This is a genomic window from Xylophilus rhododendri (assembly GCF_009906855.1).
GTDB lineage: Bacteria > Pseudomonadota > Gammaproteobacteria > Burkholderiales > Burkholderiaceae_C > Xylophilus > Xylophilus rhododendri.
In genome coordinates, this window is sequence record NZ_CP047650.1 from 3,991,993 (window position 1) to 4,047,356 (window position 55,364).

Here is a 55,364-nt window from a genome sequence, read left to right on the forward strand (position 1 = left end):
AGCGCGACGCACTGCTGGGGCGCTGGACCGCGCAGGTGCTGGCCACCCTGCGCGGCAGCCTGGCGGACCGGCAGTCCGCCGACCTGCTGCAGCGCGCCTTCGTGAGCACCAAGGATGCCTCCGAATTGCTCACCAAGCGCCTGCATGCCCAGTTCGCCGTCCTGGAGCAGCCAGCGTTTCGGGCGGGGCTGGCCGACATCGGTGTGCTGCCCGGGCAGGTGCATGCCCACCTGAACCGGCTGGCCAACCAGATCGTGGAAGGCTTCGAGCAGCTGGCGCTGCAGGGCGAGATCCTCTATCCGCTGGTGGCGCCTGGCAGTGCCCTGATGCAGCAGGCGGTGAACGCGGCTTATCAGGAGGCGCTGGCGGCGGCGGCCGAACCGGCGCTGCCATCCAGCAGCAGCACCACCACCTCCTCCTCCTCGACGGCTGCGAAGGCCCCGACGCCGAACCCTTACCGCTACGCCTGGTTCACCTGAACGCCGCGAGCCGGCTTCGCATCGCCGACGGCCCCTCAGGGCTTACCCGCCTTGCGTTCGGCGGCGGCGGCGCGGGTTCGCGAGGCCCGCGCGGCGCGGCATCGCCGGCGCGCACCGTGGTGGCCTGTCCACTCGCGCCGCTGCGTGAAAAGGTGCCGTATGCAATCCTTTGTCTTCAAGCTGGCCGGTGCGGCGGCCTCGGCGCCCGCAGCGCTGGGGCTGCTGCTGCATGCCGGTCCCATGGCGGCAGAAGACGGCGGCATCGGCCGGCCGCCGATGCTGCTCAGTCCACAGATGCTGGCGATGTTGGGCATCACAACCGAAGAGGCGGTGGCGTCAAACCATGCAGCGCGCATCCAGCGCAGCACAAACGAAACCAGCCTGGAAGATGCCTACGACCTGCTGGAACGCCGGATGGCGCGGGTGCGCCTGCAATCGATGGACGAAAGCATGCGCCCGTGGCTGAACGAGCAGGGGCTGAACTACGGCGACGTGGAGCTGCAGCTGCGTGACCAGGAGAAGGCCTTGCGGCGCATGCTGCGCGGCGAGCATGCCCGTGGCCGCCTGGCGCTGTCCCAGGTGCCGCTGGTGCGCAGCATGTTCGCCACGGCGATAGCGGATGCCCTCAAGGCCCGGCCGCCCGCGCCGACCACCCCACTGGCCACGCCCGCGCCGACGGCGGTGCCGGCCACCGCCCGGGTACAGCCGCCGGACTCGGCCCGGCGGACTTCGGCGCTGCGCCTGCTGTCATCCTTCGCGGCCTCGGCCCATGTGCAGCTGAGCCAGATCCAGGACCGCAGCCCGCAGGGCCTGTGGGAGGTGGTGACCGGCATCATCCGCTTCGCCTCGGCGCAGCAGATGCTGGCCACCTTTCCCTGCGCCGTCTCGGTGAGCGGCGGCGCCGATGGTGTTCCCTTCAACGCCGGCTATCCGCGCTCGGCGGCACCGCGCAGCTCGGTGGTGGCGGGGCTGGTGCAGAACCGCCATGCGGTGGTGGCCTGGTCGCCGGACCGGCGCTCGGCGCGCATCTCACTCAACGGCTTCGACTGGGCCGAGGGGCTGACCACCTATACCGATGCGGAGGTCGAAGCCGCCAAGCTGCGCATGTGGGCTTCGATCCTCCAGCAGGCCTATTACCTCTACGGCATAGCCGTCCTGGGCCGGCGCAACCTGCCGGACGGCTGAGGCCGGCGATCAGCGTCCGCGGGTGGGCGCCTGGCGTTCGCGGTTCTGGTTGTGGCCGCCGAGGTGGTCGTCCCGGTCGCCGCGGCTCTCGGGCGTGCGGCGGGCTTCGTTGCGCTGGGTGGCGTCCTTGGCGACCGGCAGGCCGACGGTGCGGGTGGTTTCGGGCTTGTCCCGGTTGCTGCCCTGGGTGGCGCGTTTCATGGCATCTCCTTGAAGTTGTGATGAGGCTGCTCATGGTGCGCGTGCCTGCCGGCGCCGGTGTCGGAGAACACCGATCTGGCCGTAGTCCGGCATGAAGGCGGCGGTTCGGCGGGCTCGCCAACGGTTCGCGCCCGGCGTGCTCGTCGGGACGGGCCAGCGTGACCCTCGTGGTTTCATTCATGGAGAAACCGTATGCAGCCATTCCTGAGCCCCCTCGGCCTGATGAGAGCCGTCTCCCACCTGCTGCCGGGCCAATTCCTTTCGCCGCTCATGTTCCCCCAGGCCGAAGACCCGCCGGGCCCCTCTACCGACGACGACGGAAAAACGACCATGCCGGTCTCGAAGGATGTCGCGGGTCTGCTGGACCTGGCGGCATCCGGCTCGACCCGTGAAGACTTCATCGAGTCGCGCGCCAACGCCGCCCGTGCGCTCGCCGAAGCCGGGCGCAAGCCCTTGAACGACGTGCTGGATCTCTACGGCAAGCTGCTGCTGGACAAGCTCGACGACCTCGGCGGACTGGAGCGGCAGGCGCTGCGGCGGTATTTCAAGGATCTGCTGGACCGGCTGCGCGAGGAGGGTGCGCCCCCGGCGCGCATCGAGCAGTTGGTCCGCTCCTTCGCCAGCATGGAGACGGCCGCCGATGAATTTGCGCGCCGCATGGAGGCGCTGCGTGCGCTCTTGCTGGGCCGGGAGCCGGCACCGGAGACCGCGGTCGCCCGGCCGTCGGTGATATTCCAGCCCTGGCGGCCTGGCGATGTCGCAGGGCCGGCCCTGCCCACGGAGGTGGACACCACGCCGGCTCCGACACGGCCGGCGACGCGGGTGCCCGGGCAGGTGATCACGCCGACGGATCTGGCAAGGCCCGCACCGGCCGGCCCGGGGTCGCCCGTGGGGCGGGCCCCTGGGGTGATCGCCGCGCAGCAGGCCCAGGCGCTGGAGGCGCTGCGCGTCTTCGAGCAGCAGGCCGAGCGCCGCCTGCCGCAGCTGGGGGACGACGCCCAGGCCCTGAATCGTTTCCTGATGGGCCAGGTGGAGTTCGCCGATCTGCACAGCCTGGCGATCGCCTGTCCGGTGGGCGTCAGCTTCGCGCGCAGGCTGCTGCCCGGCGGCGGGCCGGAGCGTCATGCCGTGCTGTATCCGCAAGGCCCGGACGGCTTCCATTTCCTGGCGGAAGCGAGGGTGCGCGGACAGATCTTCATGGTGCGCGAGCATCCGCGCCTGGACGTGGTCCAGGTGAGCAGCGACCGCGGCGAGCACTGGATCACGACCAATGTGCACACCAGCCAGGCGGTGGAGGCCGCGAAGGTGGCGATGTGGATGCGCCTGCGGCAGCGCGCGCGGGCGCTGCGCGACGGGGCTTGACGCCGCTCCAGCGGGCTGCCGCATACGCCACCCGGCGTATTGGCGCGAGGGGGGCTGCTGCCTAGCATCCAACCCGTCAGCTGCACTGCCCCGAGGAGGACCCCCGGCCTCCCGGGCAGGCAGCGCGGCACCCCAATTTTTACTGGAGAGAGTCATGCAACGTCGCTTCACCCTCAAGGCGCTCAGCGCCGCGCTTGTCATCGCCGGCGCCACGCCTGCCTTCGCCGCCGACACCATCAAGGTCGGCATCCTGCACAGCCTGTCGGGCACCATGGCCATCTCCGAGACCGCGTTGAAGGACGTGGCGCTGATGACCATCGCCGAGATCAACGCCAAGGGCGGCGTGATGGGCAAGCAGCTCGAAGCCGTGGTGGTCGACCCGGCCTCCAACTGGCCGCTCTTCGCCGAGAAGACCAAGCAGCTGCTGGGCCAGGACAAGGTCGCCGTGATGTTCGGCTGCTGGACCTCGGTGTCGCGCAAGTCGGTGCTGCCGGTGGTCGAGGAAATGAACGGCCTGCTGTTCTACCCGGTGCAGTACGAAGGCGAAGAGCTGTCGAAGAACGTGTTCTACACCGGCGCCGCGCCCAACCAGCAGGCCATCCCCGCGGTGGACTACCTGATGAGCAAGGACGGCGGCTCGGCCAAGCGCTTCGTGCTGCTGGGCACCGACTATGTCTATCCCCGCACCACCAATAAGATCCTGCGCGCCTACCTCAAGAGCAAGGGCGTGAAGGACTCGGACATCGACGAGAAGTACACCCCCTTCGGCCACAGCGACTACCAGACCATCGTCGCCGACATCAAGAAGTTCAGCCAGGGCGGCAAGACGGCGGTGGTCTCCACCATCAACGGCGACTCCAACGTGCCCTTCTACAAGGAACTGGGCAATGCCGGCCTGAAGGCCAAGGACGTGCCGGTCGTCGCCTTCTCGGTGGGCGAGGAAGAACTGCGCGGCGTGGACACCAAGCCCCTGGTCGGCCACCTGGCTGCCTGGAACTACTTCATGTCCATCAAGAACCCGACCAACGCGGCCTTCATCAAGCAGTGGAGCGACTACGCCAAGAAGATGAAGATCCCGGGCCAGATGGACAAGCCGCTGACCAACGATCCGATGGAAGCCACCTACGTCGGCATGCACATGTGGGCGCAGGCGGTGGAGAAGGCCAAGTCCACCGACACCGACAAGGTCATCGCCGCCATGGCCGGCCAGACCTTCAAGGCACCGGACGGCTTCACCATCAAGATGGACGAGAAGAACCACCACCTGCACAAGCCGGTGTTCGTGGGAGAGATCAAGGCCGACGGCCAGTTCAACGTGGTCTGGAAGACCCCGGGCCCCATCAAGGCCAAGCCATGGAGCCCTTACATCGAAGGCAACGACAAGAAGAAGGACGAGCCCGAAAAGATGTAAGAAGGCCTAGCGCCTGAGAGCGGGGCTCCCTTTCCTTCGGGAGGGAGCCCTTTTTACTTTCACCCAGCCAGGCTCCATCACGATGTTCCGGTTCCTCCTTCCGCTGGCGACTGCCGCGCTGCTGCTGTTCGGCCAAGCCGCGCACGCCCTGACCGCCGATGCCGCGCGCGCCATGGCCAGCGGCGATACCGACGAGCGCATCGCCGCCCTCGCCAAGGCCACGGCCACGCCCGATGCCGCCACCGCCGCCTTCGTCCAGGCCATGTCCGACGACGCGGTGAAGATCACGCCGCAACACGTCATCGTGATGAAGGACGACAAGGGCTTCGATGCCGCCACCGGCGCAGAGGTGCCGGTGCCGGAGGACGCCGAGGACATCGTCAACAACAACCGCATGCGCGGCGCCTTCGAGGGCACGCTGGCGTCCCTGAAGCTGCTGTCGCGGGACAAGGCCGAACGCGCCGCGGCCATCGCCGCCCTGCGCGAGGAGAGCGACGAATCCCGCCTGCCGGTCATCGACCAGGCCCTGGTCGCCGAGACCGACGCGGGCCTGAAGACCCAGCTGCAATCCATCCGCGCACGCATCCAGCTGTCGTCCAGCGACGCCACCCAGCGCGCGGCCGCCGCCGCCGAACTCGGCCACAGCGCCAGCCCCGCCACCCGCACCCTGCTGATCGAACAGATGAAGCAGGAGGACAACCCCGCCGCCAAGGCCGCGATGCAGCAGGCGCTGTCGGCGGTGGAAGGCCGGCTGGTCTGGGGCGAACGCCTGGCGGCGCTGTTCTCGGGCATCAGCCTGGGCTCCATCCTGCTGCTGGTGGCGCTGGGCCTGGCGATCACCTACGGCCTGATGGGCGTGATCAACATGGCGCACGGCGAGCTGATGATGATCGGCGCCTACGCCACCTACGTGGTGCAGGGCCTGTTCCAGAAGTACCTGCCCGGCGCCTTCGACTTCTATTTGGTCGCGGCCGTGCCGGTGGCCTTCCTGGCCTCGGCCCTGGTCGGTGCGGCGCTGGAGCGCGGCGTGATCCGTTTCCTCTACGGCCGCCCGCTGGAGACCCTGCTGGCCACCTGGGGCATCAGCCTGATGCTGCAGCAGCTGGTGCGCAGCCTCTTCGGCGCGCAGAACGTGGGCGTGGAGAACCCCGCCTGGATGAGCGGCGGCCTGCAGCTGATGGAGAACCTGCAGCTGCCCTGGAACCGGCTGGTCATCGTCGGCTTCGCCTTCGCGGTGCTGGGCGCCATGGCCTGGCTGATCGGGCGCACGCGGCTCGGCCTGTTCGTGCGCGGCGTGACGCAGAACCGGCCGATCGCCTCCTGCATGGGCGTGAACACCGCCCGCATCGACACCTATGCCTTCGCGCTGGGCTCCGGCATCGCCGGCCTGGCCGGCTGCGCGCTGAGCCAGATCGGCAACGTCGGCCCGGACCTGGGCCAGGGCTACATCGTGGATGCCTTCATGGTGGTGGTGCTGGGCGGCGTCGGCCAGCTGGCCGGCACCGTGTACGCGGCGCTCGGCCTGGGTGTGCTCAACAAGCTGCTCGAAGGCTGGACCGGCGCGGTGCTGGCCAAGATCGCCGTGCTGGTCTTCATCATCGTCTTCATCCAGAAGCGGCCGCAGGGCATCTTCGCGATGAAGGGCCGTTCGGCGGAGGCATGAGAAACCCATGAACCATTCGATTCTTCCGCAACGCGCGCCGCTGCTGTCCACCCCGGGCTGGAGCGCCTTCTTCGCCGCCCTGCTGGTGGTCTGCGCCCTGGTGCCGGTGCTGCACCTGGCGACGCCGGCCGACAGCGTGTTCCATATGTCCGAATACATGGTGGCCCTGGTCGGCAAGATCATGTGCTACGCCATCGTGGCCCTGGCCATGGACCTGATCTGGGGCTACACCGGCATCCTGTCGCTGGGCCACGGCCTGTACTTCGCCCTCGGCGGCTATGCCATGGGCATGTACCTCATGCGCCAGATCGGCCGCGACGGCAACTACAAGAGCGACCTGCCGGACTTCATGGTGTTCCTGGACTGGAAGACGCTGCCCTGGCACTGGAGCCTGTCCGACAGCTTCGTCGCCACGCTGTTCCTGATCGTGCTGGTGCCCGGCTTGGTGGCCTTCGTCTTCGGTTATTTCGCCTTCCGCTCGCGCATCAAGGGCGTGTATTTCTCCATCATCACCCAGGCCATGACCTTCGCGGCCATGCTGCTCTTCTTCCGCAACGAGACAGGCTTCGGCGGCAACAACGGTTTCACCGACTTCAAGCGCATCCTGGGCCTGCCGATCGCCACGCAGGGCATGCGCATGACGCTCTTCGTGATGACCGGCTGCACGCTGCTGCTGTTCTTTTTGCTCTCGCGCTGGCTGGTGGCCAGCAAGTTCGGCCGGGTGCTGCAGGCGATCCGCGATGCCGAGACGCGCGTGATGTTCTCGGGCTACAAGCCGCTGCCCTACAAGCTGACGATCTGGGTGATCTCGGCCGTGATGTGCGGCGTGGCCGGGGCGCTGTACGTGCCGCAGGTGGGCATCATCAACCCGAGCGAGATGAGCACCTCGGCCTCGATCGAGATGGCGATCTGGGCGGCCGTGGGCGGCCGGGCCACGCTGGTGGGGCCGATCATCGGGGCCTTCGTGGTCAACGGCGCCAAGAGCTGGCTGACGGTGGTGGCGCCGGAGTACTGGCTGTATTTCCTCGGTGCCCTGTTCATCGTGGTGACGCTGTTCATGCCCGATGGCATCGTGGGGCTGTGCAAGCGGCTGCTGGGGCGTTCGGCGAAGACGGCTTCGGCCGTTCAGCAGAGCGCTGCACGTGAGGAAGGGCAGCTGCCCGATGCGCCGGTGGCGCCTGCGACGGGAGGTGCGGCATGACACCCGAACTGATGGAAGAGGGGCGGCGCATCGCTTCGCATGCGAGCGGGCGGGAGCCGGGGTCGCGGCTGGTGGAGCCGGGGCGGGTGGATACGGCGCATGGGCGCATCCTGTACCTGGAAGACGTCAGCGTGAGCTTCGACGGGTTCAAGGCGATCAACGGCTTGTCGCTGGACATCGCGCCCGGGGAGCTGCGTTGCATCATCGGGCCCAACGGGGCCGGCAAGACCACGATGATGGACATCATCACGGGCAAGACGCGGCCGAACAGCGGGACGGTGTTCTTCGGCAGCACCATCGATCTGTTGCGGCATTCGGAGCCCGAGATCGCGCAGCTGGGCATCGGGCGCAAGTTCCAGAAGCCTACGGTCTTCGAGCAGCTCAGCGTGTTCGAGAACCTGGAGCTGGCGCTCAAGACCCACAAGGGCGTGCGGTCCTCGATGTTCTTCCGGCTGGATTCGGAGCAGAAGGATCGGCTGGTGGAGATTCTTCACACCATTCACCTGGCGGGGGCTGCCTCGCGGCGGGCGGGGGATTTGAGCCATGGGCAGAAGCAGTGGCTGGAGATCGGGATGCTGCTGATGCAGGATCCGAAGCTGTTGTTGCTCGATGAGCCTGTGGCGGGGATGACCGACGAGGAGACTGCTCGGACTGCGGAGCTGTTTCTTACCCTCAAGGGCAAGCACTCCTTGATGGTTGTCGAGCACGACATGTCGTTTATTCGGACCATCTCCGACATCGTTACCGTGCTTTGCGATGGGTCTGTGTTGGCTCAGGGGACTCTCGATCAGGTGCAGGCTGATGAGCGGGTGATCGAGGTTTACCTTGGGCGCTAAGGAACTTGGTTCTGTTCTCCTGCGGAGGGCGGAGCTGGGGCTGCGCGCCCCAGACCGCGCTCACTTTCTTTGCTTCGCCAAAGAAAGTAAGCAAAGAAAGGCGACCCGGCTGCGGGAGTCCCCCTCCTGCGGAGGGGGCACGCTGCGGTGCTCGCAAAAGCGGGGTCCACGACAACTCGCTTCGCTCAAACAGGTCGTGGCCCTGATCCGCTTTTGCTGCGCTCCTCGCTCACCCGCAGACGGGACCCGGATACGGGGGCAGCGGCTGCTGCGCAGCGCGACGGGCCTTCGCTGCGCTCGGCCGCTGGCTGATGAATACCCGCCCTTCGCCACGTTCGGTCTTCCAGCCAGGGCCGAGCGCAGCGACGGCCCGTCGCCCTGCGAAGCAGTGGCTGTCCCCGCTCCCCGGGTCCCATCTGCGGGTGAGCGAGGAGCGGAGCAAAGGCGGATCAGGGCCACGACCTGTTTGAGCGAAGCGCAGCGTAGCGAGTTGTCGTGGACCCCGCCTTTGCGAGCACCGCAGCGTGCCCCCCTCGAAGAGGGGGACTCCCGCAGCTGGGTCGCCTTTCTTTGCTTACTTTCTTTGGCGAAGCAAAGAAAGTGAGCGCGGTCTGGGGCGCGCAGCCCCAGCTCCGCCCTCCGCAGGAGAACCGCCCCAGCAAGAAGACGCAAACGATCAAAGGAACCCAGCATGCTGAAAGTACAAAACATCCACCAGTACTACGGCGGCTCCAACATCCTCAGAGACGTCAGCTTCGAAGCCAAACAAGGCGAAGTCACAGTCCTGCTGGGCCGAAACGGCGTAGGCAAGACCACCCTCCTCAAGTCCCTCATGGGCCTGGTCCCCATCCGCTCGGGAACCATCCAGTTCGAAGGCAAGGACATCCAGAAATCGACCCCCTACGAAAGGGCCAGAGCCGGCATAGGCTTCGTCCCCCAGGGCAGGGAGATCTTCGCCCGCCTCACGGTGGAAGAGAACCTGAAGATGGGCCTGGCCTACCGCCCCGCCCGCACCCCCATCCCTGCGCAGCTCTTCGAACTTTTCCCGGTCCTCAAGCAGATGCTGCACAGAAGAGGCGGCGACCTCTCGGGCGGCCAGCAGCAGCAGCTCGCCATCGCCCGCGCCCTGGCAGCAGGCCCCCGCATGCTCATCCTCGACGAGCCGACCGAGGGCATCCAGCCCAGCATCATCAAGGACATCGGAAAAGTCATCAGCCGCCTGGCCCTCGAAGGCATGGACGGCACCCCCATGGCCATCCTGCTGGTCGAGCAGTACTACGACTTCGCCGAGGAACTGGCCGACGCCTACCTGGTCATGGAACGGGGCGAGTTCATCGCCCAAGGCCCGGGCAGCGAGATGCAGTCCCGCGGCGTGCGGCAGATGGTGGCGATCTAGGAGCCTTCAGGCCGTGGCCCTGGCCGGCGCAATCGCGCCTGCCCTCTGCATGCCCCGCCGGCGCAGGCCCTCCTGCGCCATGCGGGTGAAGAACTCGGTGCCGCGCGGGCTGGCCACGATGCGGGTGAAGTCGTTGAAGCGGCCCTGGCGCAGCAGCACACGGATGATGGCGTTGCCCACCGAGCCGGGCAGGTCCCGCTGCTGCGGCCCCTGCCACTGCGGCATCAGCGCGGCGCGGCAATGCAGGTGCAGCCGGTTGTGGGCGGCGTCCAGGCCCAGCGAGGGCGTGAAGATGCGGTCCTCGACGCCGTAGCGCAGCAGCTCGGAGGCGGCCCACGGCGGGCAGGCCAGCAAGGCGGTGAAATACAGGCAGCGGTCGGGCGGCGCGCCCAGGGCGGGCCCCGCCAGGCGGAAGCGCTTGAACAGGCTCAGCGCCAGCCCACGTTCGCCGCAGCGGCGGCAGGCCACCAGCATCGCGCGGTAGAAGGCAGGGTCCGGCGCCACGCGGTGGTCTTGCATGTGCTGCATCCAGCCCATGGCCAGTTCGATGCGGCCGGCCAGGCCGCAGGCTTCGACGACGATGCGGTAGGTCTTGGCATTGGGATGCAGGCCGTTGGCCGGACCGTGCGCCAGCAGAAAGCAGAATAGGCCCTCGGCATCCGCGAGATTGCGGGCCTTGATGCAGGCCTGCATCGCCGCGTGGTGGCATTCCATGGTGGGAAAGAAGCCGTGCAGCAGCATGGCGTTGAAGACCTGCATGGCCGCCGCATCGAGGTGCGCATGCATGCATGCCATCAGCGCGGCTTTGAAGACGAAGCGGTTCGGCGGCACCATCTGGCCGGTCCAGAAGTCGCGGCTGCCCGACAGGGCCATCAGGCAGGACAGGGCGGCCACGCCGTCCCTGCCGCAGTTCAGCATGGCGTTGCCGGTGATGTGCAGCAGCCGGGACCGCTGCATGCGGCCGTGGTTGAAGGCGTTCACCGCGCCGGCATTGGGCGCCGTGCGCGGCGACAGCGGCAGGGCCACCCGCAGGTCGGGCACGTAACGCGGGCCCCACATGTCGAAGCTCGGGGGCTCGGGGCAGGGCTGGATCGCCAGTTGCAGCAGCCAGGGCGGCGCTTCGGGCAGCAGGGGCCAGGGTGCGGCCTGCATCGGGCCGGGCAGGGCTGGCGGCAAGAGCGGGGCGATGGGGCCGTGATGGAAGGATGCTCGGTGCATGCCGGCCAAGGTAAGCGTCGTGCCGCCGGGCCGCGGCGAAAGCTTGCGAATCCGCGCCCCGGGCCACGAAAGCCCATGGCCCGGGCGGAGACGGCGGCCAGCGTATAGAGTTGCGGGTTAACCCTGATCGTGCATGCGCTGCGCATCGGGCTTTGCAGCTTCTCCATCCTTGTCCCATCCGTGAATCCCACTCTGGAACTGAACGCGGCCCAAGGCCGCAAGGCCGCGCTGGCGCTGGCCGTCGGCAGCTTCGGCATCGGCACTGGCGAGTTCGCCATCATGGGCCTGCTGCCCGAGGTGGCGCGCGACATCGGGGTGACGATCCCCCAGGCCGGCCATGTCATCAGCAGCTATGCCATCGGCGTGGTGGTGGGGGCGCCGGTGCTGGCGGTGCTCACCGCCGGCTGGCGCCAGCGCTCGCTGCTGGTGGCGCTGATGCTGTTCTTCGCCTTCGGCAACTTCGCCAGCGCGCTGGCGCCGGGTTATGGCTCGCTGGCCCTGCTGCGGCTGATGGCCGGGCTGCCGCACGGCACTTATTTCGGCGTGGCGGCGCTGGTGGCGGCCAGCCTGGCGCCGCCGGGCAAGCGGGCGCAGGCGGTGGCGCAGGTGATGCTGGGGCTGACGGCGGCCACGGTGGTCGGCGTGCCGCTGGCGGCCTGGCTGGGCCAGGCTTTCGGCTGGCGCGCGGCCTTCGCGCTGGTGGGGGCGATCGGCCTGCTGGCGGCCCTGCTGGCCTGGCGCTGGATTCCCGACCGGCCGCCGGCCCACGGCGCCAGCGCCCTGCGCGAGCTCGGCGCGCTGGCGCGGCCGCAGGTGTGGATCACGCTGGGGGTGGGCGCCATCGGTTTCGGCGGTCTGTTCGCGGTCTTCAGTTATGTCAAGCCGACCATGCTGGCGGTGACGGGTGTCGGCGAGGCGACGATTCCCTGGGCGCTGGCGGTGCTGGGCCTGGGCATGGTGGCGGGCAATCTGGTCGGCGCCCGGCTAGCCGACCGGGCGCTGATGCCCGCCATCGGCGGCATCCTGCTGTGGTCGGCGGTGGTGCTGGGCCTGTTCTGCCTGACGGCGCCGTATGCGCCGCTGGCCTTTGCCAATCTGTTCCTGATCGGCACCTCGGTGGCGCTGGCGCCGGCGCTGCAGGTGCGGCTGATGGATGTGGCCGGCGATGCGCAGGCGCTGGCCGCGGCGCTCAACCATTCGGCCTTCAATTTCGCCAATGCGCTGGGCGCCTGGCTCGGCGGGGTGGCGATCGCCGGCGGGCTGGGCTGGACCTCCACCGGCTGGGTCGGTGCGCTGCTGGCGCTGGGCGGGCTGGGCCTGTTCACGCTCACGGCGCGTTCCGCAAGGCTGGCGCCGGGCTGAGTCGGGACGCCAGGGATGCCGCACGCGCGCGCTTGCTGCTAATGTCCGGGTTCCAATAAAAACTGCCGAGGTCCGTATGAAAGCAGATGCCGCCACCGCGCATACACGATTGGCCCAGTTCTTCGAAGGCGTGCAATTACCGACCCTGCCCGAGGTCGCGCACACGCTGGTGTCCACCCTCAACGACGAGGATGTTCCCTTCGAGAAGGTGCGCCAGGCGATCTCGCGCGATCCCGCCCTGACCGCCAAGCTGATCCGGCTGGCCAACAGCGCGCGATTCGGGCTGCCGCGGCAGGTGGTGTCGCTGGACGACGCGATCACCATGGCGGGCCTGAACCAGGTGCGCACCCTGGCCATGGCGGCCTGCCTGGCCAGTTCCTTCGCCGCGGTGAAGGGGGTGGACAGCAAGGCCTTCTGGCAGGCCAGCAGCGCCACCGCCGGTTATGCGCAGTGGCTGGCGCGTACCCTGGGCACCGATGTGCAGCAATCGTGGCTGGCGGGTTTCATGGTGCGGCTGGGCGAACTCATCATCGCGCAGAAGCTGCCGGACCAGATCTTCGAGATCGAACGCCTGCCGCATCTGGCCGGCGTGCGCTGGGAACGCGAAACCAGCGCGCTCGGCTTCACCGAGGCCCATGTGGCGGCGGAGTTGGCGCGGCGCTGGAATTTTCCGGATTCCATCGTGCTGGCGCTGCGCAGCGCGGCCGATCCGCTGGCGGCCGAGCCCTTCAACCGGCTGGGCGCCATCGTGCATGTGGCGGCCCTGCTGGCCGAGCTGGAGCTGGACGAACACAAGAGCGCCGCCGATGCGATCGCCGCCCTGCCGGCCGAGTTGGTGCAGACGCTGCAGCTGGATCCGGTATGGCTCGTGGAGCACATGCCGGACGTCAAGACCTTCCTGGACGATTCCTTCGTCTAGGAGCCCAGGTTCCTGGGAGCCTCAGTAGCTGCCCTTGGTGGGCACCAGCAGCACCGGGTCGGCGGTCCTGGGTTCGATGCGTGCCCGGCCCGAGGCCGGCAGCACGATGGTTTCCACCTCGCGCACCACACCGCCGCTGGCCACGTTGCCGCTGGCCTCGCCCTCGCCCTGCATGCGGGCCACGCAGGCGGCGCGGTCCTCGGTGCCGGCACCGAAGGCTTCGCAACGCTTGAAGCGGTTGGCGGCGTAGGTGTCCAGCGGCTGGTCCTGCAGCTGGCCGCGGCGCTTGTCGGCCTGGGCATTGCGGGCTTCTTCCAGGCAGGTGGCCTGCGCCTGCTGGGTGCGGCCGGCCATGCAGGAGGCGCGTTCGCTGGCGAAGCTGCCGCTGCCGTCCGCGCCGGTGAAACCGGTGGCGACCTGGGCGCTGGCCGAGGCCATGGCCAGGACGGCGGTTGCGCCGAACAGCGCCACGCCGGCACCCAGGCGCAGGGGGGCGGAAATGCGCGAGCGCGACTGGAGGTTGAAGGGATTGGACATGCGGGGTCTCCTGGCTTTCGGGGGACCACACCGTGCGGTCCATGGTGCTTACCGTAGGCAGGACCGGGCCGCGGCGATGCAGGCGCAAGCGGACCCCTGGTCGGGGTCGCTGTCCCACCCGCGTATAGGACCCGTCCGGCCCGCCTTGTAAGGCGCCTGGCCTGTCAGCGCCCCAGACGCCCCAGGCGCATCAGAGCAATGCGCTGCGCGCCGACAGGCTGGGCGGCGCCCATTCGTAGATCCAGGTCTCGGTCAGCGCCTGGCCGGCCACCCGCAGGAAGAGGCGCAGGGCGATCGGGTCGGTGCGCTCGTCGGGCACCACGTCGAAGATGGCGCGCCAGCCCTGCACCGCGGGCTGCGGCCGGATCGACACCAGCTCGACCTGGCCGCGCGATGCGCTCACCACCGCCTCGACCTGGCTGTCGCCGTCGAGCAGCGGCAGGTTGCCGCCGGCGAAATCGACCGCGAAGCGCCAGGAGAAACGGGTGCGCCGCTTGCCCACCGCGCCGCCCAGGCCGGTGCGGCTGGCCACGCAGCGCGCCAGCGGCGAGCGCACCGGCGGCGTGGCGCCCCAGGACAGGCGGTAGCCGGTGAGCAGCTCCTGGCCGGGCTGCGGGCGCTGGGCGGGGGTCCAGTAGCAGACGATGTTGTCGAAGGTCTCGTCGGGCGTGGGCACCTCCACCAGCTGCACCTGGCCGGGGCCCCAGTCGCCGCGCGGCTCCACCCACAGCGAGGGGCGGCGGTCGTAGAAGGCGCTGTCGTCCTGGTAGTGGTCGAAGTTGCGGTCGCGCTGCAGCAGGCCGAAGCCGCGCGGGTTGTTGTCGGTGTAGGCGTTGATGCGCAGGTTGTTGGGGTTGTTGAGCGGGCGCCAGATCCATTCGCCGGCGCCGGTGCGCATCTGCAGGCCGTCGGAGTCGTGGATCTCGGGGCGCCAGTCGGCCGCCTCGCGCCGGTTGTTCTCGCCCACCAGGAACATGCTGGTGCAGGGCGCGATGCCGATGCGTTCGATCTCGCGGCGCGGGTAGAGGGCGCTGTCGATCTCCATGGCGGTGTTGTCGCCCGGCGTGATGGCGAAGCGGTAGGCGCCGGTGAGGCCGGGCGAGTCGAGCAGGGCATGCACGATCAGCGTCTGCGACTGGGCCGAGGGGCGTTCCAGCCAGAAGGCGGTGAAGTCGGGGAATTCCTCGTCGCGGCCCATGGCCGGGTCCACCGCCAGGCCGCGCGCCGACAGGCCGTACTGGCGCGAGCCGCCGACGGCGCGGAAATAGCTGCCGCCGAGAAAGGCCACCATGTCGTTGCGCGGCGCGGTGGCCACCGAGATGCGCAGGCCGGCGAAGCCCAGGTTGGCGGGCAGCTTGCTCGGGTCCAGGCCGCTCTTGCCGTAGTCGAACAGGGCGGGGCTGTAGGCGATCTCCTGGGCCTTGCCGTCGCGCACTTCGTGGATATGCACCCGGCGCTTGAAGTACAGGCCGACGTGGAAGAGCCGCACCTGAAAACGCAGGCCGTCGGCGGCCCACAGGGCCTGGTCGCCGCGGAACTGGATCTGCTGGTAGGCGTCGTAATCGAGCGCCGCCACGGCCGCCGGCAGCGGCCCCGCGGCGGACTGGCCCGGGCCCACCCAGGGCTGCTGCGCCAGGGCGCGGGCGCGGTCCTTGAGCCAGGCGTAGTCGAAGGCCTTGGGTTCGCCCAGCAGGGCGGGGCCGGTGGGCGGGGTGCCGGCGGCCAGGGCGGCGGCGGGCAGCAGGGCCGGGGCGGCCACGGCGCTGGCGCCGCGGTGCAGGAAACGTCTTCTTTTCATGGGCGCCTAGGTTACAAGCAGCCGCCGCGGGGCTTGTGACAGAAGGCCCGGTGCCGCAGCGTGCGGGTCGGGATCAGGCGGTCTTCGGGCCGCGCGACTGCCATTCGTGCGGGTGACTGCGTTCGCAGCGGTGAGCGCGGAACCATCGCCGGCCTGCCGGATGGTCCGGCGATTCGAGGAAGCAACATGCATGTCCAGCGCGCGCCCGGCACCGGCGCCTGTCCCCATCCTGATCCTGGCCCGGCCACGGCGTCGGCCCTGTCCGGCAAGGGGGGCCTGCCATCGACCGGGGAGCCGGCCGGCCTGCCGGCGCCGACCCGCATGCAGGATCTGTCGGCGGAAATCTGGCTGGCCTGCGGCGACTACCTGGACCTGAAATCCTCGGCCGCCTTCTTTTTCCATCAACCCGCGCTCGAAGGCAGCCTGGACATCGTCGAGCGCTTGCGGGCCATGCAGAAGGTGGTGATCGACAGCTCGGATGTCGAGGTCATCGCGGCGCAAGTGGCCTTGGCGCTGCGCACCGGCGGATGCGGCGTGGTGGTGCGCGATGCGATCCGGCGCGGCTGCTGCATGCTGTGGCCCCCTGCACCCCGCAGGATGCCAGGCCGGTCTACCGGCTGCTGCTGGCATGCATGGAGGCGGCGCAGCAGTTCCCGGCGGTGGAGCGCACGGCCTTGCTGTGCCAGCTCACGTGCTTGCTTCCCAGGCTGCTGGGGAGCCTGTCCTGCTTCGAAGAGGCGCTGCACGGCCGTTTCGCGACCAAGCTGATGACGGGCCTGCTGGAGGCGGCCGGCGCATCGTCCGCGCGGGCCTGGTGCACGATCGCGCAGGCGCAGGACGTGTTGTGCGACCTGATCGACCTGGAGTTCGGCGTGCCCAGGGAGCGCGGCGCGATCCTGCAGCACCTGGAAACCCGGCGGCGGCGCGCCCGGCAGTTCCTGGCGGTGCTGGCCGCGCCGCCTGCCCAGGTCCTGGCCACCACGGCCGCCTGGGCGGAGACGGCCTTGCGCAGCTCGACGCAGCTGCTGCGCGGCTACCTGCGCGAGGAGCCCGACGCCTTCGTTCCGATGCTGCGCGACTGGATCGCCCGGCTGCCCGGCCGGGAACTGAGCGACGGACTGATCGATGTGCTGGCACTGCTGGGCTTTTCCTCGCGCATGGCGCCGGCCCTGCGGCGCGGTTTGCTCGAAGGCGTGATCGCCCGCGTCGCCGGACCGCAGCCACCGGCCGACGGCGACACTGCCATCCCCGGCACCGAGGCCCTGGCGGCGGTGCTGCGCCAGCAGTGCCGGCGTTTCGACGGCCTGAAGCGCGTGACCTTCGATACCCTGCTGCGGCGGCATGGATACCAGGGCGATGCCCTTTGAAATGCCTGCTGCCGCACGGGCATCCGCCGGTCGCGGGACAATGCGCCATGCCACGCCCGTGGCCCCACCCCTCGAAAGCCCCAAGACATGAAAGCCACCTGGAACGGCAAGACCATTGCCGAGAGCGACGACACCGTGCTGGTCGAAGGCAACCACTACTTCCCGGAAAGCGCGCTCAAGCGCGAGTACGTCACCTTCAGCAACCACCACACCATGTGCCCCTGGAAGGGCCAGGCGAGCTACTACTCCCTGCTGGTCGACGGCGAGATGAACACCGATGCCGCCTGGTACTACGCCGATCCCAAGCCCGAGGCCGAGGAGATCCGCGGCCGGGTGGCCTTCTGGAAGGGTGTGAAGGTCGAGGCCTGAAGCGGGGCCGGCGCGGGCTTCGCGCCGCCGGCTGGAAGTTCGCGGCCGGGCCGAGGAAGGCCTCGCATGCGCGCGGAACATTGCGCCGCGCCGGATGGTCCGGCGGCAGGAGGTTTGCTTGTTCCGTTTCCCGCCCGCCGGAGGCCGTGTGCCGTCCGGCCCGTTTCGATCCGCTGCCGGCGTCGATGCCTGCCATCCCGATCCGGTCCGCGTCTTTCGCCTGGATCGCCAATGCGCGTTCATCGGCCTGCAGGAGCTGCGGCCGGACACGCCGCCGGATTCGCCGGATCTCGAATTCCGCGGCGTCGATGACAAGGACGAGCAGGCAGAGGAAATCGCCCAAGACCTGCCGCCGCGCTGGGCCCCGGCCTTGCGGTACTCCGAACCGGATCTGGCACTGCTGCGCAGGCGCCTGACAGCGGCCGCCAGCCCAACGGAACTGCAGCAATGGCTGGGCCAGGCGGTATTGGCGGCACCCAGCACGCTGCACACGGCGAAATTCCTCATGGACGCCGTGTTGCGCGCGTCCGAGCTGTTCCGGGCCAGTCCCGACGCCGCGGGCGTAGCGGCCGCCTATTCGGTGCTCGATGGCGTCCTGGCGCTGGCCTGCAAGAGCCTTCTGGAGCAGGAACGCGGCACGATTCTCTGGAGCTTGCTCATGGAGATGCCCGGCCTCCTGTTCAGCTACGGCGACTTCCGGCCGGAATTGCACGGCCCCTTCGCCGCCAAGCTGATGGACGCGGTGACACAGGCCGGTGAGCAAGGCCGCCTGCCGCCGGGGTGGGAGGCCTTCGGCACCACGCTGAGGATGCTGTATCTCGTCCACCGGGCGGGTTGCGCCGCACCGTCACCGTGCGCCGACCGTTTCATGCATCTGCTGGATCAATGCCCCTGGGGCAGGAGTGCTCAGCGCGCCGATGCTTTCCTTCCTGCGCTGGAGTGCATGCTGCAGGGCGGCACGCTCGATCCGTGGGACGAGGGCACCGTCAGTTGCCTGGACGGCCTGGCCGTGGCAGTGGACGATCCGCGCCTGCTGACTCCCCTGCTCGAAGCCATGCTGTGGCGCCACGACGGGGCGCAGGACGAGGAGGGTGCACAGCTCGTGCGGCGCCGGTCCGTCGCGCAGGCGGAGCCGGCAGCCAGGGCGCTGGAGGAGCCGACTGTGGCATCGCCGTCCGATGCCGGCGATGCCGGCATCGGCAAACGCATCTGGCAGGCGGCCAGGTGGGCCGTCGCCCAGGCGGGCACGTACTGCGTGGTGAGCTGACGCAGCGGCGTCAGGCCGGTCGCGCGGCTGGCGCCACGCCTTCGGGCAGGGCGGCGCAGCTGGCCCGGAACACATGGCCTTCGGGGTCGGCCAGCACCGCCTGCCACTGGCCGTAGTAGGTGGCGTAAGGCGGCTTGAGCACGGAGCCGCCATGGCGCGCGGCGTGGGCCGCGGCGGCATCCACGTCGGCGGGGCAGTCCAGCATGAAGGTGGCGTAGGCGGTCACCGGCGCAGGCAGGGCGATCGGCTGGCGTTCGGCCAAGCCCAGCAGGGCATAGGCGGCCGGGGCGTTGAAGCCGATCTGCACGCCGTCCTGCTCCACCGCGCGGTAGATCGGCGAGCGGCTGGCCACGGCCTCGGGCCAGCCGAGCAGGGCGGTGTAGAAATCCAGCTGGGCCTGCGGATCGCGGCAGAAGAGGTTGAACCAGAGTTTCATCGTCTTGCTTCAGGCCATGGCCGCGGCGCCATTCCCGGCCCCGTAGGTCTTTGCATACATCTCGCGCAGATGCTCGCCCACGGTACAGGGCTCGTACAGCGGCCGGGTGCCGGCCGGCACGCAGGTGGCCACCGGCTCCACCCGGGCCTCGTAGTCGGGGTTGTAGAAGAAGGGGATGGAGTGGCGCGGCGCGCCGCCCGAGGCCACGTTGCGCACCCGGTGCGGATTGGAGTGGTAGCGGCCGTTGGTCCAGCGCGGGATCATGTCGCCCAGGTTCACCACGAAGCAGCCGTCCATCGGCGTGGCGGCCAGCCACTGGCCGTCGGGCATCTGCACTTCCAGGCCGCCGTGGGAGTCCTGCGCCAGGATGGTGATCGCGCCCCAATCCGTGTGGGCGCCGGCGCCGAAGGTGCGCTCGTCGGCATCCGCCGGATGCGGCGGATAGCGCAGCAGGCGCAGCGTGCCCATGGGGTTCTCGTGGGTGTGGTCGAAGAAGTCCTCGGGCAGCTCCAGCGACAGGGCCATCAGCTGCATCAGCCGCAGGGCCAGCGCCTGCATGGCGGCGATGTAGGCGGCGCATTGGCCGGCCATCTCCGGCAGTTCGGTGGGCCACTGGTTGCGGCCGTAGGAATGCAGGCCGCGCTGCACGTAGGGATGGTCGTCGGCGTATGCCTGGCCGCAGTAGAAGCTTTCCTTCAGGTCGGGCCGGGCGGTGGCGTCGAGCGTCTGCGCGCCCAGGGATTCGTAGCCGCGCATATTGGGCACGCGGCGCAGGTCGATGGCCTGCTTGGCCGGCAGCGGCAGGTCGAAAAAGCGCTGTGCCAGGGCGAACTGGGCGTCCACCAGGGCGCGCGGCACGCCGTGGCCGCTGACGTAGAAGAAGCCGGAGCCGGTGCCGGCCGCGCGCAGGGCCTCTGCCACCTCGGCGCTGCGGGGCGCGCCGGGCTGCAGTGCACCGGTCAGGTCGATGACGGGGATGGAAGCCATGGACAGCGCCTCAGGCCTTCAGGCGGCGGTCGGCGGCCGAGGGCAGGAACCTGTCGGTCCAGATGTCGGCTGGCGTGGGCACGGTCTTCAGGCCGAAGGCGGCCACGGTCTCGTCGATGGTGGCCTGCAGGCGCTGCGGCGTGGCGGCGCCCCAGCCGTTGGCGCGGGTCTCGGCGGTCTTCATGGTGCCGTCCACGATCAGCTGCAGGCGCTCAAATTCGAACTGCTCGTTGGCCAGCGGCTCGCGCTGCTTGATGGCGGCGGCGCCGGCCTTGGGGTCGGCCATGGCATCGAGCCAGCCGCGGGTGCTGGCCTTGACGAAGCCGCGCATGGCCTCGGCCTGCTCCATGCTCTTGCTGTTGGCCACGAAGCCGTTGCCGTAGGACTTCATCACGTCCGAGAAACGGAACACGTTGATCTGCTCGGGGCCCATGCCGCGCGCCTTCAGGTTGAGCAGGCCGGTGAAGAAGAAGTAGGCCGAGGCATCGAAGTCGCCCTTGACGAAACGGGTGTCGCCGATGTCGGGCGCGACGTTCTCCCACTTCACGCCGGAGGGGTCGAAGCCCTCGGCCTTGGCGAAGGCGGGGAAGAGCTTGCGCGAGGCGTTGAAGGGCTGGCCCAGGATGGTCTTGCCGGCCAGGTCGGCGGGCTTCTTGATGCTGCCGTCCTTGCGCACCAGGATGGCGTTGGGGTTGAGGTCGTACATGATCGCGACCGCCTTCAGGGCCGCGCTGGGGTTGTTGACGTTGAACTCGATCATGGTGGCCAGGTCGGCCGAGGCGCAGTCGTAGGCGCCGCTGGCCACCAGGCCGATGGCAGCGGCCGAGCCGTTGCCGGTGTCCACCGTCACGTCCAGGCCGGCATCCTTGTAGTAGCCGCGCTGCTGCGCCAGCAGGAAGCCGGCGGCGGTGGCCTCGACCTTCCAGCCGAGGTTGAACTTGAACTTCTGCAGGCTGCCCTGGGCACGCACCAGGGCGGGGGCGGCGAGCAGGCTGGAAGCGGAAAGGAGTAGGGAACGGCGTTGCATGGCGGCTTTCTCGAAGACGTTGGGTGGACTGGCTTCAAGAGCAATTTCCGGGCGGCGCCGCAAGGGGGATGCGGTACCGCTGAACGCTTCTACTCCTGCCAGCCGCGCATGCAGCATCCGTGCCAGGGATCGCCGGGCATGGCTTTTGCGTCCAGAACGCCCGAGAGTAGAAGCGTTCACCAGTCCAGTGCATTCGTCGCGGGCTGTTCGGGAATTGCTCTTGAAGTCCAGGTTCCGTGCGAGCCCGGAGGATTTCTGGAGCAGTCGCCACGAGGGCGCTCCATGCCTCGCGGTTCCACGGCCGGACTTCCCACCGCCACCCCAGGAGAACCGCATGAACACCAGCACCACGACCGCATCCCCGCTCGCCGAAATCCAGAAGGAGACGCGCATGGGCGCGATGGGCTCGGAGACCAACCAGCGCGAGATCCGCCGCATCGACCTGCGCGATTTCGCCGCCCGCAGGCACGAGATCGCCGAGCAGCTCTGGGCGGCCGCCATCGACGTCGGCTTCTTCCAGATCGAGCACCACGGCATCGACATCGCCGAGGTGCGCCGCGCCTTTGCCATGACCGAGCGCTTTTTCGCCCTGCCCGATGCGGTGAAGGCGCAGTACCCGCTGAAGAAGGCCCTGAACGTGGGCTGGGAGAGCAAGGCGCAGGTGCGGCCCTCCACCGGCACGCCGGACCAGAAGGAGTCCTACCAGATCACCCGCCCGCACATGGAGGGCCTGTGGCCCAGCGAGGCGGAACTGGCGGGCTTTCGCCAGACCATGCTCGACTTCGAGGCCAAGGCCTGGGCGGTGGGCATGCAGGTGCTGTCCTGCTTCGCATACAAGCTGGGCTTGGACGACGGGTTCTTCACCCGCGCCCACGAGCCGACCAAGGCCAGCTACCAGAGCACCCTGCGCCTGCTGCACTACTACGCGATCCCCGAGCAGTACCAGGACAAGCTCGGCCTGTGGCGCGCCGGCGCGCACACCGATTTCGATTGCCTCACGCTGCTGTTCCAGCGCCCCGGCCAGGGCGGGCTGCAGGTCTGCCCGGGCAAGGAGATGGAGGCGCAGGAGTGGACCTCGATCGAGCCGGACGAGCAGGTCATCACCTGCAATATCGGCGACATGCTGATGCGCTGGAGCGACGACGTGCTGCCGTCCAACTTCCACCGGGTGAAGAACCCGGTGCCGGGCGAATACATGGGCCCGCGCTACAGCCTGGCCTTCTTCTGCCAGGCCAACCGGGATGCGTTGATCGAAAGCCCCTCGGGCAAGTACGCGGCCATCACCGCGGGCGACTACCTGAACCAGCGCATCGCCGCCAACTTCAAGGCCTACTGAGCGGACTGCCGGGCGGCCTCACATGCTGCGCCCGTTGCGGAACATCGCATGGGTGCGGCGGCTCAGCTCGGTGCTCTCGGCCAGGCGGGCCAGGGAGGCGCCGGCATGGGCATGGGTGATGGCCATGCCCAGGGCATCGGCCGCGTCGGGGCCGGGCAGGCCGGGCAGCTTGAGCAGGCGCATGACCATCTCCTGCACCTGGCTCTTGGCGGCGCGGCCGGTGCCGACCACGGCCTTCTTCATCTGCAGCGCGGTGTATTCGGCCACCGGCAGGTCGCGGGAGACCAGGGCGGTGAGGCAGGCGCCGCGCGCCTGGCCCAGCAGCAGGGTGGACTGCGGGTTGACGTTGACGAAGACGATCTCGACCGTGGCCGCCTGCGGGCCGTAGCGTTCCACCACCTCGCGGATGCCGTCGTACAGCACCTTGATGCGGCCCGGCAGGTCGCCCAGCGGAAGGTGGGTGGTGCGGATGGTGCCGCTGGCCACATAGGCCAGCTTCTGGCCGTCCACATCGACCAGGCCGAAGCCGGTGGTCTGCAGGCCGGGGTCGATGCCGAGGATTCTCATCGGCCGATGATAGAAGCTGCCGGCGCCGGGAAGGGATCAGTCGGCCTGGCGCTCGGGCCTTGTCCGCGGACGGCCGACTGGCTTCGGCTTGCGGATGCAGCTGCGCGGCAGGCTGCCGTCGGTACAGGCGCGGTAGAACGCGGCCATGTCCACCCTGCCGGTCAGCGGGTCGTGGAACAGCGGCCGGCCCTGGTGGTCGCGGCAGCGTTTGGCCTGCTCCCAGGCCCGGTAGCGGCGCATGGCCAGCAGATCGCCGACCCAGACGCCGTTCTTGAGTGTGCGAAAGGGGTAGAGCTTGCCCTCCCAGCCCGGCAGGCAGAAGTCGAAGGCCGCCAGCACGCGCCGGTCGTGTTCGTAGGCGGGGACGTTTATCCTGCCCTCGGCGTCCACATAGGGTTGCCGGCCGTCCGGGCCGATGGCGCGCGCCGCCGCGATCTGGCGGTAGAGCTTTTTCCGCCGGGCCACCGGAACGGTGCCGCGCCGCGGCCGCTTGCGGGGATCGGAGAGGCCGTCGGTCGCCTTCAGCACCCGCGGGTCGTCGGCGGGCAGGCGGCCCAGGCGTGGCATGTCGGGATGCGGCCGTGGGCCGGGCGGGCGGAAGTCCTCGGCGGCTGCCGCCGGCCTGCCGGAGGAGGGCTGCACGTCCAGGACGGCCACGGGTGTCACGGTGTACTGGCCCGATGCCGCTTCGTGTGTGACGGAGAGCACGGTGAAGCGGTTGCCGGTCGCTGGGGGGCCGGTGCGATCGGAACGGGAAGGATGGGGGCGGCAAGCATGGTGCGGGGCGGGAAAGAAAGGCGGAACCGGCAGTCTTGCGGCCCCGTTCACTCCCTTTGCTGCGCGGTCCGCAGCGGCGGCCCGCGCAGGCGAAGCGCCTCAGGGCAGGGCCACGCCGCCCATGCGCGCCGCGATGGTGCCGGCCCGGCCGGAGAGATAGGCCGACTGCGGCGTGCGCTCGAAGAATTTGGGCCGCGGCAGCATGACCGCCAGGCGCGCCGCCTCGTAGGCCGTGAGCCGCGCGGCGGGCTTGTGGAAATAGTGCTGCGCCGCGGCCTCGGCGCCGAAGATGCCTTCGCCCCATTCCACGCTGTTGAGGTAGATCTCCAGGATGCGCTGCTTGGACAGCAGGCCTTCGAGCAGCAGGGTGACGATCAGCTCCTGGGCCTTGCGCGGCAGGCTGCGTTCGCCGGCCAGGAACAGGTTCTTGGCCAGCTGCTGGCTGATGGTGGAGCCGCCGACCACCTTGGCGCCGGGCAGTTTGTCGATGGACAGACCGCGCGCCTCGGCCTGTTCCACGCGTCTGGCGAACTGCGATTCGGCGCGGGTGTTGCGCTGCCAGGCGCCGCGCACGGCGTCCCATTCCACGCCGTGGTGGCGCACGAAGCCGGCGTCTTCCGAGGCCAGCACCGCGCGCTTGAGGTTGTCGGGCAGCGATCGGTAGGCCACCCATTGCTGGCTCCAGCCGGCCAGCCGGCCCTGGCGGGCCAGGCGCGTCGCTTCGGAGCGCTGGAAGGCGGTGGAGCCGGGGTCGAACACCGCCATGGCGGCGATACGCACGGCGAAATACAGCTGCAGCGCCAGCAGGAGCAGGCAGGCCAGCCCGAGGCAGCGCAGCGCCAGCCTCATGCCGTGCCGCCGTCGACCAGCGCGCGCAGCTCGGCCAGCACCTGTGCCGAAGGCGGCCGGATGCCGCGCCAGTGAAAGAAGGCTTCGGATGCCTGCTCCACCAGCATGCCCAGGCCGTCGCGCGGCATCGCCTGGTGCTGCCGCGCCCAGGCCAGGAAGGCGGCGGCGCTGGGGCCGTACATCATGTCCAGGGCCAGGCTGCCGGGGCGCAGCACGCTGGCCGGCACCGGCACGGCGGCGCCGGCCAGGCTGCTGGCGGTGGCGTTGATGACGATGTCGAAGGGGCCGGAGAGGGCCTCGATCGGCTGGGCCTGCAGCAGGCAGTCGGCCAGGTGGGCCAGGGCCTGGTGGCTGTCGACCAGTGCACGCGCCTTTTCGGCGGTGCGGTTGGCGACCACCAGACGGGCCGGCGCGGCGCCGAGCAGCGGGCCCAGCACGCCGGCCGAGGCGCCGCCCGCGCCGATCAGCAGCACCTCGCGGCCGGCGATGGAGATGCCGGCATTGCGTTCGATGTCGGCCACCAGGCCGGCGCCGTCGGTGTTGTCGGCGTGGATCTGGCCGTCCTCGAAACGCAGGGTGTTGGCCGCGCCGGCGATGCGGGCGCGGTCGGTCAGGCGGTCGGCGATGGCCGCGGCCTCGAACTTGAAGGGCACGGTGACGTTGCAGCCGCGGCCGCCCGATGCGGAGAAGGCGCGCACGCCTTCGGCGAAGCCGTCCAGCGCCACCAGCTGCGCGCCGTAGTGGATCAGGTCGCCGGCGAGTTCGGCGAAACGCGCATGGATCCAGGGCGAGCGGCTGTGCGCCACGGGGTTGCCCATCACGCAGTAACGGTCGGCGCCGGATGGGGAGGAGATATCAGCGGACATTGGCTTCCAGGGTTGCGTCGCGGGTGAACTTGAAGCGCGAGACGACGACGATCTGGTCGACCTCGCGCAGCATCTGCGCATCGAAGGGGCCGAAGGGCCCGGCGGCGCGGGCGATGGATTCGGCGCGGCGGTCGAGCTGCTTGTTGCCGGAGCTCTGCACCACCTCGGTGGCGACCACCTGGCCGTCGCGCCGCACGGTGACGATCATGGTCAGCTCGCCGTAGAGCTTCTCGCCGCCGGCCTCGGGGAAGTGGCGGGTGCCGCGGTCCTCGATGCGGCGGCGCAGGGCGTCGTAGTAGATGGCGTAAGCCACCTCGCGGGTGGCCGGGCTGATGTAGCGCTTGCGCGGCCGGGCGTTCTCTTCGTTGATGCGGCGCTCGATCTCGGCCAGCAGCTTGACCAGCTGGCGGCGCCGCTCTTCCTGCGCCAACCGCTCGGGCGTGTCGGCGGCATGGAAGGGATCGGGCACGGGCAGGGCGGCGATCTCCTTGCGGATCACCGCCAGCAGCTGCTCCTGCTGCTGGATCAGCTGGTCGATCTGGCGGCGCGCTTCGTCGGCGCTGTCGCCGGCATTGGTCAGCGCGGAATAGGGCAGGGGCGAGCTGGCGCGGCCCTTGGCGGCCTCGCCGCCGCCGGCCAGCGAGGCCTGGGCGAGGGCCTGCGCCTGCGTGGGTTTCTCGTTGGAGCGGGCATTGACCAGCACCACCTCCAGCGGCGTGTCCTGGAACACCCGGTTGAAGGTTTCCGGTGCGCCGAAACGCAGCGCCAGCAGCACGCCGTGCAGCGCCAGCGAAACGCCGAGCGCGATCTGCAGGGTGCTGGGGCGGCGCACGGCGGGTCGGGCTTTCAGGCGGCGGCTGCGGGCGCGTCGGCCTGCGGCTCGGCATCGGCCATGTCGAGGGCGATGGCGATGGGGCCCGAGGCCATCGCTTCTTCCTCGTCGGCCGCGGCGTCGTCGGCATCCTCGATCTGCTCGGTGTCCAGGCGTTCGATGACGGTGCCGCTGACGTCGAGCGCGATGTCGTCGATCTCGCCCAGGCGCACCCGCACCCGGGCGCCGCGCGGCAGGCCCTGGGCGCCGAGCACCGGCAGCACCAGCGGCAGTTCGTCGGCACGCACCAGCAGGCTGCCGGCCGGGCCTTCCTTGATGACGGCGGCGGTCAGTTCGGTGATGCCGTTCTGGCGCAGGTACTCCAGCGTCCAGAAGCGTTCCATGCCCGACTGGTAGCCGTTGTAGGCGCTGTAGGCCGCGTCGAAGCTGGAGATGATGGAGAACAGCTCCGCATCCTTGGGCTTGAAGGGCGCGGCCAGGGCGGCGGTGCGGCCGTGGCGGGCGGCGGCGATGATCTGCCACTGGTTGACCAGGTCCACGTAGCGGCGCAGCGGCGAGGTGCTCCAGGCATAACTCGGCACGCCGATGCCGGCATGCGGCAGCGCCTTGGTGCCCATGCGCACCTTCACGCCCGGCGCCATGCTGGCCTGGCTGCGGTAGATGCCGGGCACGCCCAGCTCGCCGAGCCACTGGCCCCAGCTGCTGTTGGCCAGGATCATGGCCTCGGCCACGATCAGGTCGAGGGCAGTGCCCCGCTTGCGCACGCTGATGCGCACGGTCTCCTGGCCGGTGGGTTCGCCCTCGCCCTGGCCTTCGAGGCGGAAGTTGTAGTCGGGGCGGCTGAAGTTCTCGGGCTTGCCGCGCACCTGCTCGCGCCCGGCCTTGAGGTGGCGGGCCAGGCGGAACAGGAAACTCATCTCGGGGCGCAGCGCTTCGGCTTCGGCCGACTCGGCCGCGGGCTGGAAGGCCGGGTCGGTCAGCCATTCGTCGGTGACGGTGTCGTCGAGCCGGTCGTGGCGCAGGTTGGCGACCACCGGCACCCGCTCCAGCCGGGTCTCGCTGGACTTCACTTCCAGCGTGGCCTCGTCCATGGTCACGTAGAGCGACACGGCCGGGCGGGCCTGGCCGGCGCCCAGGGTGTAGGTCTGCACCACCGCATCCGGCAGCATGGTGATCTTGTGGCCTGGCATGTAGACGGTGGACAGGCGATGCCGCGCCACCTGGTCCAGCGCCGCGCCGGGCGCGAAGGCCAGGCCGGGTGCTGCGATGTGCACGCCCACGGTGACCGAGCCGCTGCCCAGGCCCTGGACGGACAGGGCATCGTCGATCTCGGTGGTCTGCGAATCGTCGATGGAGAAGGCCGACACGCCTTCGGCCAGGGGCAGCTCGTCGGGCACCGCCGGGGCTTCGAGCGCGGGGAAACCGGTGCCCTTGGGGAAGTGGTCGAACAGGAACCGCTTCCAGTGGAATTCGTAGGCCGAGGCGATGGCGCCGGCGCGGCGCAGCAGGTCCAGCGGATTGCTCTGCGTGGCGCGCGAGGCCTCGACCACCGCCTTGTATTCGGGCGCGTTCTTGTCGGGCTTGAAGAGGATCTTGTAGAGCTGCTCGCGGATCGGCGGCGGTGTCTGGCCGGCGGCGAGTTCCTTCGCCCAATCGTCGATCTGGCGCGCCAGGGCGGCCTTGCGTTCGATGGCCAGCAGGGCCTGCTGCACGATCTCGGGCGCGGCCTTGCGGAAACGGCCCTTGCCGGCGCGGCGGAAGTAGTGGGGGCCTCGAACAGGGTCAGCAGCATGGCCGTCTGTTCGGTGAGGCTGGCGGCGGCGCTGAAATAGTCGCGCGCCAGGTCGACGAAGCCGAATTCTTCCTCCGGCGCGAATTCGTAGGCCATTTCGAGTTCGATGCCGGCGGCGGTGGCCTGGGCATCGGCCAGGAGTTTTTCCGGCTCGGGTTTCTCGAACTTCAGCAGCAGGTTGGCGGCCTTGACCTTGACCCGTTTGCCCGAGGCCAGCTCCACCTGGGCGGAGGAGTCGGCTTCGGAGAGGATGCGGCCGGCCAGGAATTTGCCGGCTTCTTCGAACAGTGCGTACATGGGCGCGATTGTCCCATCTGGCCGGGGGCTGTCCTGCCGCCGGTCGTGCGGGATGTCAGCCCAGGCCGAGAAAGGCCTCGATGGCCGGCAGGTGCGCGGGGAAATCCGACAGGGCGTGGTCGCCGCCGGGCAGCACCGTGGCGTTGCCGCCGGCGCACCAGGCGGCCATCTCGCGCCAGTCGAGCACCTCGTCGCCCTGGGCGATCAGGGCCATGGTGCGAGCGGGGTCGGCGGGCGGTACATGGGCCAGGGCGCGCAGCTGGTCGACGAAGACCGGCTCGAAATAAAAGCGCTCGGCCGGATCGTGCCAGGCGGTCTGTTCACCGATGTGGCGGGCCAGGTCGCGCGCCGGATGAACGGCGGGGTTGATCAGCACCGCCTTGGCGCAGCCGGTGCTGGCCTGCACCCAGCCGGCGTAGAAGCCGCCCAGCGAGGACCCCACCACCGCCATCGTGGCGCGCGGCCAGCCCGCCGTGCCGGCCGCCACCATCGCCATGGCCTCGGCCGGCGAGGGCGGCAGCTGGGGGCACCACCAGACCAGGTCCGGATACCGGCTGCGCATCCGTTCGGCCATCAACACGGCCTTGGCCGAGCGGGGCGAGGAGCGGAATCCGTGGAGGTACAGCAGATGGGTGGTCGGACGCATGGCGGTTCAATTTTACATGAGTGGAAATCACACGGACTGCATTATGTGGGCATACGCTAACCGATTACCAATGATCTGATGCTTGATATGTCAAAGACTTTCAATCGCGATGCCTTGTCCGGTTTGATTGTTTTTCTGATTGCCCTTCCCTTATGTCTGGGGATTGCCCAGGCCAGCCATGTTTCGCCATTCGCCGGTATTTTGGCCGGGGTCATCGGCGGCGTGGTGGTGGGGAAGCTGTCCGGCTCGGCGCTTTCGGTGAGCGGCCCGGCGGCCGGGCTGATCGCGATTGTCGTGACGGCGCTCGCCGCCATGCCTTTTCAATATTTTCTTTGCGCCGTGATGCTGGCCGGGGCTTTCCAGTTGCTGGCCGGCATCCTGGGTGTCGGTGGCATGGCGGACTATATTCCCTCGAATGTCATCGAAGGCATGCTGGCGGGCATCGGCATCACCATCGTGGTGAACCAGGCCGAGAATGCCGTGGGTTTCGACAAACAGGCTTTTCTGGACGAGGAGGAGGCCGGTTTCGCCTGGACCGATCTGGACGAGATCGTCGAGCACATGGAGCCCGGGGCGATGCTGATCTCGCTGCTGGGCCTGGCGCTGCTGACGCTGTGGAGCTGCCGCCGGTTCAAGCGCCTGCAATGGTTTCCGGTGGGCCTGCTGGTGGTGCTGGCGGGCGTGCTGGTCAACCAGATGCTGGGGCTGGTCCGGCCGGGATGGGCCTTGCGCGGCGATGCGCACCTGATCCGGCTGCCGGTGCCGACGACGGTCGCGGAGTTCTTCGCCCAGTTCACCCTGCCGGATTTCTCGGGGCTGGCGCTGCCGCAGGTCTGGGTGACCGGCGCCATCATCGCGGTGGTCGCGTCCGTGGAGACCTTGTTGTGCATCGAGGCGACCGACAAGCTCGATCCGCAGAAACGCGTCACGCCCACCAATGTGGAACTGCGTGCCCAGGGCGTTGGAAATCTGCTGAGCGGCCTGCTCGGCGGACTGCCCATCACCAGCGTGATCGTGCGCTCCTCGGCCAATATCAATGCCGGTGCCCGCACCAAGCTTTCCACCATTTTCCATGGGCTGCTTCTGCTGGCCTGCGTGGCGACGATTCCGCAATGGCTCAATTTCGTGCCGAAAGCCGCGCTGGCCGCCATTTTGATCTTCACGGGTTATCGGCTGGCGCGTCCGCAGATTTTCTTGAGTCTGTGGAAGGCCGATCGCTGGAATCAATTCACGCCGTTTATTGTCACGGTGGTTTCGGTGGTGTTTCTCGATTTGCTGCGTGGCGTGGCGATCGGCTTGCTGGTGTCGATATTCTTCATCCTGCGCCAGAATGCCCGCCTGCCGTATTACTACCAGCGTTCTTCGTTCACCAATAACGAGCTGATCAAGCTGACGCTGGCGCAGGAGGTTTCCTTTTTGAACAAGGCGTCGATCAAGCAGACCCTGGACGAGTTGCCGAGAAACTCCGCGGTGGTCATCGATGCCAGCAATACGGCGTATATCGATTTCGATGTCCTGGAGGTGATCCGCGATTTCGCCCATTCGCGGGCCGGGGAGCGCGGCATCAAGCTGTCGCTGGTGGGTTTCCAGGAGCACTACAACGTGCCGCAGGTCTCGACCGAGCGGGAACTCGTCAGCGGACTGGCCGGCATGCACGGCGAGGCGCCCAAGCGCTCGGCTGGCCTCGCCCAGGACCTGCTGCGCCAGCTGCGCAAGAAGTGAGTGGCCATGCATACCCATGACCTGCCGTTTTCCGAGCTGACGCCGGCCCATGCGCTGCAGTTCCTGAAGGAAGGCAACTTCCGCTTCGTCACCGCCTTTCACCAGTCGCGCGACCTGCTCGACCAGCTCGACAAGACCAAGAAGGGCCAGACGCCGTTCGCGGCCATCGTCAGCTGCATGGATTCGCGCACCTCCGTCGAGCTGATCTTCGACCAGGGTTTCGGCTCGGTGTTCTCGATCCGCAACGCCGGCAACGTGGTGGGCAACACGGTGCTGGGATCGCTGGAATACGCCTGCGGCGTGGTCGGCGCCAAGCTGATCGTGATCCTGGGGCATACCGGCTGCGGTGCGATCCACGGCGCGATCGACGGGGTGCAGCTCGGCTTTCTCACGGCGCTCCTGGAGACGATCTGTCCGGCGCAGGAGGCCGCAGCCTGGCGGGAGGAGGGCGGCGAGCGCTCGAGCGCCAACCCGGCCTTCGTGGCCAGCGTGACCGAACGCCATGTGCGGCGCGGCATGGCTCGGGTGCTGGAGCAGAGCGCGGTGATCCGCGAGCTGGTGGCGCAGGGCAAGGTGGGCATCGTGCCGGCGGTCTACGACATCGCCACCGGGCTGGTGAAGTTCCACGAGCAGGCTGCCGGCGATCCTGGCGCATAGGGGGGCGCGTCCGGGCGCGGCGCACGCCATGGCCGATAATCCGGCGATGTCCGCCGTTTTCGACAAGCCGTCCCTGCCCCGGCGTCTCCTGCCATTTCTCCTGGGCTTCGACTGGCTGCTGGCCGCGGGCGTGCTGCTGCTGTGCGGCGCCGGCCTGCTGACCATGTATTCCTCGGGCTACGACCACGGCACCCGCTTCTTCGACCATGGCCGCAACATGCTGCTGGCCGGCGGCATCATGTTCGTGGTGGCGCAGGTGCCGCCGCAGAAGCTGATGGCCGCGGCCGTGCCCCTGTATGTGCTGGGCGTGGCGCTGCTGGTGGCGGTGGCCTTGTTCGGCATCACCAAGAAGGGCGCCACCCGCTGGATCAACCTGGGCGTGGTGGTGCAGCCCAGCGAATTGCTGAAGATCGCCATGCCGCTGATGCTGGCCTGGTGGTTCCAGAAACGCGAGGGCGCGCTGCGGCCGCTGGATTTTCTGGCCGCGGGCGCGCTGCTGCTGGTGCCGGTCGGCCTGATCATGAAACAGCCCGACCTGGGCACCTCGCTGCTGGTGCTGGCAGCGGGCCTGTCGGTCATCTTCTTCGCCGGGCTCAGCTGGAAGCTGGTGCTGCCGCCGCTGCTGATCGGCGCGATCGGCGTGGCGATGGTGGTCTGGTATGAGCCGCAGCTGTGCGCCAACGGCGTGCGCTGGGCGGTGCTGCACGACTACCAGCAGCAGCGCATCTGCACCCTGCTGGATCCGACCAAGGATCCGCTGGGCAAGGGCTTCCACATCATCCAGGGGATGATCGCCATCGGCTCCGGCGGCATCTGGGGCAAGGGTTTCATGGCCGGCACGCAGACGCACCTGGAGTTCATCCCCGAGCGCACCACCGACTTCATCTTCGCGGCCTTCTCGGAGGAGTTCGGCCTGGCCGGCAATCTGGTGCTGATCTTCGGCTACTGCTGCGTGGTGCTGCGCGGCCTGTGGCTGGCCATGCATGCGCCCACCATGTTCTCGCGGCTGCTGGCCGGGGCGATGGCGATGATCTTCTTCACCTATGCCTTCGTGAACATGGGCATGGTCAGCGGCATCCTGCCGGTGGTGGGCGTGCCCTTGCCCTTCATCAGCTATGGCGGCACCGCGATGGTGACGCTGGGCATGGGGCTGGGCATCCTGATGTCGGTGGCGCGCTCGCGCCGCTCGGCTCCGGGCTGATGCGGTCGCCGTCGCTCCTGCGCACCGGGCCGGCGCTGGCGGCGCTCACCGCGGCCTTCGCGATGAGCCAGTTCTTCCGCAGCTGCCTGGCGGTGATGGCGCCCGAGCTGTCGGCCGACCTGGGGCTGGATCCGGCCGGTTTCGGCGCGCTGTCCTCGGCCTTCTTCCTGGCTTTCGGGCTGATCCAGGTGCCGGTCGGCGTGGCCTTCGATCGCTGGGGCGTGGGGCGGCCGACTTCGGTGCTGATGGCGCTGGGCGTGGCGGGCGGGCTGATGTTCTCGCTGTCGCACGGCGCGGCGATGGCCACGCTGGGGCAGGTCGGCCTGGGCATGGCCTGCGCGCCGGTGTTCATGGGGCTGATCCACTACGCATCCGAGCAGCTGGAAGAGCGCCGCTACCTGCGCTCGCTGTCGGTCTCCAACGGGCTGGGCATGCTGGGGGTGTTGTGCGCCGCCTCGCCGCTGGGCTGGGCGGTGCAGCATTTCGGCTGGCGCCCGGCGATGCTGGTGGCGACCGGCGTCATGGCGGTGGTGTGTTTCGCGGTGCAGCGCACGGTGCGCGATCGGGGCCATGCCGATGCGCACGGCCAGTCCTCGCTGGCGATGCTGCGCGGCTCGCTGGTGCTGCTGAAGGTGCCGGCCCTGTGGGCGCTGGTGCCGGTGTGCCTGGGCATGGCGTCCGGCACGGCCTTTCGCAACGCCTGGGGCGGACCGTATGTGGCGGATGTCTTCGGGCTGGACCCGATCAGCCGCGGTTCGGCCATGACGGTGATCAGCTTCGTGGCCTTCGGATGCGCCTTCGCGATGCCGCTGGCGGCACGGCGTTTCGGCGCTCAGGCGGTGATCGTGGGCACCATGCTGGGCTCGGTGCTGGCCGGCCTGGGCCTGATGCTGATGCCCGATGTCTCGCTGGGGCTGGACCTGGCCCTGCTGTCCCTGCTGGCAGCCGCCGGCACGCTGCATCCGGTGGTGATGACCGCGGGCCGGGGCACGGTGGCGCCGGCGCTGCGCGGACGGGCGCTGGGTGTGCTCAACACCTTCGTCTTCGTCGGCATGGCCGCCGCATCGGCCGGTTATGGCTGGCTGGCGCGCTACGGCATGCGCCTGGGCCGCAGTCCCGGCACGGTGTACGCGGGGCTGTTCGGCCTGGCGGTGCTGGCCCTGCTGATGGCGCTGGCGCCCTTCGCCTGGTCGGCCTGGCGGCGGCGCGCGGCCACCGCCTGATACGGCGGGCGCGGGCAGGGGATTGGGCGGCACCCTAAAATCCCCGGATGATCTCCCGCGAACCCACCATCGAACGTCTTGCCATCGCCCAGCGCCTGCTGCTGGAGCCGTTTGGCCTGGACGAGTCCCATCTGTCGCGCGCCCTCTCCGAGATCCGCTCGCACAAGGTGGACGACGCCGACCTGTACTTCCAGTACACCCGCAGCGAGGGCTGGAGCCTGGAGGAGGGCATCGTCAAGACCGGCTCCTTCAGCATCGACCAGGGCGTGGGCGTGCGGGCGGTCAGCGGCGAGAAGACGGCCTTCGCCTATTCCGACGACATCTCCGAGGCCTCGCTGCTGGATGCGGCGCGCACCGTGCGCTCGATCTCGCAGGCCTCGCGCGGCGGCAAGGTCAAGGTGGCCACGCGCAAGATCGCCGGCAGCCGTTCGCTCTATCCCGAACTCGACCCGATCGCCTCGCTCGACAGCAATGCCAAGATCGCGCTGCTGGGCCGTGTCGAGAGCCTGGCCCGCGGCAAGGATCCGCGTGTGGCGCAGGTGATGGCCGGCCTGGCCGCCGAATACGACGTGGTGCTGGTGGCGCGTGCCGACGGCACGCTCGCCGCCGACGTGCGGCCGCTGGTGCGCCTGTCGGTCACGGTGATCGCCGAACAGAACGGTCGGCGCGAGGTCGGCTCGGCCGGCGGCGGCGGGCGTTTCGGCCTGGCCTATTTCGACGACGCGCTGATCACCCATTACGTCGACGAAGCCGTGCGCCAGGCGCTGGTCAACCTCGAATCCCGCCCGGCCCGCGCCGGCGAGATGACGGTGGTGCTGGGCTCCGGCTGGCCGGGCATCCTGCTGCACGAGGCCATCGGCCACGGCCTGGAAGGCGACTTCAACCGCAAGGGCTCCAGCGCCTTCTCCGGCCGCATCGGCCAGCGGGTGGCGGCCAAGGGCGTGACCGTGCTGGACGACGGCACCATCGCCGACCGCCGCGGCTCGCTCAACGTCGACGACGAGGGCAATGCCAGCCAGCGCAACGTGCTGATCGAGGACGGCATCCTCAAGTGCTACATCCAGGACTCGATGAACGCCCGCCTGATGGGCGTGCCGCCCACCGGCAACGGCCGGCGCGAGAGCTACGCGCACATCCCCATGCCGCGCATGACCAACACCTACATGCTGGGCGGCGACCGCGATCCGCAGGAGATCGTCGCCAGCATCAAGAAGGGCCTGTACGCCACCAACTTCGGCGGCGGGCAGGTCGACATCACCAGCGGCAAGTTCGTGTTTTCCGCGAGCGAGGCCTACTGGGTCGAGAACGGCAAGATCCAGTACCCGGTCAAGGGCGCGACCATCATCGGCGCCGGCCCCGAGGCGCTGAAGAAGGTCAGCATGATCGGCAACGACATGGCGCTGGACCCCGGCGTGGGCACCTGCGGCAAGGAAGGCCAGAGCGTTCCGGTGGGTGTCGGCCAGCCGACACTCCGCATCGACGCGCTGACCGTGGGCGGCACCGCCTGAGCGCCGCCCGGGCGCGCGGGCGCTTCAGTCGCTGAGGTACTTGGGCGAGCGCGGCCCGTACAGGATGCCATTGGGACGTCCTGCCGCCGCCAGTCGCAGGCTGGTCGTGCCTGCGACGGTGAAGCTGGCGTCTGTCAGGCTGCCGATGATCTGCTGGACCACCGCCGTCACCAGCAGGCCCATCAGCCCGCCGCCGCCGTTGTTGAGGCCTTCGGCGCTGGAAGCGCTGGCCGAGCCGCTCCAGAGCACGGCGCCGGTCTTCAGGTCGACCAGGCGCGCATCGGCGGCGACCACGGCCTCGCTGTTGATGACGGTATAGCTGGTTCCGTACTTCGTCACCTTGACATAGAGCGCCGCGTCCGCGCCGAAGATCTCCTGCAGCTTGGCCGGCGCCACGGCCTGTGCTTCGGCCGGGGTGTCCAGGCCGTTGTTGCGGAAGGTCTCGGCGACCAGCGCCACCGGCAGCACGTAATAGCCCGACTCGGCCAGCGGAAAGCTCAGCTGGGCCAGCATGCCGGCGCTGGCGTTGATGTCGGGCGATTCGTTGACCGGCGGCAGCACCAGGATGGATTTGGGGCGCGTCGTACGGAAAGCGGCGTAGTCGATGGACTTGGCCGGCGCCGCGCAGCCGGTGGCCAGCAGTACCGTGGCCAGTGCGGCCAGCGCGACGAGTATCTGGCGGGGGCTCACAGGGTCTTCTCCTTGTCTTGCTGGCTGTTCTTGCGGCTGTTGGCCTTGGCCAGCAGCATGTCGATGAAGGCGGTCGATTCGGGGAAAAGGCTCTTCTCGGTCTGGAATTCCTGCAGGGCCTGGTCGTCCTTGCCGACGGAGGCGTAGAGCATGCCCAGGTGCGCATGGAAGCCCGGCGGCGGCTTGTGGTTCTGCGCGCGGATCTTCTGGAAGTCGGCCTCCAGGCTGGCGATCTGCTTTTGCGGATCGGAGGACTGGCCCTGCAGGTACTGGTAGACCTGTGTCTGGTAGCTCTCCCACTGGTAGATCGGCTCGGTGCGGTGGGCGCAGCCGCCCAGCACGGCCGCACCGGCCAGCAGCAGGACGAGCCCGGTTCTGGATGAACGATGCATCGGTTTTGCTCCTGCGGCCGCCATCACCGCACCGGCTTCCAGGCGCCGCTGTCGACGGCTGCGACCAGCTTGTTGACGGCCTCGCGGATCGCCAGGTCCAGCACCTTGCCGTTGAGCGTCGAGTCGTAGCTCGCGGTGCCGCCGAAGCCGACGATCTCGCGGTTGGACAGGCTGTACTCGCCAGCGCCCTGCGTGGAGTAGACGACCCGCGAGGTCTGGATGTCCACGATGTTGAGATTCACCTTGGCGTAGGCGCTCTGCTCCTTGCCGCGGCCGAGGATGCCGAAGAGCTGGTGGTCGCCGACCTCCTTGCGTCCGAATTCGGTGACGTCGCCGGTCACCACATAGTCGGCGCCGGAGAAGCGGTTGGCCGTGCCCTTCAGGGCGGCTTCCTGCTTGAGTTCCTGCAGGTTGTCGCGGTCGAGCACATCGAAACGGTTGCTCTGCTGGAGGTGGGTCACGAGGATGGTCTTGGCCTGGCCGCCGAGCCGGTCCACGCCGTCGAAGAAGATTCCGCGCAGGTAGCTGGAACGGTTGTCGAACTTGCCGACCGCAATCGGGGCACGCTCCGCGGCGTAGGCCTGGTTGGCCGTGGCGACTTGCGCGACGGGCAATGAGCGTGAGTTCTCGGTGGCACATCCAGCCAGCAGGCTGGTGAAAAAAATGATTGAAGTGAGCGATTGCATCTTGTTTTGACGTTGCATGGTCTGGTTTCTCCTGTCCCGCCTCCATGACGGGTGCGCGATTATGCCGTCGGGCTGCACTGTGTCCTGGCAGCAACGCGGAGCATCCGGGCCATGCTCTGTGCTACATTCGCCGCTCATGCAAACCCGCGCCTACTCCTTTTATTTCTGGTTTCCGTCCACCGGCGGACCGGAAGCGCGCGCGTAAAAGCAAACACCTTCCCCGGAACCGCCGAGCTGAAAAGCCCGGCGGTTTTTTTTTGCCCCCAGCGATCCCGCAGATTTTGATTTCCTAGACAGCCGATCAGCCCGAACAACGAGGAGCCCCGCAACATGAACGCCCCCACCGCCACCGAGCCCTGGTACCCGCACGTCGAGAAGACCAGCAGAACCGACGACGAACGTATCAAGGACATCACCGTGTTGCCGCCTCCCGAACATCTGATCCGCTTCTTCCCGATCCGCGGCACCGCGGTCGAGAACCTCATCACCGGCACCCGCGGCCGCATCCGCGACATCATGGGCGGCACCGACGATCGGCTGCTGGTCATCATCGGCCCCTGCTCGATCCACGATCCGGCCGCCGCGGTGGAATACGCCCGCCGCCTGGTGGTGCAGCGCGAGAAGTACGCCGACACGCTGGAGATCGTGATGCGTGTCTACTTCGAGAAGCCGCGCACCACGGTCGGCTGGAAGGGCCTGATCAACGACCCCTACCTCGACGAGAGCTTCCGCATCGACGAAGGCCTGCGCATCGCCCGCCAGCTGCTGATCGACATCAACCGCCTGGGCCTGCCGGCCGGCAGCGAGTTCCTCGACGTGATCTCGCCGCAATACATCGGCGACCTGATCTCCTGGGGCGCCATCGGTGCCCGCACCACCGAAAGCCAGGTGCACCGCGAGCTGGCCTCGGGCATCTCGGCGCCGATCGGCTTCAAGAACGGCACCGACGGCAACATCCGCATCGCCACCGACGCCATCCAGGCGGCGGCGCGCGGCCACCACTTCCTGTCGGTGCACAAGAACGGCCAGGTCGCCATCGTGCAGACCAATGGCAACCAGGACTGCCACGTCATCCTGCGCGGCGGCAAGGCGCCCAACTACGATGCGGACAGCGTCGCCGCGGCCTGCGCCGATCTGGAAAAGGCCGGGCTCAATCCCAAGCTGATGGTCGACTGCAGCCATGCCAACAGCAGCAAGCAGCACGAGCGCCAGCTGAATGTGGCCCAGGAACTCGCCGCGCAGATCTCCGGCGGCTCGCGCAGCGTGTTCGGCGTGATGGTGGAAAGCCATCTGCAGGCCGGCGCGCAGAAGTTCACGCCGGGCAAGGACAACGCCCACGCGCTGCAGTACGGCCAGAGCATCACCGATGCCTGCCTGGGCTGGGACGACTCGCTGCAGGTGCTTGACGTGCTCTCCGCCGCCGTCAAGGCGCGCCGCCAGGGCTGATGGCCCGGCCGGCCGCGGCTCAGCCCTTGGCGGCGAGCCCGGCCAGCAACAGCTCGTGCACGCCGCCGAAGCTGCCGTTGCTCATGCAGACGATGTGATCGCCCGGCTTGGCGGCGGCGAGCACCTGCGCCACCAGGGGCTTGATCGCCTCGGCGGTGCGGCCGCGCTCACCCATGGGCGCCAGGGCTGCGGCCGCGTCCCAGCCCAGTCCGCCGACGTGGCAGAAGGCCAGGTCGGCATCCTTGAGCGCTGCCGGCAGCTGCGCCGCCATGGTGCCCAGCTTCATGGTGTTGCTGCGCGGTTCGAACACCGCCAGGATGCGGCTTTCGCCGGGCTGCCGGTCGAGCTGGCGGCGCAGGCCGTCCAGCGTGGTGCGGATGGCCGTCGGGTGGTGGGCGAAGTCGTCATAGACGGTGACGCCCCCGACCTGGCCGCGCACTTCCATGCGTCGGCGCGGGCTGAGGAATCCGCCCAGCGCCAGCGCCGCGTCGGCCGGCGCCACGCCCAGGTGCTCGGCCGCGGCGATCGCCGCCAGGGCGTTGTTCTGGTTGTGCACGCCGGTCAGGCCCCAGCGCACCTGGCCGACGGCCTGGCCATAGGCGAGCACGGAGAAATCGCCCGGCTCGCCTTCCGCGATGAAATCGGCCAGCACCGGGCCGAAGCGGCGCAGCTCGCTCCAGCAGCCTTGCGCCAGCACCCGCTCCAGTGCTTCGTCGCCGCCGTTGGAGACGACACGGCCCTGGGCCGGCACGGTGCGCAGCAGGTGGTGGAACTGCCGCTCGATGTCGGCCAGGCTGGCGAAGATGTCGGCGTGGTCGAACTCCAGGTTGTTGAGCACGGCGGTGCGCGGCCGGTAGTGCACGAACTTGCTGCGTTTGTCGAAGAAGGCCGTGTCGTATTCGTCCGCCTCGATCACGAAGGCGCTGCCGCCGCCGAGCCGCGCCGACACCCCGAAATTCAGCGGCACGCCGCCGACCAGGAAACCCGGCTTCAGGCCGGCCTGGTCGAGGATCCAGGCCAGCATGGCGGTGGTGGTGGTCTTGCCATGGGTGCCGGCCACGGCCAGCACATGGCGGCCGTGCAGCACATGCTCGGCCAGCCATTGCGGACCGCTGGTGTAGCGCGCGCCCGAATCGAGGATGGCCTCCATCAAGGGGAACTTGGGCTGGCCGTCCGGCAGGCGGGCGCGGCTGACCACGTTGCCGACCACGAACACATCGGGCTTCAGCGCCAGCTGATCGGCGCCGAAACCTTCGATCAGATCGATGCCCAGCGCGCGCAGCTGGTCGCTCATCGGCGGATAGACCCCGGCATCGCAGCCGGTGACGCGGTGGCCGGCCTCGCGTGCCAGCGCGGCCACGCCGCCCATGAAAGTGCCGCAGATGCCGAGGATATGGATATGCATGGCGCCGAATTCTAAGGACCCCCGGCTGGCACGGGCTTGCGCTTGCAGGGAGAATTGCGGACATGGAAACCGCCACCGCCGAGATCGCAGCAGCCGCCGCCCGCATCGTCGTCGAGGAGGGGCTTGAATACGGCCCTGCCAAGCGCCGCGCCGCCAAGCAGCTCGCGCTGTCCGGACGGGCTCCGCTGCCGGACAACGTGATGGTGGAAGACGCGGTGCGCGAGCACATCGCCATTTTCTGCATCGACACCCAGCCGGCCGAGCTGCGCGCCCTGCGCGAGCTGGCGCTGGTGTGGATGTCGCGCATGGCCGAGTTCCGGCCCTACCTGGGCGGCGCCGTCTGGCACGGCACGGCCACCCGCCTGTCCGATATCTATATCCAGATGTTCTGCGACGACTGCAAGTCGGCAGAGATCGCGCTGATCGACCACCATGTCGATTACGACCCGCAGACGGTCACCGGCTTCAACGGCGAGCCGGTGGAGGCGCTGACGGTGGCCGGGCGCTCGCCCGCGCTGGATGTCGTCGTGGGGGTACACCTGATGGTCTACGATCTGGACGACCTGCGCGGCGCGCTGCGGCCCGACAGCCGGGGCCGCACGCCGCGCGGCGACATCGCCGCCCTGCGGGCCCTGCTGGCCGAATGACCTGAAAAGCCCATGACCGAACCCGATCCCGCCGCCGCTCCAGGCGCATCGCCGACACGCCGCCAGGCCACCGTATGGGCAACCGCGGGCCTGGCCGTGCTGGCCGGCGCGGGCTGGGCCTGGCAGTCGCGCCGCTCGGATGCGGGCGACAGCAGCGCCGCCCTGTGGCAGCAAAGCTTCGACAAACCCGACGGCACGCCGCTGGATCTGGCCGGCCTGCGCGGCGGGCAAGGCCGTCTGGTGGTGAATTTCTGGGCCACCTGGTGCCCGCCCTGCGTGGCCGAGCTGCCGATGCTCGACCGCTTCCACCAGGAACACGCGGCCCGCGGCTGGCAGGTGCTGGGGCTGGCGGTGGATACGCCGAGCTCGGTGCGCAAGTTCCTGGCCGGCCGGCCGGTGGGCTTCCCGGTCGGCATGGCCGGCCTGCAGGGCACCGATCTTTCGCGTGCCCTGGGCAATGCACAGGGCGGTTTGCCCTTCACCGTGGTGCTTGATCCGAACGGCCGCGTTCTTCATCGTAAAATCGGTCAACTCTCCGAGAGCGACCTGTCCCACTGGCTGTAACTAGCAGTTTCCGGGCCTCTCGTCCACTTCACGGCAGTTGCGCAAAGTTCGGTGGCGGTTTCGTTAAAAGACCGCTGATCAACGTAATTTAGTACCAAGTTGCGGTACATTCGCGCTCTGTTTTTTTAAGGCACCCGTTCGGGTGACCCGCCCCCATGGATCTGCGAAAACTCAAGACCCTGATCGACCTCGTCTCCGAGTCGAACGTTTCCGAGCTGGAAATCACCGAAGCCGAAGGCAAGGTGCGCATCGTCAAGGGTGGTGGCGCCGTGGTGCAGCAATACGTGCAGGCGCCCGTGGCCGCCGTTGCGGCACCCGCGCCCGTCGCCGCCGCGGCACCCGCGGCTGCGGCCGTAGCCGCCGCGCCGGAAGCGCCGGCCGGCCATATCGTGAAGTCGCCGATGGTGGGCACGCTCTACCACGCGTCCAGCCCCGGCGCCGCCGCCTTCGTGCAGGTGGGCAGCCAAGTCAAGGAAGGCGACACGATCTGCATCATCGAGGCGATGAAGATCCTCAACGAGATCGAAGCCGACAAGACCGGCACCGTGATGCAGATCCTGGCGGAGAACGGCCAGGCGGTGGAATACGGCCAGCCCCTGTTCGTGATCGGCTGAGCGCGCGATGTTCAAGAAGATCCTGGTTGCCAACCGCGGCGAGATCGCTCTGCGTGTGCAGCGCGCCTGCCGCGAGATGGGCGTGACGGCGGTGATGGTCTATTCCGAGGCCGACCGCGACGCCAAGTACGTCAAGCTGGCCGAGGAGGCCGTCTGCATCGGACCGGCGCCCTCGGCCCTGTCCTACCTGAACATGCCGGCCATCATCTCGGCCGCGGAAGTGACCGACGCCGAGGCGATCCATCCCGGCTACGGCTTCCTGAGCGAGAACGCGGCCTTCGCCGAACGCGTCGAGAAGAGCGGCTTCCAGTTCATCGGCCCCACGCCCGAGTCGATCCGCATCATGGGCGACAAGGTGTCGGCCAAGGTGGCGATGATCAAGGCCGGCGTGCCCTGCGTGCCCGGCTCCGAAGGCGAGCTCGGCGATGACCCGGCGGTCATCAAGCGCATCGCCAAGGCGATCGGCTATCCGGTCATCATCAAGGCCGCCGGCGGCGGCGGCGGCCGCGGCATGCGGGTGGTGCACACCGAGGCGGCGCTGATCAACGCGGTGCAGATGACCAAGGCGGAGGCGGGTGCCGCCTTCAACAATCCGGCCGTGTACATGGAGAAGTTCCTCCAGAACCCGCGCCACATCGAGATCCAGATCCTCGCCGACAAGCACAAGAACGCCGTCTACCTGGGCGAGCGCGACTGCTCCATGCAGCGCCGCCACCAGAAGGTGATCGAGGAAGCGCCGGCGCCGGGCATCCCGCGCAAGCTGATCGAACGCATCGGCGAGCGCTGCGTGGCCGCCTGCAAGAAGATCGGCTACCGCGGCGCGGGCACCTTCGAGTTCCTCTACGAGAACGGCGAGTTCTACTTCATCGAGATGAACACCCGCGTGCAGGTGGAGCATCCGGTGACCGAACTCATCACCGGCGTGGACATCGTCAAGACCCAGATCATGGTGGCGGCCGGCGAGAAGCTGCCCTTCACCCAGCGCGACATCGTGCTGCGCGGCCATGCGATCGAATGCCGGGTCAATGCCGAGGACCCGTACAAGTTCACGCCATCGCCGGGCCGGATCACCACCTGGCATGCGCCGGGCGGCCCCGGCATCCGGGTGGACTCGCATGTCTACAGCAACTACTTCGTGCCGCCGAACTACGACTCGATGATCGGCAAGATCATCGCCCATGGCGACACCCGCGAGCAGGCCATCGCCCGCATGCGCACCGCGCTGCTGGAGACGGTCATCGAAGGCATCAAGACCAATGTGCCGCTGCACCGCGAGGTGATGGTCGACGCGCGTTTCCAGGAGGGTGGCACCAACATCCACTACCTGGAAGAGTGGCTGGCCGCGCACAACCGCTGAAGGCGACATGGCCCTGTACGAACTGCACCTGCTGGTGCCGGAAGACCGCATCGAATCGGTCAGCGATGCCCTGGAGGCGCTCGAAGCGCTGTCCGTTGGCGTCGAGGACGCCGATGCGCAGACCCCCGCCGAGCAGGCGCTGTTCGGCGAGCCCGGCATGCCGCCGCCGCGCGAGGGCTGGCAGCGTTCGCGGGTGACCGCGCTGTTCCCCGACGAGGCCGCCGCCCGCGAGGCATCGGCCCTGCTGCAGGCGCAGGACTTCTTCGACGGCTGCAGCGTGCAGGACATCGGCCCGGTGCCCGAGCAGGACTGGGTGCGCCTGACGCAGTCGCAGTTCGCGCCGGTCGAGATCACGCCCGAGTTCTGGATCGTGCCCACCTGGCACGAGCCGCCCGCCGCCGCGCGCCGCATGATCCGCCTGGATCCCGGCCTGGCCTTCGGCACCGGCACCCATCCGACCACCCGCATGTGCCTGCGCTGGACGGCCGGCCGCCAGCCCGGCGAACTGGGCCGCGTGCTGGACTACGGCTGCGGCTCCGGCATCCTGGCCATCGGCGCGGCGCTCTACGGCGCCACCGCCGTGGACGCGGTCGATATCGACGAAGCCGCAGTGCAATCGACCCGCGACAACGCGATGGCCAACGGCGTGCTGCTCAACGCCGGCCTGCCCGACCTGGCCTGCGGCGAATACGGCACCGTGCTGGCCAACATCCTGGCCACGCCGCTCAAGGTGCTGGCCCCGCTGCTCTGCAAGCATGTGGCCGCGGGCGGATCGCTGGTGATGGCGGGCATCCTGTCGCGCCAGGCCGATGAGCTGAAAGAGGCTTATGCGCCGTATCTGGCACTGTCCGTCGCCGACGAGGAAGACGGCTGGATCCTGATGACGGCGAACCGGCCGGCCTGAGTGGCCGGGAGCGTGGGCAGCGCTGCCTACAATCGGGGCTGCCCATGAGCCTGTCCACACGCTGTCCCTCCTGCGGGACGACCTTCAAGGTCGTGCCCGATCAACTGAAGGTCTCCGACGGCTGGGTGCGCTGCGGCAAATGCGCCGAGGTGTTCGATGCCACGGCGCACATGCGGGGGCCGGTGGAAGCGGCCGCGGCCGAACTGGCGCCCGTCTCCCCACCGCCGGCGGAGGAGCCGGCCGAACCGGTTTCCCGGGTCGAGCCTGGCCTGGAGGACCCCCCGCCGTTCGAAGCTCCTGAATCGCCTCCGCCGGCCGAACCCCCGGCTGAACCCGAACCCGAACCCGCCGTCTGGCGCCGCCGCTCGCTCGCCGCGCGTGTGGTGCTGCACGGCGAAGTCCTCGAACGCCCCGAGCCCGTGCTGCACGAGGAGCCTGAGCAGCCCGGGGAGGACGAATCCTCCTACATCGACGTGCCCTCGGCCCTGCTGCTGCAGACCGCCGACAACGACGAGCCCCAGCAGTCCCTCTACCAGCCGGCCTTCGTGCCGCCGACGCCCGATGCCGGCACGCCGGAGGCGCGAGCGCAGGCCGAAGCCGGCGATGCCGCCGCCACGCTGCGCGACCTGCAATTCGTGCGGGTGGCCGAGCGGCGCGCCTTCTGGCAGCAGCCTCTGGTGATGCTGGCGAGCGCCGCCGTCTGCCTGCTGCTGGCGGCCGCGCTGCTGCTGCAGATCGCACGTGCCGAGCGCGATCGGCTGGCTGCCCATCTGCCGGGGCTGAGGCCGGTACTCGAATCCCTGTGCGTGCCGCTGCGCTGCGAGCTCGCGCCGCTGCAGCGCATCGAAGCCATGGTCATCGACAGCTCCACCTTCAACAAGGTCAGCGGCGAGTTGTTCCAGTTCGATGTCGAGGTGCGCAACACCGCCGGCATCCCGCTGGCGATGCCGGCCCTGGAACTGACGCTGACCGACAGCCAGGACCTGCCGTTGCTGCGCCGGGTGCTGTCGCAGCAGGAACTCGGCGCATCCGCGTCGCTGCAGGCCGGCGGCGCCTGGACCGGCAGTCTGCCGGTGCGGCTGCAGCCGCCGCTGGCGGCCGACCGGGTCGCGGGCTACCGCGTCCTGGCCTTCTATCCCTGACGGAGCGGCCGCACCGGTCCGTCCGTCCCTTTCTTTCATCGACCACCACAAGACCTATGGCAGCCATCATCTGCGGTTCCTTCGCCTTCGACACCATCATGGGCTTCGAGGGCCGCTTCGCCGAGCAGATCCTTCCGGACCAGCTGCACATCCTCAACGTGTCCTTCCTGGTGCCCTCGCTGCGGCGCGATTTCGGCGGCTGCGCCGGCAACATCGCCTATGCCCTCAAGGCGCTGGGCGGCACGCCGCTGCCCATGGCCACCGTGGGCGCGGACGGCGCTTCCTACGTGGCGCGGCTGGAGGAACTGGGCATTTCCACCGAATACGTGCGCACCGTCGCCGACACCTTCACCGCCCAGGCGATGATCATGACGGACCGCGACAACAACCAGATCACCGCCTTCCACCCCGGCGCGATGATGCAGGCGCATGTCACCCGGATCGTGGCGCGTGAGGACGCCAAGGTCGGCATCGTCTCGCCGGACGGCCGCGATGCGATGCTGCAGCACGCGCGCCAGTTCGCCGAAGCCGGCATCCCCTTCGTCTTCGATCCGGGCCAGGGCCTGCCGATGTTCGACGGCGCCGACCTGCTGGCCTTCATCGAACAGGCCAGCTGGGTCACCGTGAACGACTATGAAGGCCGCATGCTGTGCGAACGCACCGGCCTGAGCCTGGCGGACATCTCGCGCAAGGTGCGCGGCCTGGTGGTCACGCTGGCGGCCGAAGGCTGCGAGGTCTGGGTGAACGGCGAACGCACCCATGTGGCGGGTGTGGTGCCGGCCGCGGTGGTCGACCCCACCGGCTGCGGCGACGCCTGGCGCGGCGCCCTGCTGTTCGGCCTGGAGCAGGGCTGGGACCTGGTCCGTTGCGCGACCCTGGGCAACAAGGTGGGCGCGGCCAAGGTGGCGCAGCGCGGTCCGCAGAACTACACGCTCGACGGCGTGCTGTAAGCCCGCAGGGGGCGCGCGCTGCGGCGCGCTCCGGGCAAAAAAAAGCCCGATGCCGGGAGGCATCGGGCACGAGACGAAGTCTCGCTCCGATCAGGGCTTGGTGCCGGTCGGGAAGGGCCAGGCGGCTTGCGGGCTCAGCGTGGTCTGTGCCGAAGGTGCGGCTGCGGGCGCTGCGGCGCTGCTGGCAGGGGCAGGGGTCGCGGCGGCCTTCTTGGCAGGCGCGGCCTTCTTTGCAGCAGCCTTCTTGGCGGGAGCGGCGGCCTTCTTCGCCGGTGCGGCGACAGCCTTCTTTGCCGGTGCAGCGACCTTCTTGGCAGGAGCGGCAGCCTTCTTGGCGGGAGCAGCGGCCTTCTTCGCAGGCGCGGCAGCCTTCTTGGCAGGTGCAGCGGCCTTCTTCGCCGGTGCGGCGGCCTTCTTGGCGGGAGCAGCAGCCTTCTTGGCCGGTGCGGCCTTCTTTGCCGGTGCAGCAGCCTTCTTCGCCGGTGCGGCCTTCTTGGCAGGCGCAACAGCCTTCTTGGCCGGTGCGGCCTTCTTCGCAGGTGCCGCAGCCTTCTTGGCGGGCGCTGCAACCTTCTTGGCCACGGCCTTCTTCGCCGGTGCCGCTGCCTTCTTGGCGACAGCCTTCTTTGCAGGTGCGGCGGCCTTCTTGGCGGGCGCTGCAGCCTTCTTCGCTACCACGGCCTTCTTGGCCGGTGCTGCTGCCTTCTTCACGGCGACAGCCTTCTTCGCAGGGGCGGCCTTCTTGGCGGCCGGTTTTTTCGCAGTTGCCATTATTTTCTCCTTGGTCACATTACAAAGAGCACTCCGCCCGTTCGTTCGACGGCGGAATGATCCATGGGGCTGAAGCGCAGAGCTTCAGCCCCATGAACGCAGGAACGCCCGCCACCGCCGCGCTCTGGCGGCGCGGTGAGTGGCAGGCGTGAATCGGAAGCCATGGGGGTGTTTGCAGGACGTGCCTTCTAGTCCCAGGAAAGGGCGCCGCCGGACTGGTACTCGATGACACGCGTCTCGAAGAAGTTGCGTTCCTTCTTCAGGTCGATCATCTCGCTCATCCAGGGGAACGGGTTTTCCTCGTTGGGGAACAGCTGTTCGAGGCCGATCTGCGTGGCGCGGCGGTTCGCGATGTAGCGCAGGTAGCCCTTGAACATCGATGCGTTCATGCCCAGCACACCACGCGGCATGGTGTCTTCGGCGTACTTGTATTCGAGCTCGACGGCCTTCTGGAACAGGTCCTTGATCTCGGCCTTGAACTCGTTGGTCCAGAGCTGCGGGTTCTCGAGCTTCAACTGGTTGATCAGGTCGATGCCGAAGTTGCAGTGCATCGACTCGTCGCGCAGGATGTACTGGTACTGCTCGGCAGCTCCGGTCATCTTGTTCTGCCGGCCCAGCGCCAGGATCTGGGTGAAGCCGACGTAGAAGAACAGGCCTTCCATCAGGCAGGCGAAGACGATGAGCGACTTCAGCAGGGTCTGGTCGGTCTCGAAGGTGCCGGTGTGGAAATGCGGGTCGCTGATGGCCTCGATGAAGGGGATCAGGAACTGGTCCTTCTCGCGGATCGAGGCCACTTCGTTGTAGGCGTTGAAGATCTCGGCCTCGTCCAGGCCCAGCGACTCCACGATGTACTGGTAGGCGTGCGTGTGGATCGCTTCCTCGAAGGCCTGGCGCAGCAGGAACTGGCGGCACTCGGGCGCGGTGATGTGGCGGTAGGTGCCCAGCACGATGTTGTTGGCGGCCAGCGAGTCGGCGGTCACGAAGAAGCCGAGGTTGCGCTTGACGATGCGGCGCTCGTCCTCGGTCAGGCCGTTGGGGTCCTTCCACAGCGCGATGTCGCGGGTCATGTTGACCTCCTGCGGCATCCAGTGGTTGGCGCAGGTGGCCAGGTACTTTTCCCAGGCCCACTTGTACTTGAAGGGGACGAGCTGGTTGACGTCGGTCTTGGCGTTGATGATGCGCTTGTCGGCGGCATTCACGCGGCTGTGGCTGACCGGTGCGATGACGGGTGCGGCCTTGGCCTGGAGGGGTGCATCGGCCGCAACTGCGAGGGCCGGTTGGGGCTGGGTTTGAGGCTGCGTTTGCACCGGCGCAGCAGGCATGTCGCCGTGCGTTGCAGACGGCGTTGTGGGCTTGACTTCTTCGTCCCAGGACAGCATAGGTTTTCCGATCATTCGATTATGAAAGCAGGCCTGCGAAATGAAAAGCGGCTGTCACAGCTGCACGCATCTCGCAGGCCTCGCATGTTGTGTTGGTGCATCGTGCGGAGCCTGTCTTTCGACCGCATCCGCACGATGTCGACGAGCCCCTCGGGCCTTACTGGCAGGCCTCGCAGCCCGGGTCGTCGATGGCGCAGAACTTGATGTCCGTGGCCGGTACGGCGGCAGCCTCCGCCTCGGCTTGTGCACGGGCCTGCGCGGCTGCTGCTTCCAGTGCCGAAGGCGCTGCGGCCTGCGACGAGGACACGGCATTGAGGCGGCCCGAATGCACGGTCGACTTCTCGGCGTGCGTGGCACTGATGGTGCGCAGGTAGTAGGTCGTCTTCAGGCCGCGGGTCCAGGCCAGCTTGTAGGTGTCGTCGAGCTTCTTGCCCGATGCGCCGGCCATGTAGATGTTGAGCGACTGGGCCTGGTCGATCCACTTCTGGCGACGTGCCGCGGCTTCCACCAGCCAGGTGGTCTCGACTTCGAAGGCGGTGGCGTAGAGGGCCTTGATCTCGCCCGGCACGCGGTCGATGGGGCGCAGCGAACCGTCGAAGTGCTTCAGGTCCATCACCATCACGTCGTCCCACAGGTTCAGGCGCTTGAGGTCACGCACCAGGTAGGCGTTGATGACGGTGAATTCGCCCGACAGGTTGGACTTGACCGAGAGGTTGCCGAAGCAGGGCTCGATGGATGCATCCACGCCGACGATGTTGGAGATGGTCGCGGTCGGCGCGATGGCCACGCAGTTGGAGTTGCGCATGCCGTCGGCGGCGATCTTCCTGCGCAGCGCGTCCCAGTCCATGGACACGGAGCGGTCGACTTCCACATAGCCGCCGCGGGCCTTGGCCAGCAGGTCCAGCGAGTCCAGCGGCAGCACGCCCTTGGACCACAGCGAACCTTCGTAGCTGCTGTAGCGGCCGCGTTCCCTGGCCAGCTCGGTGGAGGCCCAGTAGGCGTAGTAGCAGATGGCTTCCATCGACTTGTCGGCGAACTCCACGGCCTGCTGCGAGGCGTAGGGGATGCGCAGCTGGTAGAGGCTGTCCTGGAAGGCCATCAGGCCCAGGCCCACCGGGCGGTGGCGCATGTTGGAGGCGCGGGCCTTCTCGACGGCGTAGTAGTTGATGTCGATCACGTTGTCGAGCATGCGCATCGCGGTCGAGATCGTCTTCTTGAGCTTCTCGTGGTCGACGCCGCCGTCCTTCAGGTGGTGCGACAGGTTGACCGAGCCCAGGTTGCAGACGGCCGTTTCGGTGTCGCTGGTGTTGAGCGTGATCTCGGTGCAGAGGTTGGACGAGTGCACCACGCCCACATGCTGCTGCGGCGAGCGCACGTTGCAGGCGTCCTTGAAGGTGATCCAGGGATGGCCGGTCTCGAACAGCATGCTCAGCATCTTGCGCCACAGGTCGTTGGCGGGGATGGTGCGCGAGGGCTTGATATCGCCGGCCTTGGCCTTGGCTTCGTAGGCCACGTAGGCGCGTTCGAAGTCGTCGCCGAAGAGGTCGTGCAGGTCGGGAACGTTGGAGGGCGAGAACAGGGTCCAGTCGCCCTTTTCCATGACACGGCGCATGAACAGGTCGGGGATCCAGTTCGCGGTGTTCATGTCGTGGGTGCGGCGGCGGTCGTCGCCGGTGTTCTTGCGCAGCTCCAGGAACTCCTCGATGTCGAGGTGCCAGGTTTCCAGGTAGGTGCAGACGGCGCCCTTGCGCTTGCCGCCCTGGTTGACCGCCACGGCGGTGTCGTTGACCACCTTCAGGAAGGGCACGACGCCCTGCGATTCGCCGTTGGTGCCCTTGATGTGGGAGCCGAGCGCACGCACGCGGGTCCAGTCGTTGCCCAGGCCGCCGGCGAATTTCGACAGCAGCGCGTTTTCCTTGATGGATTCGTAGATGCCGTCCAAGTCGTCGGGCACGGTCGTCAGGTAGCAGGACGAGAGCTGCGAACGCAGCGTGCCGCTGTTGAACAGCGTGGGGGTCGACGACATGAAGTCGAAGGACGACAGCACCTCGTAGAACTCGATGGCGCGCGCCTCGCGGTCCTGCTCGCCCAGCGCCAGGCCCATGGCCACACGCATGAAGAAGGACTGCGGCATTTCGATGCGCGTCTTCTTCACGTGCTGGAAGTAGCGGTCGTACAGGGTCTGCAGGCCGAGGTAGTCGAACTGCTGGTCGCGTTCGGCCTTCAGGGCCTTGGCCAGGCGGGGCAGATCGTATTCGCCCAGGCGTGCATCCAGCAGCTCGTTATCGATGCCCTTCTGGATGAACTGGGGGAAGTACTCGATGTAGGCGGCACCCATTTCGGCGGGCGCGGTTTCGCGGCCGAAGACTTCGCGGGCGATGGTGTGCAGCAGCAGGCGGGCCGTGACGTAGGTGTAGTCAGGGTCCTTCTCGATCAGGGTGCGGGCGGCCAGGATGGCGGCCTTGAAGACCTCGTCGATCGGCACGCCGTCGTAGAGGTTGCGCATGGTCTCGGCGACGATCGGGTCGGCCTTGACGTCGGCGCCCAGGCGCTCGCAGGCCGAGGCGATCAGGGCCTGCAGGTTGTTCAGGTTGAGGGCGACACGCTGGCCGTTGTCGGTGACATGCAGCACCGGGTGCGCGGGCGTGGCTTCCTCGATCTGGCGGGCGCGCTCCTGGGTGCGGCGTTCGCGGTAGAGCACATAGGCGCGGGCGACTTCGTGGTGGCTGCCGCGCATCAGGCCGAGTTCGACCTGGTCCTGCACGTCCTCGATGTGGAAGGTGCCGCCGCCCGGGCGCGAACGCACCAGGGCGCGGGCCACGTTCTGGGTCAGCACATCGACCGTCTCGCGCACGCTGGCCGAAGCCGCGCCGCCGGTGCCGTGCACCGCCAGGAAGGCCTTCATCATCGCCACGGCGATCTTCTGCGGCTCGAAGGGCACCACCGCGCCGTTGCGGCGGATGATCTGGTAGTGCGACAGCGCGCCGAACGAAGGCGTGCCGCTGGTGGTATCCGAAGCTGCGGGGGCCTGGAAGGGGGCGCCGGCGGTCGGGCTCGGCGTGCTGGTGGCGATGGACATGCGGTGTTCCTCTTGCGTCGTTGTGAGATGGCCTGGGCTTGCGGCGCGGTGGCGGCGTAACGCAAGAAGGAGGCCATCTGGTCGGGCTGGGCCGATAAACGGAGCCCCCTAGATACAGGGGGTGACAGCGATTCTAGACACTATAGATAGTGGTTCAAGGACCAATTTCAGCACCGGCTCAAGGAGCTTCGGGGCCGATGGGCGGTCAAACGCCCGTGCCTGCGTGCATTCGCTTTGCAAAGCCAGCAACGGCGCGGCCTGCGGCAGGATTTGCCCGGCTATCCCGCGCCCCGTATCAATCCGGAGATCCGAAATTTTTTTCCGAAACCGAAGTTGGTGAGTGGACACGATGGACCGCCGGAAAACGTTCCGCTGGCCAACGGAGCCGCTGCTGCAGCCACGCCCAGTCGAAACCCGCGCCGGGATCGAACTTGCGGCCCGGCGCGATGTCCGAATGGCCGGCGACATGGGCGATCGGGTAATGCAAGCAGAGCGCCTGGCACAGCCGTGCCAGGGCCTCGTACTGGGCCGGCTCGAAAAGCTGGCCTTCCAGGCCTTCGAGTTCGATGCCGATCGAGTCGTCGTTGCAGTTGTCGCGACCGCGCCAGTGCGAGCGGCCGGCATGCCAGGCGCGATCGTCGCAGCTGACGAACTGCCACAGGGCGCCGTCACGCCGGATATAGAAGTGGCTGGAAACTTCCATGCCGCGGATCGTGCCGAAATAGGGGTGGCGGTCCCAGTCGAGCCGGTTGGTGAACAGCTCGAAGACTTCCGGGCCCCCATAGACGCCGGGCGGCAGGCTGATGGAATGCATCACCAGCAGGTCGACATGGGCGCCGGGCGGGCGCGGGCCGAAATTGGGCGAAGGGCAGGGCGCCGCGGCCGCCAGCCAGCCTTGCCGCCAGGCCGGCCCGCCGTCGTCTTCAGTCCGCGTCACCGCCGTCGCCGTCAGGGACGCCGCGCGGCCCGGCGATGCCCAGGCGTGCGATGCGGTAGCGGATCTGGCGCAGGCTGATGCCCAGCTGAGCGGCGGCCGCGGTGCGGTTGAAGCGGTTTTCGGCGAGCGCCTTGACCAGGATCTCGCGCTCGCGGGCATCCAGGTAGGCCTGCAGGTCGTCGGGCATGGGCACCGGCGCGTCGGCGGCGGGCGTGGTGGCCGCGGCCATGGTGCCCAATTCGGCCTCCGTGGGTTCGTAGCCGTCGTCCTCGGTGGCGTCGAGTTCCAGGGTGTTGTCCTCGCTCAGGGCGACGGCGCGGTGCAGCAGGTTTTCCAGCTCGCGCACATTGCCGGGCAGGGGCAGGCCGCGCAGGCGCTCCAGGGCCTGGGCAGAAAGCTGCGGGGTCGGCAGGCCGGATTCGCGGGAGATGCGTTCGAGCAGGGCGGTGCAGAGCTGGGGCAGGTCCTCGCGCCGCTCGCGCAGGGGCGGCACGACGATCTCGATGACGTTGAGCCGGTAATACAGGTCCTGGCGGAAGGTGCCGGCGCGCACGTCGGCGGCCAGGTCCTTGTGGGTGGCGCTGACGATGCGCACGTCGATCATCTCTTCCTGCGCCGAGCCGACCGGCCGCACGCAGCGCTCCTGGATGGCGCGCAGCAGCTTGGACTGCATGGCCAGCGGCAGGTCGCCGATCTCGTCGAGGAACAGCGTGCCGCCGCGCGCGGCCTGCACATAGCCTTCGCGGTCGGCCGAGGCGCCGGTGAAGGCGCCCTTGCGTGCGCCGAAGAATTCGCTCTCCAGCAGGTTCTCCGGAATGGCGCCGCAGTTCACCGCCACCATCGGGCCGGCGGCGCGGTGGCTGCTGGCATGCAGGGCGCGGGCCACGAGTTCCTTGCCGGTGCCGGATTCGCCGCGGATCAGCACCGGCGCCATGGTGCGCGCCACCTTGGAGATGCGCTGGCGCACCGACTGCATGGCGGGCGAGTCGCCGACCATGCGGCTGAGCGCGGCTGGGGCCGGGCCTTCCGGGCTGCCCTTGGCGCTGGGTGACGGGGTCGGCGCGGGTGCGGCGGCCGCGCCGGCAAGCGGCGCGGGAGCGGCCGTGCCGGCGCCGGTCTGCACGGCGGCCGCCACGACGGTGCGGAACTGCCGCAGGTCCACCGGCTTGGTGAGGTAGTCGAAGGCGCCGGCCTTCAGGGCCTCGACCGCGTTCTCGGCCGAGCCGTAGGCGGTCATGACCACGCAGCGTTCGGGCCGCGCGGTCGAGCGCAGCAGCTGCAGGATGTCCAGGCCCGAGCCGTCGGGCAGGCGCATGTCGCTGATGACGGCGCCGTAGCGGCGCAGCTGCAGCAGGTCCAGCGCTTCGGCCAGGGTGCCGGCGGAGGCCACGCGATAGCCCTCGCGCAGCAGCGTCAGCTCGTAGAGGGTGCGCAGGTCGGGCTCGTCGTCGATGACGAGGATGGTGGTGTCGGCATTGGCCGCGTTGCGCGTGGTGGCGGTCACGGGGCTATTGTGTCAAATGGCAAGGTCGCCGGCGTAACCGCGAAGGGCCGGAACGCCAGGGTAAACGCGTTGCCGGCCAGCATGCCGCGGCTGGTGGGCCGCTCGATGCGGCGGTAGCCGATGGCCGCGCCGTGCCGGTCGCAGAGTTCGCGGCAGATATAGAGGCCCAGTCCGCTGGAGCGGCTGTCCGATGAGAAGAAGGGCTCGAACAGGCGTTCGGCCACGGTGGGCTCCAGCGGCGCGCCGTCGCTCCAGACTTCCAGCAAGGCCTGGCTGGGTGTCGTCCAGGTGCGCACCTGCAGGGCGTCGTCGTGGCTGCTGATGTAGCGCAGGGCGTTGTCGAGCAGGTTGATCAGGATGCGGCGCAGGTGGTCGCCGTCGAATTCCACCGACAGGCGCGGCGCGCCGGGCACGAACTGCAGGCTGCAGCCCTTGCCGGCCTGCACGTGCCAGTCCAGGCAGACGGCTCCTGCGGTGTCGTCCAGCGCGATGGTGGCGGCGTCGAAGTGGAACTGCTGCTGGGCGCGGGAGACGTCCAGCACTTCCTCGGTGATGCGTGCCAGGCGCTGGGCGTTCTGCCGCACCATCTGCGCCAGGCGTTTCTGCGAGGGATCGGTCAACTCCTCGTCGAGCAGCTGGTTGGCCTGCACGATGGCGGCCAGCGGGTTGCGGATCTCGTGCGCCACGGCGGCCGACATGCGGCCCATGGCGGCCAGCTTCTCGGTGCGCAGGCGGGCCTCGGACTCGCGCTGGTCCTCCAGGAACATCACGCAGAGCTGGGTGGCGCTGAAATCGCGCGGCGGCGTCAGGCGGGCGCGCAGGTGCAGGCGGCGCGGGCCGCTGCCTTCGTATTCGAGGGCCACGTCGGCGGTGAGCGCATCGCCGCCCGCCCCCTGGGCGAAGGTGCGGCGCGCCAGCTCCACCAGCGGGCGCCAGGCCGGCGAGCCGGCCAGCGAGAAGGGCAGGGCCACCTTCACCGCCTGGTCCAGCAGCACGCGGGCGGCGGGGTTGGCGGCGCGCACGTTGTCGTGGTCGTCCAGCACCAGCACGCCGTCGCCGAGCGATGCGATCACCACCTCGTTGACCTGGGCCTGCACCAGGGCCGACTGCTGGCCCTCGCGCGCCAGGTTCTCCTCGCGTGCCAGCCGCGCCGCCACCGGATGGACCAGGAAGGTGACCAGGAAATAGCCGGTGCCGGTCAGCCCCGCCTGGGCGAACTGGGCGGCCAGCGGATTGTTGCTGCGCAGCCAGCTGACGCAGACCTCGGCCAGCAGCAGCAGCGTGACCGCCGCCGTGGTGGCCAGCGCGGTGCGCCGCGTGCCCAGCACCGCCGCCATCAGCACCGGCAGGCCCAGCAGGGGCGTGTAGTTCATGCCGCCGGGCTGCAGCATCTGCATGGCGGAGAAGGCGATCAGGTCGGTGCCGATGGTGGGCACCCACAGGCGCGACAGCGGTGTCTCGCTGGAGCGGGGATGCATGGCGATGCGCACGAACAGCGTCGCACCGAGATAGACCACGCACAGGGCGATGAAGGTCGGGTGCAGGTCCTGCCCCATCAGGTGCACCAGCAGCTGCAGCAGCAGCACCGCCAGCGCCACCATCA

General features: G+C 68.7%; 51 protein-coding genes and 1 pseudogene (2 of these 52 only partly in view). 27 read left to right on the forward strand and 25 right to left on the reverse strand.

Annotated elements, in window-relative coordinates; all coding sequences use genetic code 11:
• Positions 1-479, forward strand: the 3' portion of a protein-coding gene (locus GT347_RS18400; RefSeq protein ID WP_160553588.1) for a hypothetical protein. Its footprint begins 346 nt before the window's first position; only the last 479 of its 825 coding nucleotides appear in the window; its start codon lies off the left edge, out of view; it ends in the stop codon at positions 477-479.
• Between the two features lie 159 nt (positions 480-638).
• The gene (locus GT347_RS18405) at positions 639-1,664 is read left to right on the forward strand and encodes a hypothetical protein (RefSeq protein WP_160553589.1); all 1,026 of its coding nucleotides are present in this window, start codon (positions 639-641) and stop codon (positions 1,662-1,664) included.
• Positions 1,665-1,673: 9 nt separating this feature from the next.
• Here GT347_RS18405 and GT347_RS18410 read toward each other — a convergent pair whose 3' ends face one another.
• Entirely contained in the window at positions 1,674-1,865 is a 192-nt protein-coding gene (locus GT347_RS18410) for a hypothetical protein (protein ID WP_160553590.1), read from the reverse strand.
• A gap of 270 nt (positions 1,866-2,135) precedes the next feature.
• On the opposite strand from GT347_RS18410, the gene GT347_RS18415 reads away from it, so the two are divergent.
• From GT347_RS18415 to urtE, 6 genes are all read left to right on the forward strand, one after another.
• The gene (locus tag GT347_RS18415; protein WP_229722369.1) at positions 2,136-3,227 is read left to right on the forward strand and encodes a hypothetical protein; all 1,092 of its coding nucleotides are present in this window, start codon (positions 2,136-2,138) and stop codon (positions 3,225-3,227) included.
• Between the two features lie 154 nt (positions 3,228-3,381).
• Positions 3,382-4,638: an urea ABC transporter substrate-binding protein gene (gene urtA, locus GT347_RS18420; RefSeq protein ID WP_160553592.1), complete on the forward strand. Its 1,257-nt coding sequence runs from the start codon at positions 3,382-3,384 to the stop codon at positions 4,636-4,638.
• Between the two features lie 82 nt (positions 4,639-4,720).
• The gene (gene urtB / locus GT347_RS18425) at positions 4,721-6,301 is read left to right on the forward strand and encodes an urea ABC transporter permease subunit UrtB (protein ID WP_160553593.1); all 1,581 of its coding nucleotides are present in this window, start codon (positions 4,721-4,723) and stop codon (positions 6,299-6,301) included.
• 7 nt (positions 6,302-6,308) lie between these two features.
• The gene (gene urtC / locus GT347_RS18430; RefSeq protein WP_160553594.1) at positions 6,309-7,502 is read left to right on the forward strand and encodes an urea ABC transporter permease subunit UrtC; all 1,194 of its coding nucleotides are present in this window, start codon (positions 6,309-6,311) and stop codon (positions 7,500-7,502) included.
• Positions 7,499-8,338 carry an urea ABC transporter ATP-binding protein UrtD gene (gene urtD, locus GT347_RS18435; RefSeq protein ID WP_160553595.1) on the forward strand — a complete coding sequence of 280 codons (840 nt, stop codon included), beginning with the start codon at positions 7,499-7,501 and terminating at the stop codon, positions 8,336-8,338. The genes urtC and urtD overlap by 4 nt, the downstream gene beginning before the upstream one ends.
• 691 nt (positions 8,339-9,029) lie before the next feature.
• Positions 9,030-9,734, forward strand: coding sequence for an urea ABC transporter ATP-binding subunit UrtE (gene urtE / locus GT347_RS18440; protein ID WP_160553596.1), 705 nt, complete (start codon positions 9,030-9,032; stop codon positions 9,732-9,734).
• Between the two features lie 6 nt (positions 9,735-9,740).
• On the opposite strand, the gene GT347_RS18445 is transcribed toward urtE, so the two are convergent.
• Positions 9,741-10,952 carry a hypothetical protein gene (locus GT347_RS18445; protein ID WP_160553597.1) on the reverse strand — a complete coding sequence of 404 codons (1,212 nt, stop codon included), beginning with the start codon at positions 10,950-10,952 and terminating at the stop codon, positions 9,741-9,743.
• 279 nt (positions 10,953-11,231) lie between these two features.
• Between GT347_RS18445 and GT347_RS18450 the strand changes: the two genes are divergently transcribed.
• Positions 11,232-12,314 carry an MFS transporter gene (locus tag GT347_RS18450; protein ID WP_160555425.1) on the forward strand — a complete coding sequence of 361 codons (1,083 nt, stop codon included), beginning with the start codon at positions 11,232-11,234 and terminating at the stop codon, positions 12,312-12,314.
• Between the two features lie 76 nt (positions 12,315-12,390).
• Positions 12,391-13,233, forward strand: a complete 843-nt coding sequence (locus GT347_RS18455; protein WP_160553598.1) for an HDOD domain-containing protein — start codon at positions 12,391-12,393, stop codon at positions 13,231-13,233.
• A gap of 21 nt (positions 13,234-13,254) precedes the next feature.
• On the opposite strand, the gene GT347_RS18460 is transcribed toward GT347_RS18455, so the two are convergent.
• From GT347_RS18460 to GT347_RS18470, 3 genes are all read right to left on the reverse strand, one after another.
• On the reverse strand, positions 13,255-13,770 hold the full coding sequence (locus tag GT347_RS18460) for a hypothetical protein (RefSeq protein ID WP_229722370.1): 516 nt from the start codon (positions 13,768-13,770) through the stop codon (positions 13,255-13,257).
• Between the two features lie 190 nt (positions 13,771-13,960).
• Entirely contained in the window at positions 13,961-15,568 is a 1,608-nt protein-coding gene (locus GT347_RS18465) for a glucan biosynthesis protein (RefSeq protein WP_160553599.1), read from the reverse strand.
• 401 nt (positions 15,569-15,969) lie between these two features.
• Positions 15,970-16,140 (reverse strand): hypothetical protein, encoded by a 171-nt coding sequence (locus tag GT347_RS18470; protein ID WP_160553600.1) that lies wholly within the window; start codon positions 16,138-16,140, stop codon positions 15,970-15,972.
• 3 nt (positions 16,141-16,143) lie between these two features.
• On the opposite strand from GT347_RS18470, the gene GT347_RS18475 reads away from it, so the two are divergent.
• From GT347_RS18475 to GT347_RS18485, 3 genes are all read left to right on the forward strand, one after another.
• On the forward strand, positions 16,144-16,935 hold the full coding sequence (locus GT347_RS18475; RefSeq protein WP_160553601.1) for a hypothetical protein: 792 nt from the start codon (positions 16,144-16,146) through the stop codon (positions 16,933-16,935).
• Between the two features lie 87 nt (positions 16,936-17,022).
• Positions 17,023-17,304, forward strand: coding sequence for a DUF427 domain-containing protein (locus GT347_RS18480; protein WP_160553602.1), 282 nt, complete (start codon positions 17,023-17,025; stop codon positions 17,302-17,304).
• A gap of 118 nt (positions 17,305-17,422) precedes the next feature.
• Complete coding sequence (locus tag GT347_RS18485) at positions 17,423-18,571, forward strand: hypothetical protein (RefSeq protein ID WP_160553603.1); 1,149 nt, start codon at positions 17,423-17,425, stop codon at positions 18,569-18,571.
• Positions 18,572-18,581: 10 nt separating this feature from the next.
• Here GT347_RS18485 and GT347_RS18490 read toward each other — a convergent pair whose 3' ends face one another.
• From GT347_RS18490 to GT347_RS18500, 3 genes are read right to left on the reverse strand one after another with little or no spacing between them, the layout of a single operon-like run.
• A complete protein-coding gene (locus GT347_RS18490; protein ID WP_160553604.1) occupies positions 18,582-19,007 on the reverse strand; it encodes a VOC family protein in 426 nt (141 codons plus the stop codon).
• Positions 19,008-19,016: 9 nt separating this feature from the next.
• Positions 19,017-19,994, reverse strand: coding sequence for an isopenicillin N synthase family dioxygenase (locus tag GT347_RS18495; protein ID WP_160553605.1), 978 nt, complete (start codon positions 19,992-19,994; stop codon positions 19,017-19,019).
• A gap of 10 nt (positions 19,995-20,004) precedes the next feature.
• A complete protein-coding gene (locus GT347_RS18500; protein ID WP_160553606.1) occupies positions 20,005-21,021 on the reverse strand; it encodes an ABC transporter substrate-binding protein in 1,017 nt (338 codons plus the stop codon).
• A gap of 334 nt (positions 21,022-21,355) precedes the next feature.
• Here GT347_RS18500 and GT347_RS18505 point away from each other — a divergent pair, with 334 nt between their 5' ends.
• Positions 21,356-22,357, forward strand: coding sequence for an isopenicillin N synthase family dioxygenase (locus GT347_RS18505; protein WP_160553607.1), 1,002 nt, complete (start codon positions 21,356-21,358; stop codon positions 22,355-22,357).
• A gap of 18 nt (positions 22,358-22,375) precedes the next feature.
• Here GT347_RS18505 and ruvC read toward each other — a convergent pair whose 3' ends face one another.
• From ruvC to GT347_RS18540, 7 genes and pseudogenes are all read right to left on the reverse strand, one after another.
• Positions 22,376-22,924, reverse strand: coding sequence for a crossover junction endodeoxyribonuclease RuvC (gene ruvC, locus GT347_RS18510; protein ID WP_160553608.1), 549 nt, complete (start codon positions 22,922-22,924; stop codon positions 22,376-22,378).
• A 36-nt stretch (positions 22,925-22,960) separates the two neighbouring features.
• A complete protein-coding gene (locus GT347_RS18515; protein WP_160553609.1) occupies positions 22,961-23,632 on the reverse strand; it encodes a hypothetical protein in 672 nt (223 codons plus the stop codon).
• Between the two features lie 168 nt (positions 23,633-23,800).
• Entirely contained in the window at positions 23,801-24,622 is an 822-nt protein-coding gene (locus GT347_RS18520; protein ID WP_407704168.1) for a transglycosylase domain-containing protein, read from the reverse strand.
• Positions 24,547-25,416, reverse strand: a complete 870-nt coding sequence (aroE, locus tag GT347_RS18525) for a shikimate dehydrogenase (RefSeq protein WP_160553611.1) — start codon at positions 25,414-25,416, stop codon at positions 24,547-24,549. Before aroE ends, GT347_RS18520 begins: the two co-directional genes overlap by 76 nt.
• Complete coding sequence (locus GT347_RS18530) at positions 25,406-26,266, reverse strand: TonB family protein (protein WP_407704169.1); 861 nt, start codon at positions 26,264-26,266, stop codon at positions 25,406-25,408. Before GT347_RS18530 ends, aroE begins: the two co-directional genes overlap by 11 nt.
• Positions 26,263-28,337, reverse strand: a pseudogene (locus tag GT347_RS18535) (ribonuclease catalytic domain-containing protein). Before GT347_RS18535 ends, GT347_RS18530 begins: the two are co-directional and overlap by 4 nt.
• 55 nt (positions 28,338-28,392) lie before the next feature.
• Positions 28,393-28,983, reverse strand: a complete 591-nt coding sequence (locus GT347_RS18540) for a YqiA/YcfP family alpha/beta fold hydrolase (protein WP_160553613.1) — start codon at positions 28,981-28,983, stop codon at positions 28,393-28,395.
• 87 nt (positions 28,984-29,070) lie between these two features.
• Here GT347_RS18540 and GT347_RS18545 point away from each other — a divergent pair, with 87 nt between their 5' ends.
• Genes GT347_RS18545 through tldD form a run of 5 tightly spaced genes read left to right on the forward strand, consistent with a single transcriptional unit; the run spans position 29,071 to position 35,294 of the window.
• Positions 29,071-30,705 carry a SulP family inorganic anion transporter gene (locus GT347_RS18545; protein ID WP_229722371.1) on the forward strand — a complete coding sequence of 545 codons (1,635 nt, stop codon included), beginning with the start codon at positions 29,071-29,073 and terminating at the stop codon, positions 30,703-30,705.
• A gap of 6 nt (positions 30,706-30,711) precedes the next feature.
• Positions 30,712-31,362 (forward strand): carbonic anhydrase, encoded by a 651-nt coding sequence (locus tag GT347_RS18550; protein ID WP_160553615.1) that lies wholly within the window; start codon positions 30,712-30,714, stop codon positions 31,360-31,362.
• 46 nt (positions 31,363-31,408) lie between these two features.
• Complete coding sequence (gene rodA / locus GT347_RS18555; protein WP_160553616.1) at positions 31,409-32,563, forward strand: rod shape-determining protein RodA; 1,155 nt, start codon at positions 31,409-31,411, stop codon at positions 32,561-32,563.
• Entirely contained in the window at positions 32,563-33,786 is a 1,224-nt protein-coding gene (locus GT347_RS18560) for an MFS transporter (protein ID WP_160553617.1), read from the forward strand. Before rodA ends, GT347_RS18560 begins: the two co-directional genes overlap by 1 nt.
• A gap of 47 nt (positions 33,787-33,833) precedes the next feature.
• The gene (tldD, locus tag GT347_RS18565; RefSeq protein WP_160553618.1) at positions 33,834-35,294 is read left to right on the forward strand and encodes a metalloprotease TldD; all 1,461 of its coding nucleotides are present in this window, start codon (positions 33,834-33,836) and stop codon (positions 35,292-35,294) included.
• A 24-nt stretch (positions 35,295-35,318) separates the two neighbouring features.
• Here the strand turns inward: tldD and GT347_RS18570 are convergent, their stop codons facing one another.
• From GT347_RS18570 to GT347_RS18580, 3 genes are read right to left on the reverse strand one after another with little or no spacing between them, the layout of a single operon-like run.
• Positions 35,319-35,984, reverse strand: a complete 666-nt coding sequence (locus tag GT347_RS18570; RefSeq protein ID WP_160553619.1) for a DUF799 domain-containing protein — start codon at positions 35,982-35,984, stop codon at positions 35,319-35,321.
• Positions 35,981-36,376 carry a DUF4810 domain-containing protein gene (locus GT347_RS18575; RefSeq protein ID WP_160553620.1) on the reverse strand — a complete coding sequence of 132 codons (396 nt, stop codon included), beginning with the start codon at positions 36,374-36,376 and terminating at the stop codon, positions 35,981-35,983. The genes GT347_RS18570 and GT347_RS18575 overlap by 4 nt, the downstream gene beginning before the upstream one ends.
• Before the next feature lie 23 nt (positions 36,377-36,399).
• Entirely contained in the window at positions 36,400-37,080 is a 681-nt protein-coding gene (locus GT347_RS18580; protein WP_160553621.1) for a CsgG/HfaB family protein, read from the reverse strand.
• Positions 37,081-37,392: 312 nt separating this feature from the next.
• On the opposite strand from GT347_RS18580, the gene GT347_RS18585 reads away from it, so the two are divergent.
• Entirely contained in the window at positions 37,393-38,508 is a 1,116-nt protein-coding gene (locus GT347_RS18585; RefSeq protein WP_160553622.1) for a 3-deoxy-7-phosphoheptulonate synthase, read from the forward strand.
• A gap of 19 nt (positions 38,509-38,527) precedes the next feature.
• Here the strand turns inward: GT347_RS18585 and mpl are convergent, their stop codons facing one another.
• Complete coding sequence (mpl, locus tag GT347_RS18590) at positions 38,528-39,913, reverse strand: UDP-N-acetylmuramate:L-alanyl-gamma-D-glutamyl-meso-diaminopimelate ligase (protein ID WP_160553623.1); 1,386 nt, start codon at positions 39,911-39,913, stop codon at positions 38,528-38,530.
• Between the two features lie 62 nt (positions 39,914-39,975).
• Between mpl and GT347_RS18595 the strand changes: the two genes are divergently transcribed.
• The 7 genes from GT347_RS18595 (at position 39,976) to GT347_RS18625 (ending at position 46,091) form a co-directional block, all read left to right on the forward strand.
• Entirely contained in the window at positions 39,976-40,560 is a 585-nt protein-coding gene (locus GT347_RS18595) for a hypothetical protein (protein WP_160553624.1), read from the forward strand.
• A gap of 12 nt (positions 40,561-40,572) precedes the next feature.
• Positions 40,573-41,124 carry a TlpA family protein disulfide reductase gene (locus GT347_RS18600; RefSeq protein WP_160553625.1) on the forward strand — a complete coding sequence of 184 codons (552 nt, stop codon included), beginning with the start codon at positions 40,573-40,575 and terminating at the stop codon, positions 41,122-41,124.
• A 155-nt stretch (positions 41,125-41,279) separates the two neighbouring features.
• Positions 41,280-41,738 carry an acetyl-CoA carboxylase biotin carboxyl carrier protein gene (gene accB / locus GT347_RS18605; RefSeq protein WP_160553626.1) on the forward strand — a complete coding sequence of 153 codons (459 nt, stop codon included), beginning with the start codon at positions 41,280-41,282 and terminating at the stop codon, positions 41,736-41,738.
• Positions 41,739-41,745: 7 nt separating this feature from the next.
• Complete coding sequence (accC, locus tag GT347_RS18610) at positions 41,746-43,095, forward strand: acetyl-CoA carboxylase biotin carboxylase subunit (protein WP_160553627.1); 1,350 nt, start codon at positions 41,746-41,748, stop codon at positions 43,093-43,095.
• Between the two features lie 13 nt (positions 43,096-43,108).
• On the forward strand, positions 43,109-43,999 hold the full coding sequence (prmA, locus tag GT347_RS18615; protein WP_160555427.1) for a 50S ribosomal protein L11 methyltransferase: 891 nt from the start codon (positions 43,109-43,111) through the stop codon (positions 43,997-43,999).
• Between the two features lie 44 nt (positions 44,000-44,043).
• A complete protein-coding gene (locus GT347_RS18620; RefSeq protein ID WP_160553628.1) occupies positions 44,044-45,141 on the forward strand; it encodes a DUF3426 domain-containing protein in 1,098 nt (365 codons plus the stop codon).
• Positions 45,142-45,197: 56 nt separating this feature from the next.
• A complete protein-coding gene (locus GT347_RS18625) occupies positions 45,198-46,091 on the forward strand; it encodes a carbohydrate kinase family protein (RefSeq protein ID WP_160553629.1) in 894 nt (297 codons plus the stop codon).
• A gap of 90 nt (positions 46,092-46,181) precedes the next feature.
• Here the strand turns inward: GT347_RS18625 and GT347_RS18630 are convergent, their stop codons facing one another.
• The 6 genes from GT347_RS18630 to GT347_RS18655 all read right to left on the reverse strand — a co-directional run.
• Positions 46,182-46,862, reverse strand: coding sequence for a histone H1 (locus GT347_RS18630; protein WP_160553630.1), 681 nt, complete (start codon positions 46,860-46,862; stop codon positions 46,182-46,184).
• 188 nt (positions 46,863-47,050) lie between these two features.
• On the reverse strand, positions 47,051-48,241 hold the full coding sequence (locus GT347_RS18635) for a ribonucleotide-diphosphate reductase subunit beta (protein ID WP_160553631.1): 1,191 nt from the start codon (positions 48,239-48,241) through the stop codon (positions 47,051-47,053).
• A gap of 157 nt (positions 48,242-48,398) precedes the next feature.
• Positions 48,399-51,320 (reverse strand): ribonucleoside-diphosphate reductase subunit alpha, encoded by a 2,922-nt coding sequence (locus GT347_RS18640; RefSeq protein ID WP_160553632.1) that lies wholly within the window; start codon positions 51,318-51,320, stop codon positions 48,399-48,401.
• A 295-nt stretch (positions 51,321-51,615) separates the two neighbouring features.
• Positions 51,616-52,257: a 1,6-anhydro-N-acetylmuramyl-L-alanine amidase AmpD gene (gene ampD, locus GT347_RS18645; RefSeq protein ID WP_160553633.1), complete on the reverse strand. Its 642-nt coding sequence runs from the start codon at positions 52,255-52,257 to the stop codon at positions 51,616-51,618.
• Positions 52,244-53,761 (reverse strand): sigma-54-dependent transcriptional regulator, encoded by a 1,518-nt coding sequence (locus GT347_RS18650; RefSeq protein WP_229722372.1) that lies wholly within the window; start codon positions 53,759-53,761, stop codon positions 52,244-52,246. Before GT347_RS18650 ends, ampD begins: the two co-directional genes overlap by 14 nt.
• Positions 53,758-55,364, reverse strand: the 3' portion of a protein-coding gene (locus tag GT347_RS18655) for a sensor histidine kinase (protein ID WP_160553634.1). It continues 82 nt past the right edge of the window; the window shows 1,607 of its 1,689 coding nt (coding positions 83-1,689); its start codon lies off the right edge, out of view; the stop codon is at positions 53,758-53,760. The genes GT347_RS18650 and GT347_RS18655 overlap by 4 nt, the downstream gene beginning before the upstream one ends.

Excerpts from the sequence above, each read along its gene's own strand:
- urtE (WP_160553596.1), top strand. The coding sequence starts at position 9,030 with ATGCTGAAAGTACAAAACATCCACCAGTACTACGGCGGCTCCAACATC.
- GT347_RS18405 (WP_160553589.1), top strand. The coding sequence starts at position 639 with ATGCAATCCTTTGTCTTCAAGCTGGCCGGTGCGGCGGCCTCGGCGCCC.
- GT347_RS18490 (WP_160553604.1), bottom strand. The coding sequence starts at position 19,007 with ATGAAACTCTGGTTCAACCTCTTCTGCCGCGATCCGCAGGCCCAGCTG.
- GT347_RS18415 (WP_229722369.1), top strand. The coding sequence starts at position 2,136 with ATGTTCCCCCAGGCCGAAGACCCGCCGGGCCCCTCTACCGACGACGAC.
- GT347_RS18450 (WP_160555425.1), top strand. The coding sequence starts at position 11,232 with ATGGGCCTGCTGCCCGAGGTGGCGCGCGACATCGGGGTGACGATCCCC.
- urtB (WP_160553593.1), top strand. The coding sequence starts at position 4,721 with ATGTTCCGGTTCCTCCTTCCGCTGGCGACTGCCGCGCTGCTGCTGTTC.
- GT347_RS18465 (WP_160553599.1), bottom strand. The coding sequence starts at position 15,568 with ATGAAAAGAAGACGTTTCCTGCACCGCGGCGCCAGCGCCGTGGCCGCC.
- GT347_RS18455 (WP_160553598.1), top strand. The coding sequence starts at position 12,391 with ATGAAAGCAGATGCCGCCACCGCGCATACACGATTGGCCCAGTTCTTC.
- tldD (WP_160553618.1), top strand. The coding sequence starts at position 33,834 with ATGATCTCCCGCGAACCCACCATCGAACGTCTTGCCATCGCCCAGCGC.
- GT347_RS18495 (WP_160553605.1), bottom strand. The coding sequence starts at position 19,994 with ATGGCTTCCATCCCCGTCATCGACCTGACCGGTGCACTGCAGCCCGGC.
- GT347_RS18575 (WP_160553620.1), bottom strand. The coding sequence starts at position 36,376 with ATGCATCGTTCATCCAGAACCGGGCTCGTCCTGCTGCTGGCCGGTGCG.
- GT347_RS18445 (WP_160553597.1), bottom strand. The coding sequence starts at position 10,952 with ATGCACCGAGCATCCTTCCATCACGGCCCCATCGCCCCGCTCTTGCCG.
- GT347_RS18640 (WP_160553632.1), bottom strand. The coding sequence starts at position 51,320 with ATGTCCATCGCCACCAGCACGCCGAGCCCGACCGCCGGCGCCCCCTTC.
- GT347_RS18410 (WP_160553590.1), bottom strand. The coding sequence starts at position 1,865 with ATGAAACGCGCCACCCAGGGCAGCAACCGGGACAAGCCCGAAACCACC.
- mpl (WP_160553623.1), bottom strand. The coding sequence starts at position 39,913 with ATGCATATCCATATCCTCGGCATCTGCGGCACTTTCATGGGCGGCGTG.
- GT347_RS18550 (WP_160553615.1), top strand. The coding sequence starts at position 30,712 with ATGCATACCCATGACCTGCCGTTTTCCGAGCTGACGCCGGCCCATGCG.
- GT347_RS18470 (WP_160553600.1), bottom strand. The coding sequence starts at position 16,140 with ATGCAGCAGCCGCGCCGGATCGCATCGCGCACCACCACGCCGCATCCG.
- accC (WP_160553627.1), top strand. The coding sequence starts at position 41,746 with ATGTTCAAGAAGATCCTGGTTGCCAACCGCGGCGAGATCGCTCTGCGT.
- GT347_RS18480 (WP_160553602.1), top strand. The coding sequence starts at position 17,023 with ATGAAAGCCACCTGGAACGGCAAGACCATTGCCGAGAGCGACGACACC.
- rodA (WP_160553616.1), top strand. The coding sequence starts at position 31,409 with ATGTCCGCCGTTTTCGACAAGCCGTCCCTGCCCCGGCGTCTCCTGCCA.
- urtC (WP_160553594.1), top strand. The coding sequence starts at position 6,309 with ATGAACCATTCGATTCTTCCGCAACGCGCGCCGCTGCTGTCCACCCCG.
- ruvC (WP_160553608.1), bottom strand. The coding sequence starts at position 22,924 with ATGAGAATCCTCGGCATCGACCCCGGCCTGCAGACCACCGGCTTCGGC.
- GT347_RS18600 (WP_160553625.1), top strand. The coding sequence starts at position 40,573 with ATGACCGAACCCGATCCCGCCGCCGCTCCAGGCGCATCGCCGACACGC.
- GT347_RS18500 (WP_160553606.1), bottom strand. The coding sequence starts at position 21,021 with ATGCAACGCCGTTCCCTACTCCTTTCCGCTTCCAGCCTGCTCGCCGCC.
- GT347_RS18635 (WP_160553631.1), bottom strand. The coding sequence starts at position 48,241 with ATGCTGTCCTGGGACGAAGAAGTCAAGCCCACAACGCCGTCTGCAACG.
- GT347_RS18625 (WP_160553629.1), top strand. The coding sequence starts at position 45,198 with ATGGCAGCCATCATCTGCGGTTCCTTCGCCTTCGACACCATCATGGGC.
- urtA (WP_160553592.1), top strand. The coding sequence starts at position 3,382 with ATGCAACGTCGCTTCACCCTCAAGGCGCTCAGCGCCGCGCTTGTCATC.
- urtD (WP_160553595.1), top strand. The coding sequence starts at position 7,499 with ATGACACCCGAACTGATGGAAGAGGGGCGGCGCATCGCTTCGCATGCG.
- GT347_RS18595 (WP_160553624.1), top strand. The coding sequence starts at position 39,976 with ATGGAAACCGCCACCGCCGAGATCGCAGCAGCCGCCGCCCGCATCGTC.
- GT347_RS18620 (WP_160553628.1), top strand. The coding sequence starts at position 44,044 with ATGAGCCTGTCCACACGCTGTCCCTCCTGCGGGACGACCTTCAAGGTC.
- GT347_RS18560 (WP_160553617.1), top strand. The coding sequence starts at position 32,563 with ATGCGGTCGCCGTCGCTCCTGCGCACCGGGCCGGCGCTGGCGGCGCTC.
- aroE (WP_160553611.1), bottom strand. The coding sequence starts at position 25,416 with ATGTCCGCTGATATCTCCTCCCCATCCGGCGCCGACCGTTACTGCGTG.
- GT347_RS18585 (WP_160553622.1), top strand. The coding sequence starts at position 37,393 with ATGAACGCCCCCACCGCCACCGAGCCCTGGTACCCGCACGTCGAGAAG.
- GT347_RS18540 (WP_160553613.1), bottom strand. The coding sequence starts at position 28,983 with ATGCGTCCGACCACCCATCTGCTGTACCTCCACGGATTCCGCTCCTCG.
- GT347_RS18460 (WP_229722370.1), bottom strand. The coding sequence starts at position 13,770 with ATGTCCAATCCCTTCAACCTCCAGTCGCGCTCGCGCATTTCCGCCCCC.
- GT347_RS18505 (WP_160553607.1), top strand. The coding sequence starts at position 21,356 with ATGAACACCAGCACCACGACCGCATCCCCGCTCGCCGAAATCCAGAAG.
- GT347_RS18630 (WP_160553630.1), bottom strand. The coding sequence starts at position 46,862 with ATGGCAACTGCGAAAAAACCGGCCGCCAAGAAGGCCGCCCCTGCGAAG.
- accB (WP_160553626.1), top strand. The coding sequence starts at position 41,280 with ATGGATCTGCGAAAACTCAAGACCCTGATCGACCTCGTCTCCGAGTCG.
- GT347_RS18545 (WP_229722371.1), top strand. The coding sequence starts at position 29,071 with ATGTCAAAGACTTTCAATCGCGATGCCTTGTCCGGTTTGATTGTTTTT.
- GT347_RS18580 (WP_160553621.1), bottom strand. The coding sequence starts at position 37,080 with ATGCAACGTCAAAACAAGATGCAATCGCTCACTTCAATCATTTTTTTC.